This window comes from Nocardiopsis yanglingensis (assembly GCF_045809185.1).
Taxonomy (GTDB): domain Bacteria; phylum Pseudomonadota; class Gammaproteobacteria; order Xanthomonadales; family Xanthomonadaceae; genus Stenotrophomonas; species Stenotrophomonas yanglingensis.
On the sequence record NZ_JBJNRH010000004.1, the window covers coordinates 55,764 to 101,748 of the forward strand.

The 45,985-nt window shown below is 66.9% G+C and carries 48 protein-coding genes and 2 tRNA genes (1 of these 50 running past the window's edge); 26 read left to right on the plus strand and 24 right to left on the minus strand.

Annotation, left to right across the window (positions count from 1 at the left end; all coding sequences use genetic code 11):
* Window positions 1-481: the 3' end of a homogentisate 1,2-dioxygenase gene (gene hmgA / locus ACJ7C5_RS07825; RefSeq protein WP_412703574.1), read on the plus strand. 827 nt of this gene lie to the left of the window's left edge; only the last 481 of its 1,308 coding nucleotides appear in the window; its start codon lies beyond the left edge, outside the window; its stop codon occupies window positions 479-481.
* A 567-nt stretch (window positions 482-1,048) separates the two neighbouring features.
* Here hmgA and ACJ7C5_RS07830 read toward each other — a convergent pair.
* Window positions 1,049-1,582 (minus strand): hypothetical protein, encoded by a 534-nt coding sequence (locus ACJ7C5_RS07830; protein WP_094001203.1) that lies wholly within the window; start codon window positions 1,580-1,582, stop codon window positions 1,049-1,051.
* Window positions 1,583-1,707: 125 nt separating this feature from the next.
* Here ACJ7C5_RS07830 and ACJ7C5_RS07835 point away from each other — a divergent pair, with 125 nt between their 5' ends.
* On the plus strand, window positions 1,708-2,340 hold the full coding sequence (locus ACJ7C5_RS07835) for a hypothetical protein (RefSeq protein ID WP_412703575.1): 633 nt from the start codon (window positions 1,708-1,710) through the stop codon (window positions 2,338-2,340).
* A gap of 73 nt (window positions 2,341-2,413) precedes the next feature.
* Entirely contained in the window at window positions 2,414-3,379 is a 966-nt protein-coding gene (locus ACJ7C5_RS07840; RefSeq protein ID WP_412703576.1) for a sodium:calcium antiporter, read from the plus strand.
* 135 nt (window positions 3,380-3,514) lie between these two features.
* On the opposite strand, the gene ACJ7C5_RS07845 is transcribed toward ACJ7C5_RS07840, so the two are convergent.
* From ACJ7C5_RS07845 to ACJ7C5_RS07880, 8 genes are all read right to left on the minus strand, one after another.
* Window positions 3,515-3,904 carry a Na+/H+ antiporter subunit G gene (locus tag ACJ7C5_RS07845; protein ID WP_049401677.1) on the minus strand — a complete coding sequence of 130 codons (390 nt, stop codon included), beginning with the start codon at window positions 3,902-3,904 and terminating at the stop codon, window positions 3,515-3,517.
* On the minus strand, window positions 3,901-4,185 hold the full coding sequence (locus ACJ7C5_RS07850) for a K+/H+ antiporter subunit F (RefSeq protein ID WP_005411334.1): 285 nt from the start codon (window positions 4,183-4,185) through the stop codon (window positions 3,901-3,903). The genes ACJ7C5_RS07845 and ACJ7C5_RS07850 overlap by 4 nt, the downstream gene beginning before the upstream one ends.
* Window positions 4,182-4,688 carry a Na+/H+ antiporter subunit E gene (locus ACJ7C5_RS07855; RefSeq protein WP_019338585.1) on the minus strand — a complete coding sequence of 169 codons (507 nt, stop codon included), beginning with the start codon at window positions 4,686-4,688 and terminating at the stop codon, window positions 4,182-4,184. The genes ACJ7C5_RS07850 and ACJ7C5_RS07855 overlap by 4 nt, the downstream gene beginning before the upstream one ends.
* Window positions 4,685-6,220 carry a monovalent cation/H+ antiporter subunit D gene (locus ACJ7C5_RS07860; protein ID WP_412703577.1) on the minus strand — a complete coding sequence of 512 codons (1,536 nt, stop codon included), beginning with the start codon at window positions 6,218-6,220 and terminating at the stop codon, window positions 4,685-4,687. Before ACJ7C5_RS07860 ends, ACJ7C5_RS07855 begins: the two co-directional genes overlap by 4 nt.
* Window positions 6,217-6,609, minus strand: a complete 393-nt coding sequence (locus ACJ7C5_RS07865; protein ID WP_049401674.1) for a Na+/H+ antiporter subunit C — start codon at window positions 6,607-6,609, stop codon at window positions 6,217-6,219. Before ACJ7C5_RS07865 ends, ACJ7C5_RS07860 begins: the two co-directional genes overlap by 4 nt.
* Window positions 6,609-9,437: a monovalent cation/H+ antiporter subunit A gene (locus ACJ7C5_RS07870; protein WP_412703578.1), complete on the minus strand. Its 2,829-nt coding sequence runs from the start codon at window positions 9,435-9,437 to the stop codon at window positions 6,609-6,611. The genes ACJ7C5_RS07865 and ACJ7C5_RS07870 overlap by 1 nt, the downstream gene beginning before the upstream one ends.
* Window positions 9,438-9,770: 333 nt before the next feature.
* On the minus strand, window positions 9,771-10,256 hold the full coding sequence (locus tag ACJ7C5_RS07875; RefSeq protein ID WP_088027623.1) for an Mpo1 family 2-hydroxy fatty acid dioxygenase: 486 nt from the start codon (window positions 10,254-10,256) through the stop codon (window positions 9,771-9,773).
* A 212-nt stretch (window positions 10,257-10,468) separates the two neighbouring features.
* Entirely contained in the window at window positions 10,469-11,395 is a 927-nt protein-coding gene (locus tag ACJ7C5_RS07880; RefSeq protein WP_412703579.1) for a phosphoribosylaminoimidazolesuccinocarboxamide synthase, read from the minus strand.
* A gap of 144 nt (window positions 11,396-11,539) precedes the next feature.
* Between ACJ7C5_RS07880 and ACJ7C5_RS07885 the strand changes: the two genes are divergently transcribed.
* The 4 genes from ACJ7C5_RS07885 (at window position 11,540) to yegS (ending at window position 14,288) form a co-directional block, all read left to right on the plus strand.
* Window positions 11,540-11,869, plus strand: a complete 330-nt coding sequence (locus tag ACJ7C5_RS07885; protein ID WP_005411327.1) for a J domain-containing protein — start codon at window positions 11,540-11,542, stop codon at window positions 11,867-11,869.
* A gap of 30 nt (window positions 11,870-11,899) precedes the next feature.
* Complete coding sequence (gene rpe / locus ACJ7C5_RS07890) at window positions 11,900-12,574, plus strand: ribulose-phosphate 3-epimerase (protein ID WP_014038744.1); 675 nt, start codon at window positions 11,900-11,902, stop codon at window positions 12,572-12,574.
* Window positions 12,575-12,632: 58 nt separating this feature from the next.
* Window positions 12,633-13,115: a GNAT family N-acetyltransferase gene (locus ACJ7C5_RS07895; protein ID WP_088027620.1), complete on the plus strand. Its 483-nt coding sequence runs from the start codon at window positions 12,633-12,635 to the stop codon at window positions 13,113-13,115.
* A 237-nt stretch (window positions 13,116-13,352) separates the two neighbouring features.
* Window positions 13,353-14,288, plus strand: coding sequence for a lipid kinase YegS (yegS, locus tag ACJ7C5_RS07900; RefSeq protein WP_094001196.1), 936 nt, complete (start codon window positions 13,353-13,355; stop codon window positions 14,286-14,288).
* Window positions 14,289-14,303: 15 nt separating this feature from the next.
* Here the strand turns inward: yegS and ACJ7C5_RS07905 are convergent, their stop codons facing one another.
* A complete protein-coding gene (locus ACJ7C5_RS07905) occupies window positions 14,304-15,167 on the minus strand; it encodes an ankyrin repeat domain-containing protein (protein WP_230080636.1) in 864 nt (287 codons plus the stop codon).
* Between the two features lie 105 nt (window positions 15,168-15,272).
* On the opposite strand from ACJ7C5_RS07905, the gene ACJ7C5_RS07910 reads away from it, so the two are divergent.
* From ACJ7C5_RS07910 to ACJ7C5_RS07940, 7 genes are all read left to right on the plus strand, one after another.
* Window positions 15,273-17,630, plus strand: coding sequence for a Tle-like phospholipase domain-containing protein (locus ACJ7C5_RS07910; protein WP_412703580.1), 2,358 nt, complete (start codon window positions 15,273-15,275; stop codon window positions 17,628-17,630).
* 178 nt (window positions 17,631-17,808) lie between these two features.
* Window positions 17,809-19,284, plus strand: coding sequence for an anthranilate synthase component I (gene trpE / locus ACJ7C5_RS07915; protein WP_049424043.1), 1,476 nt, complete (start codon window positions 17,809-17,811; stop codon window positions 19,282-19,284).
* A 67-nt stretch (window positions 19,285-19,351) separates the two neighbouring features.
* Window positions 19,352-20,131, plus strand: coding sequence for an SIMPL domain-containing protein (locus tag ACJ7C5_RS07920; RefSeq protein WP_412703581.1), 780 nt, complete (start codon window positions 19,352-19,354; stop codon window positions 20,129-20,131).
* A gap of 2 nt (window positions 20,132-20,133) precedes the next feature.
* On the plus strand, window positions 20,134-20,721 hold the full coding sequence (locus ACJ7C5_RS07925) for an anthranilate synthase component II (RefSeq protein WP_100474204.1): 588 nt from the start codon (window positions 20,134-20,136) through the stop codon (window positions 20,719-20,721).
* 16 nt (window positions 20,722-20,737) lie between these two features.
* Entirely contained in the window at window positions 20,738-21,769 is a 1,032-nt protein-coding gene (gene trpD, locus ACJ7C5_RS07930) for an anthranilate phosphoribosyltransferase (protein WP_049401667.1), read from the plus strand.
* 74 nt (window positions 21,770-21,843) lie between these two features.
* Window positions 21,844-22,638 carry an indole-3-glycerol phosphate synthase TrpC gene (trpC, locus tag ACJ7C5_RS07935; RefSeq protein ID WP_088027608.1) on the plus strand — a complete coding sequence of 265 codons (795 nt, stop codon included), beginning with the start codon at window positions 21,844-21,846 and terminating at the stop codon, window positions 22,636-22,638.
* Entirely contained in the window at window positions 22,635-23,351 is a 717-nt protein-coding gene (locus ACJ7C5_RS07940; RefSeq protein WP_412703582.1) for a haloacid dehalogenase-like hydrolase, read from the plus strand. Before trpC ends, ACJ7C5_RS07940 begins: the two co-directional genes overlap by 4 nt.
* Before the next feature lie 87 nt (window positions 23,352-23,438).
* On the opposite strand, the gene ACJ7C5_RS07945 is transcribed toward ACJ7C5_RS07940, so the two are convergent.
* Window positions 23,439-24,200 carry a sulfite exporter TauE/SafE family protein gene (locus tag ACJ7C5_RS07945; RefSeq protein ID WP_125426912.1) on the minus strand — a complete coding sequence of 254 codons (762 nt, stop codon included), beginning with the start codon at window positions 24,198-24,200 and terminating at the stop codon, window positions 23,439-23,441.
* Window positions 24,201-24,262: 62 nt separating this feature from the next.
* Window positions 24,263-24,952, minus strand: coding sequence for a cAMP-activated global transcriptional regulator CRP (gene crp / locus ACJ7C5_RS07950; protein ID WP_010482649.1), 690 nt, complete (start codon window positions 24,950-24,952; stop codon window positions 24,263-24,265).
* A gap of 149 nt (window positions 24,953-25,101) precedes the next feature.
* Here crp and speD point away from each other — a divergent pair, with 149 nt between their 5' ends.
* Entirely contained in the window at window positions 25,102-25,896 is a 795-nt protein-coding gene (gene speD / locus ACJ7C5_RS07955) for an adenosylmethionine decarboxylase (RefSeq protein ID WP_006473908.1), read from the plus strand.
* A 167-nt stretch (window positions 25,897-26,063) separates the two neighbouring features.
* Window positions 26,064-26,384 carry a DMT family transporter gene (locus tag ACJ7C5_RS07960; protein ID WP_005411314.1) on the plus strand — a complete coding sequence of 107 codons (321 nt, stop codon included), beginning with the start codon at window positions 26,064-26,066 and terminating at the stop codon, window positions 26,382-26,384.
* A gap of 92 nt (window positions 26,385-26,476) precedes the next feature.
* On the opposite strand, the gene coq7 is transcribed toward ACJ7C5_RS07960, so the two are convergent.
* Window positions 26,477-27,121, minus strand: a complete 645-nt coding sequence (coq7, locus tag ACJ7C5_RS07965) for a 2-polyprenyl-3-methyl-6-methoxy-1,4-benzoquinone monooxygenase (protein ID WP_412703583.1) — start codon at window positions 27,119-27,121, stop codon at window positions 26,477-26,479.
* 196 nt (window positions 27,122-27,317) lie between these two features.
* Here coq7 and rplM point away from each other — a divergent pair, with 196 nt between their 5' ends.
* Together rplM and rpsI are read left to right on the plus strand one after the other, a co-directional pair.
* Complete coding sequence (gene rplM, locus ACJ7C5_RS07970) at window positions 27,318-27,746, plus strand: 50S ribosomal protein L13 (RefSeq protein ID WP_005414692.1); 429 nt, start codon at window positions 27,318-27,320, stop codon at window positions 27,744-27,746.
* 2 nt (window positions 27,747-27,748) lie between these two features.
* Window positions 27,749-28,141 (plus strand): 30S ribosomal protein S9, encoded by a 393-nt coding sequence (gene rpsI, locus ACJ7C5_RS07975; protein WP_005411311.1) that lies wholly within the window; start codon window positions 27,749-27,751, stop codon window positions 28,139-28,141.
* A 285-nt stretch (window positions 28,142-28,426) separates the two neighbouring features.
* Here rpsI and ACJ7C5_RS07980 read toward each other — a convergent pair.
* Window positions 28,427-28,501, minus strand: a tRNA-Gln gene (locus tag ACJ7C5_RS07980).
* A gap of 55 nt (window positions 28,502-28,556) precedes the next feature.
* Window positions 28,557-28,633, minus strand: a tRNA-Met gene (locus ACJ7C5_RS07985).
* Between the two features lie 121 nt (window positions 28,634-28,754).
* Between ACJ7C5_RS07985 and ACJ7C5_RS07990 the strand changes: the two genes are divergently transcribed.
* The 3 genes from ACJ7C5_RS07990 (at window position 28,755) to bfr (ending at window position 30,307) form a co-directional block, all read left to right on the plus strand.
* On the plus strand, window positions 28,755-29,375 hold the full coding sequence (locus tag ACJ7C5_RS07990) for an RNA pyrophosphohydrolase (RefSeq protein WP_032127170.1): 621 nt from the start codon (window positions 28,755-28,757) through the stop codon (window positions 29,373-29,375).
* A gap of 108 nt (window positions 29,376-29,483) precedes the next feature.
* Window positions 29,484-29,693: a (2Fe-2S)-binding protein gene (locus tag ACJ7C5_RS07995; protein ID WP_005411309.1), complete on the plus strand. Its 210-nt coding sequence runs from the start codon at window positions 29,484-29,486 to the stop codon at window positions 29,691-29,693.
* A gap of 143 nt (window positions 29,694-29,836) precedes the next feature.
* Window positions 29,837-30,307 (plus strand): bacterioferritin, encoded by a 471-nt coding sequence (bfr, locus tag ACJ7C5_RS08000; protein WP_005419804.1) that lies wholly within the window; start codon window positions 29,837-29,839, stop codon window positions 30,305-30,307.
* 1 nt (window position 30,308) lies between these two features.
* Here the strand turns inward: bfr and ACJ7C5_RS08005 are convergent, their stop codons facing one another.
* From ACJ7C5_RS08005 to ACJ7C5_RS08015, 3 genes are read right to left on the minus strand one after another with little or no spacing between them, the layout of a single operon-like run.
* Window positions 30,309-32,534, minus strand: coding sequence for an ATP-binding protein (locus tag ACJ7C5_RS08005; protein ID WP_412703584.1), 2,226 nt, complete (start codon window positions 32,532-32,534; stop codon window positions 30,309-30,311).
* A 1-nt stretch (window position 32,535) separates the two neighbouring features.
* Window positions 32,536-34,422, minus strand: a complete 1,887-nt coding sequence (locus tag ACJ7C5_RS08010; protein WP_412703585.1) for an EAL domain-containing protein — start codon at window positions 34,420-34,422, stop codon at window positions 32,536-32,538.
* Between the two features lie 44 nt (window positions 34,423-34,466).
* Complete coding sequence (locus tag ACJ7C5_RS08015; RefSeq protein WP_110713963.1) at window positions 34,467-35,084, minus strand: DUF4126 domain-containing protein; 618 nt, start codon at window positions 35,082-35,084, stop codon at window positions 34,467-34,469.
* A gap of 179 nt (window positions 35,085-35,263) precedes the next feature.
* On the opposite strand from ACJ7C5_RS08015, the gene ACJ7C5_RS08020 reads away from it, so the two are divergent.
* The 5 genes from ACJ7C5_RS08020 to ampE all read left to right on the plus strand — a co-directional run bounded on the left by ACJ7C5_RS08020 (window position 35,264) and on the right by ampE (window position 38,974).
* A complete protein-coding gene (locus tag ACJ7C5_RS08020; RefSeq protein ID WP_088479076.1) occupies window positions 35,264-36,007 on the plus strand; it encodes a DUF6776 family protein in 744 nt (247 codons plus the stop codon).
* 4 nt (window positions 36,008-36,011) lie between these two features.
* Window positions 36,012-36,476 (plus strand): bactofilin family protein, encoded by a 465-nt coding sequence (locus ACJ7C5_RS08025; RefSeq protein ID WP_006398829.1) that lies wholly within the window; start codon window positions 36,012-36,014, stop codon window positions 36,474-36,476.
* Between the two features lie 31 nt (window positions 36,477-36,507).
* Entirely contained in the window at window positions 36,508-36,900 is a 393-nt protein-coding gene (gene erpA, locus ACJ7C5_RS08030; RefSeq protein WP_005419789.1) for an iron-sulfur cluster insertion protein ErpA, read from the plus strand.
* Window positions 36,901-37,046: 146 nt separating this feature from the next.
* Window positions 37,047-37,952, plus strand: coding sequence for an NAD(+) diphosphatase (gene nudC, locus ACJ7C5_RS08035; protein WP_412703586.1), 906 nt, complete (start codon window positions 37,047-37,049; stop codon window positions 37,950-37,952).
* A gap of 134 nt (window positions 37,953-38,086) precedes the next feature.
* Window positions 38,087-38,974, plus strand: coding sequence for a regulatory signaling modulator protein AmpE (ampE, locus tag ACJ7C5_RS08040; protein ID WP_097048578.1), 888 nt, complete (start codon window positions 38,087-38,089; stop codon window positions 38,972-38,974).
* A gap of 491 nt (window positions 38,975-39,465) precedes the next feature.
* Here ampE and ACJ7C5_RS08045 read toward each other — a convergent pair whose 3' ends face one another.
* The 6 genes from ACJ7C5_RS08045 to yccS all read right to left on the minus strand — a co-directional run bounded on the left by ACJ7C5_RS08045 (window position 39,466) and on the right by yccS (window position 45,819).
* The gene (locus ACJ7C5_RS08045; RefSeq protein ID WP_006473646.1) at window positions 39,466-39,891 is read right to left on the minus strand and encodes a DUF2752 domain-containing protein; all 426 of its coding nucleotides are present in this window, start codon (window positions 39,889-39,891) and stop codon (window positions 39,466-39,468) included.
* Window positions 39,892-39,934: 43 nt separating this feature from the next.
* Window positions 39,935-40,213 (minus strand): CD225/dispanin family protein, encoded by a 279-nt coding sequence (locus tag ACJ7C5_RS08050; RefSeq protein WP_006473644.1) that lies wholly within the window; start codon window positions 40,211-40,213, stop codon window positions 39,935-39,937.
* A 34-nt stretch (window positions 40,214-40,247) separates the two neighbouring features.
* Window positions 40,248-40,535, minus strand: coding sequence for a CD225/dispanin family protein (locus tag ACJ7C5_RS08055; RefSeq protein ID WP_412703587.1), 288 nt, complete (start codon window positions 40,533-40,535; stop codon window positions 40,248-40,250).
* A gap of 182 nt (window positions 40,536-40,717) precedes the next feature.
* Window positions 40,718-42,607 carry an MFS transporter gene (locus tag ACJ7C5_RS08060; protein ID WP_412703588.1) on the minus strand — a complete coding sequence of 630 codons (1,890 nt, stop codon included), beginning with the start codon at window positions 42,605-42,607 and terminating at the stop codon, window positions 40,718-40,720.
* 97 nt (window positions 42,608-42,704) lie between these two features.
* Window positions 42,705-43,499 carry an SDR family NAD(P)-dependent oxidoreductase gene (locus ACJ7C5_RS08065; protein ID WP_097048580.1) on the minus strand — a complete coding sequence of 265 codons (795 nt, stop codon included), beginning with the start codon at window positions 43,497-43,499 and terminating at the stop codon, window positions 42,705-42,707.
* Window positions 43,500-43,641: 142 nt separating this feature from the next.
* Window positions 43,642-45,819 (minus strand): YccS family putative transporter, encoded by a 2,178-nt coding sequence (gene yccS, locus ACJ7C5_RS08070; protein WP_412703589.1) that lies wholly within the window; start codon window positions 45,817-45,819, stop codon window positions 43,642-43,644.
* Between the last annotated feature and the right edge of the window lie 166 nt (window positions 45,820-45,985).

Sequence of the window (45,985 nt, forward strand, 5' to 3'; positions counted from 1 at the left end):
CCTGCGCCGCTTCAACACCATCGGTTCGATCAGCTACGACCATCCGGACCCGTCGATCTTCCTGGTGCTGCATTCGCCCAGCGACACGCCCGGCACCAGCAACGTGGACTTCGCGATCTTCCCGCCGCGTTGGCTGGTGGCGCAGAACACGTTCCGCCCGCCGTGGTTCCACCGCAACATCGCCAGCGAGTTCATGGGTCTGGTGCATGGCGCCTACGACGCCAAGGCCGAAGGCTTCGTGCCGGGCGGCGCGTCGCTGCACAACTGCATGAGCGGTCACGGCCCGGACGCGCCGACCTTCGACAAGGCCTCCAATGCGGACCTGTCCAAGGCCGATGTGATCAAGGACACGATGGCCTTCATGTTCGAGACCCGCGCGGTGATCCGCCCGACCGCGCAGGCCTTGGCAGCCGGCCATCGCCAGGGCGATTACCAGCAGTGCTGGAACGGCCTGCGCAACAACTACCGGTCGTCCCGCTAGCGTGGTAGGTGCCGACCTTGGTCGGCACGGATCCTGACCGCATCCACGCATGGCGTGGATCTACCGTCTGCCGCTCTTGGTAGGTGCCAACCTTGGTCGGCACGGATCCTGACCGCATCCACGCATGGCGTGGATCTACCGGTTGCCGCTCTTGGTAGGTGCCGACCTTGGTCGGCGCGGATCCTGGCTGCATCCACGCGTGGCGTGGATCTACCGGTTGCCGCTCTTGGTAGGTGCCGACCTTGCTCGGCACGGATCCTGGCTGCATCCACGCGTGGCGTGGATCTACCGTCTGCCGCTCTTGGTAGGTGCCAACCTTGGTCGGCACGGATCCTGACCGCATCCACGCATGGCGTGGATCTACCGTCTTCCGCTCTTGGTCGGCACGGATCCTGGCTGCATCCACGCATGGCGTGGATCTACCGGTTGCCGCTCTTGGTAGGTGCCGACCTTGGTCGGCACGGATCCTGGCTGCATCCACGCGTGGCGTGGATCTACCGAAGGGCGGTCGGGATGTGAAGCCGTAGATCCACGCCATGCGTGGATGATTCCCGCCGGAACCTGCGCTTACGCCACTTCGGCGAACGCGTCGCAATGCTCCAGCGGCAGCGCCTCCAGCAGGCGTTGCCGCACGCGCTGGCAATAGCCGTCCGAGGTCAGCCCGGGCAGCATCTGCATCGCCGATTGCAGCCGCTGCAGCACCTCGTCTTCCGCACGCGCCTGCTGCAGGTCGCGGAACAGTGCTGCCGCCTGCGGGTGGCGCTGCATCTCCAGGATGCCCAGCACATAGATACGCGCGGCCACCAGCGAGCGGCGGCGTTCGACCGCGGGTGCAGCAAGTGCTGCAGGTGCGCCTGCCGGCGGTGTGGGCACCGGCGCTACCGCGGCTGCGGGCGACGGTGCTGGGACGCCAGTGCTCAGATACCCCGCCTGCACCAGCTGGATGACCATCGCCGGCGCCTCCGGGCCGAGCAGGCCGGTCAGTTCGGCGATGCTGCGCTGGCCGTCGCACAGGATCAGCAGCCGGCGCTGGCGCATGTCCAGCGGCGCGCGGTGGGCCTGCAGCGCGGTTCGGGCGAGATCGGTCTTGCGCGGTTGCATGGAAGGGACAGCCAAGTCGGTGCACGCCGAGCCTGAACGAAGGCGATGAAACGGCGATGACAATGCAGCGCCTGCACGCACCTTGCGCTAGCGTGCAGCCACCTTCGTGCCAGGGAACCGCACCGATGAAGCACCTCCCGATTGCTGGTCTGCTGTTGTTGTCGCTCACTGCCTGCAACCGCACGGCTGAGACACCTGCTGATGCCCCGGCCAAGGGCGCTACGCCGGCTGCTGCCGCAGCTGATGCCGATCTGGCGACCCGGTCGCCGGCCGATCCCCGCACCGACAGCCCGGCGCAGCTGGATGGCTTCGCCGGCGCAAAGCTGGGCGCCGGCATCGCCGAAGTCCGCAGCGGTTTCGGGGAGCCCCTGCAGGGGCTGGGCACCGACGCCAGCGGCAAGCCGCTGCCGGCCGACGACAGCAATGACGGCTGCTACTTCCTGCGCCCGCAGGATGCCGAAGACCCACGCTTGATGATCGAAGGCCGCAAGCTGGTGCGCTACGACGTGCGCAGCGCTGCCATCACCGCGCCGGGCGGCGGCAAGGTCGGCATGACCCTGGGTGAGCTGCAGGTGCTGTATCCCGAGCGCGGTGACGTCGGCCCTGACAAGTACGACGAGAAGGCCCAGCACCTGCGTGTTCGCCCGGCGCAGGAGGGCGGGGCGGTGATCGACTTCGCACTCGGTGCCGATGGCCGGGTGGGTGCCTGGCGGGTCGGACAGACCCCGCAGGTCGATTATGTGGAAGGCTGTGGCTGATCCTTGATCCACGGCCCAGCCACGCGCGCGGGCCAAGCGTAGAATCGCGCCACGACCGCTGGGGGAGTGCTCGATGATCGCCATTGCCATTGCCTGGTTCCTGCTCGGCCTGCTGTTGCTGGCGCTGGGCGGGGACTCCATCGTCAAGGCCGTGTCCGGCCTGGCCCAGCGCTTCGGGGCCAGCCCGTTCACTGCGGGCCTGCTGCTGCTCGGGGTGACCACTTCGCTGCCGGAACTGGCGGTCAACGCGCGCGCGCTGGCGGTCGGTCAACCGGAGCTGGCACTGGGCAATGCCGTCGGCAGCAGCATCGTCAACCTGGGCTTGACCCTGGCGGTGGCGGCGATTGCCGCGCCCCTGCTGTTGCGCGCGCGCCTGCAGACGGTGCTGTGGTGGTCGCTGCTGGCGGCCGGCGTGCTGCTGATCCTGTTCGGTCTTGATGGCGGCCTGGCCCGCTGGGAGGGCGGCGTACTGCTGGCCGGCTTCATCGTGGTGCAGGTGCTGCTGCTGCGCCGTGGTCGCAGCGAGAGCGCCGTGGTGCAGGCGGCCATCGCCGAATCCGCGCTGAGCCGCACCAGCCTGCCGTTGAACGTGCTGCGGGTGCTGATCGCGGCGCTGACCCTGTACTGGGGCGCACGCCTGGTGGTGGGCGCCGCGGCGGACTTCGGCGCAGCCCTGGGTTGGACGCCGCTGCTGGTCGGCCTGCTGCCGGTGGCGATCGGCACCGCGCTGCCGGAGGTGGCAACCGCGATTGCTGCCGCACGCCGTGGACATGGCGACATGGTGCTGGGCCACGTACTGGGTTCCAGCGTGGTCAACCTGCTGCTGGTGATCGGCGCGATGGCGGTACTGCAGCCGCTGGCGCTGCCTGCCTCGTTCGTGCGTCTGGAACTGCCCGCGCTGCTGGCCTTCGCGCTGGTGCTGTACCCGATGCTGCGTGGCGACCTGAAGATCAGCCGCAGCGAAGGCGTGATCCTGCTGGTCGCGTTCGTCGGCTGGTTCGTGCTGGAGCTGCTGCTGGTGGGCGCACCGGCGTTGTAGATCCACGCCATGCGTGGATGCGGTTGATTTCGTGCCGACCAACGGTCGGCACCCACCACCGATCACCCGGTGGGTGCCAACCTTGGTTGGCACTCGGGGAAACAAAGCGCCGACCAAGGTCGGCCGCTACCGGATCTACCGGTTCTGCGTGGTCTCTTCTTCCCGCACCGGTTCCGGCGGCGGCAGCTGCTCTTCAGCAGCTGGCTCGTTGCCGGGCAGGCTGGGGCGGGTTTCCATCAGCAGCGACAGCGCGGCCTTGGCCATCATGTGTGCGCTGATCGGTGCGGTGATGAACAGGAACACGGTGATCAGCAGCTCGCGCGGCTGCGGGTCCTGGCCCAGGAAGATGTGGTAGCACACCGAGCACACCAGCACGCAGCCCACGCCCAGCGTGCTGGCCTTGGTCGGTGCGTGCAGCCGCTTGAAGAACGTGGACAGCTTCACCAGGCCCAGCGCGCCGACCAGGATGAAGAAGCAGCCGAACAGCAGCAGGATCGACAGGCCGATCTGGATCGCGGTGATCATTCGACGATGTCCCGGCGCAGCACGAACTTGCTCAGCACCACGGTGCTGCCGAAGCCGAGCATGGCGATGATCAGCGCCGCCTCGAAGTAGATCGGCGAGTTGAGATACATGCCGAACAGCATCAGCTCGGCGATCGCGGTCACCGACAGCGTGTCCAGCGCAAGAATTCGGTCGGGCACGGTCGGCCCGCGCAGCAGGCGCCAGGTGGCCAGCAGCATGGCCAGGCCGACCACGTGCATGCACACCACCAGGGTGGTCTGGATGACTTCAAAACCGGTCATGGGAAGATCTCCATCAACGGCGCCTCGTAACGGCGCTTGATCGTATCGATCAGGTCCTGTGGGTCCTCCAGGTGCAGCACGTGCACCAGCAGGAACTTGCGGTCGTCACTGAGCGCGGCCGAGACCGTGCCCGGGGTCAGTGTGATCATGCTGGTCAGCGCGGCGATGCCGTGGATGTTGGCGATGTCCAGCGGCAACCAGATGAAACCGGGGTGGATGTTCTTCTCCGGGCCGAGCACCTGGATGGCGACGCGGATGTTGGACATCAGGATGTCCCACAGGGTCACGCACAGCAGTTTCGGCAACGGGCGCAGGGTGCCGATGCGGGCGAACTCGCGGTCCAGGCGCGCGGCGAACAGCGGCACCACCACGCCCAGTACCAGCCCCAGCACGATCTGGCCGAGGGTGAAGCTGTCGGACATCAGCAGCCAGAACGCCACCACCATGATGCTGAGCATCGGCGAGGGAATGACGCGACGGAACAGGGAGCGCTGGGCGGTCATGGCTGGCGGATCTCCGGCGTGGTCGCGCGCAACTGCTGCACGTACTCGCTGGGTTGCAGCAGCTGTGCAGCGGTGGCGTCGGTGTAGCGCATCAGCGGTGCAGCGGCCAGGGTCATGCCGATGCCGTAGGCCAGCAGGATGCAGGCTGCGTACAGCTCGACCCGGCGCAGGCGTGCCTTGCGGGGCTTCGGTGCATCGGCCTCGACAGGCGGCACGCGCCAGAACAGGCGGATGCCGCCGCGGGTCAGGCCCATGATCACCAGCAGGCTGCTGACAAGAACGGCAGTCCACACCGGGCCGGTGTACTGCGCCGGCATGCCGGCCAGCAGCGCGGCCTTGGCCAGGAAGCCGGAAAGCGGCGGCAGGCCAGCCACCGACACCGCGGCGATCAGGAACAGCACCGCCGGCGTTTCCTTGCCCGGCATCGGTGCCACCACTTCCTTGCGGTCGCTGGCGCCACCACGGCGGCGGCGGATCAGGTCGGCGATCAGGAACAGTGCGGCGGCGACGAAGCTGCTGTGTGGCAGGTAGTACAGGCCGGCGGACAGCACCTGCGGCGTGCCTACCGAGAAGGCGATGAACAGCGTGGCTGCCGAGACGATCACCAGATACGAGATCAGCACGCGCAGGCGGGTCGCGGCCAGCGCACCGAGGCCGCCCAGCACCAGCGTTGCCACGCCGGCCCACAGCAGCCAGTCGCGGCCATAGCCGGCCATCGCACCGGCATCGTCGCCGAACCACAGCATCTGGATGCGCAGCACCGAGTACAGGCCGACCTTGGTCATGATCGCGAACAGGGCGGCCACGGCGGCCGGTGCGCGCGAATAGGCTTCAGGCAGCCACAGGTACAGCGGCATCAGTGCAGCCTTGGCGCAGAACACCAGCAGCAACAGGCCCATCGTGGCCTTTACCAGGGTCAGCTGCGCCGGCGGCACCTCGGCAATGCGCTGTGACAGCTCGGCCATGTTCAGCGAGCCCAGCGAGGCGTACAGCAGGCCCAGTGCGATCAGGAACAGGGTCGAGGCGGTGACGTTGAACACCACGTAGTGCAGGCCGATGCGCATGCGCAGGCCGCGGCCGCCACTGAGCAGCAGGCCGTAGGAGGCGATCAGCATCACCTCGAAGAACACGAACAGGTTGAAGATGTCGCCGGTCAGGAACGCGCCATTCAGGCCGACCAGCTGGAACTGGAACAGTGCATGGAAGTGCGGTGCGCGCCGGTCCCAGCCCGAGCAGGCATGCAGCAGGCAGGGAATGGCCAGCAGCAGGGTGGTCAGCAGCATCCACGCCGACAGCCGGTCGGCCACCAGCGCGATGCCCAGGCGCGACGGCCAGTCGCCGAGCAGGTAGACGTTGATCTCACCAGTGGCGGTGGTGGCAAACAGCAGGCCCACCGCCAGCGCCAGCGCCGACAGCGCGGTCCAGGCCACCGCGCGCTGCACCTTGGGGCCATAGCGGCGGTGTTCGACGAACAGCGACAGTGCAGCACCCAGCAGCGGAATCAGGATGGGCAGGATCACCAGGTGGTTCATGCGCGGTCCTCGCCCTGGCGCGGCGGCATGCGCTCATCCTGCAGGTCGTCATCCGGCTCGTGGGCGTCCACGTGGTCGCTGTGGTTGTCGCTGCGGCTGCGCATGGCCAGCACGATGCTGACCGCGGTCATCGCGAAGGCGATCACGATCGCGGTCAGCACCAGCGCCTGTGGCAGCGGATCGGTGTAGTTGCCCAGGTGACTGTCCACGCCTTCCTGCAGCACCGGTGCCTTGCCCAGCACCACGCGGCCACCGGCGAAGATCAGCAGGTTGGTGGCGTAGGACAGGAAGGTCATGCCGAGGATCACATCGAAGCTGCGCGCACGCAGCAGCAGGTAGATGCCGATCGCGGTCAGTACGCCGATCGCGGTAGCCAGGGCCAATTCCATCAGTGCATCTCCCCGGTGCGTGCCGAACGGCGTTGCAGGTCGATCTCACCCTTGCGGGCAGTGCGGGTACGCGACGGCTTGATCGTGCCCATCATCGACAGCATCAGCATGGCGCCACCGAACACCACCAGATAGACGCCGATGTCGAAGCCGATCGCACTCGCCAGCGGTACGTCGCCGATCAGCGGCAGGTGCAGGTCGAGGTGGCCGCTGGTCAGGAACGGCACGCCGAACAGCATCGACGCGCTGCCGCTGAGCAGGGCGATCAACAGGCCCATGCCGATGCAGCGGATGTAGTCGAAGCCGAAGCGCGACTCCACCGACGCGGTGCCCTGGATCACGTACTGGATCAGCAGCGGCACCGCCAGCACCAGGCCGGCAATGAAGCCACCGCCCGGCGCGTTGTGGCCGCGCAGGAACAGGAAGATCGATACGGTCAGGGTCAGCGGGAACATGATCTGCGCCAGGTCGGCCGGCACCGGCAGCTTGATCGGCGGCCCGGGCATGATCTGCTCCGGCGCCATCCGCGTACGCCGCAGCAGCGCGTGCACCACCAGCGCGGCGATGCCGAACACGGTGATCTCGCCGAAGGTATCGAAGCCGCGGAAGTCGACCAGGATCACGTTGACCACGTTCTGGCCATAGGCCTCGGGCAGGGCACGGGCGAGCAGCTCGCCGGCCATGGTGTTCGGCGGCAGGGTCATGGCGGAATAGGCCAGCGCGCCCAGGCCGGTGCCGGCGATGATCGCGATCACCGCATCGCGGCGCTTGCGCCAGCGCGGCCGCTCCGGCCCGGACTGCGCGGGCAGGTAGTTCATGCCCAGCAGCATCAGCACCAGGGTCACCATCTCCACCAGCAGCTGGGTCAGGGCCAGGTCCGGCGCGGACAGGAACACGAAGGTCAGCGCCACCATCAGGCCGACGCCACCGACCAGCAGCACCGCCAGCAGGCGCTGCTTGTAGACGCGCAGGGTGGCCACCGCGCAGGACATCATCACCAGCCACAGTGCCCAGCCCAGCAGCGGAATCGGCTGCGGCGCGGTCCAGTTCGGCGAGGCCGGGTTGGCCACGAACGGCGCTGCGGCGACCGCGATCGCCACCAGCACCAGGCCGAGCAGCATGCGCTGCAGGCTGCCATTGGCGATGCCGTTGGTCAGGCGCATGGCCAGCGCGGAAACCGCATCCAGCTGTGCATGGAACACGTTGCGACCGGTGCTGACGTTGGTCACGTCATGCAGGTTGATCAGCTTGCGCAGGCCGAAGTACAGCGCCACGCCACCGACCACGCCGATCGCGCTCATCGCCAGCGGCAGGTTGAAGCCGTGCCATACCGCCAGGCTGTACTCGGGCATGGCCGGGCCGAGGATCGACGCGGCGGCGGCATGCAGCAACGGCGCCACGGTCAGCGCCGGGGCCACGCCCACCGCGATGCAGATCACCACCAGCAACTCCACCGGCACCTTCATCCAGCGCGGCGGCTCATGCGGCACGCGGTCGAGGTCGTGCGGTCCGGGGCCGAAGAAGGTGTCGTGCACGAAGCGCAGGCTGTAGGCCACGCCGAACACACCGGCCAGCAGCGCCGCGACCGATACGGCCGTGCGCATGATGCCCGGCCCGCCCGCGGTAATCGCCTCGGCGAACAGCATTTCCTTGGACAGGAAGCCGTTGAGCAGGGGAATGCCGGCCATTGCCAGCGAGGCGATGATCGCCAGCGCGCTGGTGAACGGCATCAGCCTGCGCAGCCCGCCCAGCTTGCGCATGTCACGGGTGCCGGTCTCGTGGTCGATGATGCCGGCGGCCATGAACAGCGAGGCCTTGAAAGTGGCGTGGTTGAGGATGTGGAACACGCCGGCCACCACTGCCATCGGCGTGGACAGGCCGAACAGCAGGGTGATCAGGCCCAGGTGCGAGATCGTTGAATAGGCCAGCAGGCCCTTCAGGTCGTGCTGGAAGATCGCATTCCAGGCGCCGATCAGCAGGGTCAGCGCGCCGATGCCGCTGACCGTATAGAAGAACAGGTCACTGCCGGCCAGCGCCGGGTGCAGCCGCGCCAGCAGGAACACGCCGGCCTTCACCATGGTGGCCGAGTGCAGGTAGGCCGAGACCGGGGTCGGCGCCGCCATCGCGTGCGGCAGCCAGAAGTGGAACGGGAACTGTGCGCTCTTGGTGAAGATGCCGGCCAGCACCAGGAACAGGGCGTAGGGGTACAGCGTGCTGGCGCGGATCTGCTCGCCGGCGGCCAGCACCACGTCCAGGTCGAAGCTGCCGACGATGCGGCCGATCAGCAGCACGCCACCGAGCAGGGCCAGGCCGCCGCCGCCGGTGATCACCAGCGCCATCCGCGCGCCTTCGCGGGCGTCCTGGCGGTGCGACCAGAAGCCGATCAGCAGGAACGAGCTGATGCTGGTCATTTCCCAGAAGATCATCAGCAACAGCAGGTTGCCCGACAACACCATGCCCAGCATGGCGCCCATGAACAGCAGCAGGTAGCAGTAGAAGCGGTGGGCGTTGTCCTGCTGGCTCAGGTAGTAGCGCGCATACAGCACCACCAGCGCACCGATGCCCAGCACCAGCCCGGCGAACATCCAGGCCAGCCCGTCCAGGCGCAGGGTGAAGTCCAGGCCGATCTGCGGCAGCCAGGGGACCATCGTCCGCACCACCTGGCCGTCGAGCACCGACGGGGTCAGCCAGCCGAGGATGGCCAGCCCGCCCAACGGCGCCAGCGCCGCCAGCCAGGCAGCAGTCGAGCGCGAACTACGGGGGAAGGCCGCAACAGCCGCTGCCATCAGGAACGGCAGGGCCAGCAGCAGGGGCAGGCTGGGGAGCATGCAGGGAATCCATGATTCACGAGCAGGTCAGGGAGAATAACAGGCTGCGAAATGTCGCCGAAACCCATCGAACAGCGATCAATTGCATGTAACGTCCGCTGATTCATTTTTTCTGCGGCGCAACATCACGTTCCTGCATCTCCTCCCCGCTTGCTCTGGGAGGACACCCTACGCCCACGCAGGGAGACCGCAGGCCCTGTCGCACAGGGGCTGCCGTCGACGGGCGGGAAGTGGGGAGCGAGTCACCGGCGCAGGCTGGCAGGGCCACCGTGGAGTGTGGGTGACGGAATCCGCCCGTTCAGGAAACGAGGGGCGCCGTCGACCATGGGCAGGTCAGTAGCGCCAGTCGAGCTTGCGGTAGAACTTGGCCATCACCCAGGCCGGGCCGATCAGCAGATAGGTCAGGTCGGTCAGGAAGCTGGGCTTGCGGCCCTCGAACTTGTGGCCGATGAACTGCGCGATCCAGGCCACCACGAACACGCCCACCGCCAGCCAGAGCAGGTTATGCAGGCCGATCTCGGCCTCCAGCAGGCGGCACAGGCAGCCGAACACGAAGAACTGGATGAGCATGCCGATGCCCAGCGGGCGCGACAGCTTGTTGTAGAAGCACCAGGCACTGAACATCGCGAACGCCGACCAGATGCCGTACTGGAACCAGGTGATCAGCGGCGGCAGGCACCACAGCAGGGCCACCACCGACCACAGGATCGCCGGCACCGCCACCACGTGGATGCGCTGGTTGATCACATTGCGGTGGTCGTCGGAGTAGCTGGCGAAATAGCGGTCGATCGGCCGCGCAAGCTCGGTGGATGTCTGCATGCGGCCAGCATACTCCCGCCGGAGCCGTCAGTAGAGCCAGGCCATGCCTGGCAGCAGGCTTGCGGAGTTGCCGGCCAGCGGCCGGCACTACCTCCCAGGCAACCTGCAGTAGAGCCAGGCCATGCCTGGCTGCAGGCTTGCGGAGTTGCCGGCCAGCGGCCGGCACTACCGCATTCAGAACGCCCCCGGCGACCGGCCGGGGGCACAGGGGATCAGTCGACGCTGATCCCGGCCAGGCGCTGCAGCGCCTCGGCGTACTTGGCGCGGGTGCGCTCGATGATCTCGGCCGGGATGGTCGGGCCCGGGGCAGTCTTGCCCCAGTCCAGCGTCTCCAGGTAATCGCGCACGAACTGCTTGTCGTAGCTCGGCGGGCTGGTGCCCACTTCGTACTCGTCGGCCGGCCAGTAACGCGAGGAATCCGGCGTCAGCATCTCGTCCATGATGTACAGGCGGCCATCGGCGTCGGTACCGAACTCGAACTTGGTATCGGCCAGGATGATGCCGCGCTCGCGGGCGTAATCGGCGGCGAACTTGTAGATGCGCAGGGTGGCGTCGCGCACGCGCTCGGCCAGGTCCGCACCGACCTGCTTCACCATCGCATCGAAATCGATGTTCTCGTCATGGTCGCCCACGGCGGCCTTGGTCGAGGGGGTGAAGATCGGCTCGGGCAGCTGCTCGGCCTGGCGCAGGCCATCGGGCAGGTCGATGCCGCTGACCTTGCCGGTGCGCTGGTAGTCCTTCCAGCCGCTGCCGATCAGGTAGCCGCGGGCGATCGCTTCCACCGGCACCGGCTTCAGCTTGCGGGTGACCACCGCACGCTTGGCGTACAGGGCCGGGTCCACGCCTTCGGGCAGCACGCTGGCCACGTCGATGCCGGTCAGGTGGTTGGGCATCAGGTGCGCGGTCTTGGCGAACCAGAAGTTGGAAACCTGGCAGAGCATCTCGCCCTTGCCCGGGATCGGGTCGGGCAGGACCACGTCGAACGCCGACAGGCGATCGGTGGCCACCATCAGCAGGTACTCGCCCGGCGGGGTTCCGGCTGGCAGCCGCTCGCGCGGGATATCGAACACATCACGCACCTTGCCGCGATGGCGCAAGGGCAGGCCGGGGAGATCGGATTGCAACAGCGTGGTTGGCACGGGCACTCCTGGGGCGTTGTCGATACGGCTGCTGCCCAACGGACCCGGCGGGCCCGCTGACCAGCGGGCGGCCTAGTGTAAAGCGGTCCGGGCCCGCTGTGACGTAAAATGAGCGTCCATTTCGTCGGCCGACCCCGGAGCGCCATGCGCTGGTACGGAAAACTGCTCGGATTCATCGCCGGCGCCCTGCTGTTCCGGCCCAATCCGCTGTTTGGCGCGGTGGTCGGCCTGTTGATCGGCCACGCCTTCGACTCGGACTGGTTCCGCCTGAACAAGGAGAACCCGTACCGGGAGCTGGGGCTGACCTCCGAGGCCACCGATGCCGAGGTCGAGCGCGCCTACCGCAAGCTGATTTCCCAGTACCACCCCGACAAGCTCGGCGGCGCGGCCCCAGAGCTGCAGCAGCAGGCCGAGCAGAAGTCGCGGCGGATCAATGCCGCCTACGACCGCATCAAGACCCTGCGCAAGCGCTGACCCTCTTTCCTACCGTTGCAAGGCCCGGCCATGTCCAACTGCCTCATCGCCCCCTCCATCCTGTCCGCCAACTTCGCCCGCCTCGGCGAGGAAGTCGACAACGTCCTCGCCGCCGGCGCGGACTGGGTCCACTTCGACGTGATGGACAACCACTACGTGCCGAACCTGACCATCGGCCCGATGGTCTGCCAGGCCCTGCGCAAGCACGGCGTGACCGCGCCGATCGACGTGCACCTGATGGTCGAGCCGGTGGACCGCATCATCCCGGACTTCGCCGAGGCCGGTGCCACCTACATCAGCTTCCACCCGGAGGCCAGCCGCCACGTGCACCGCACCATCCAGCTGATCCGCTCGCTGGGCTGCAAGCCGGGCATCGTGCTGAACCCGGCCACCCCGGTGGACATCCTCGACTGGGTGCTGGATGACCTGGACCTGGTGCTGCTGATGTCGGTCAACCCGGGCTTCGGCGGCCAGGCCTTCATCCCCTCGGCGCTGGACAAGCTGAAGGTGGTGCGCAAGATGATCGATGCCAGCGGCAAGGACATCCGCCTGGAGATCGATGGCGGCGTGAAGGCCGACAACATCGGTGAGATCGCCGCTGCCGGTGCCGATACCTTCGTCGCCGGTTCGGCCATCTTCAACGCCAAGACCAGCTACCAGGACGTGATCGCGCAGATGCGCGCCAACGTCGCTGCGGCGCGCTGACAAAAAGGGGACGGAGGGGATTAAGCTCGCTTGATCTCCTCCGTCCCCTTTTCCGCCCATGGCACTGTTGAACATCCGCTCGGCCACCGTGGCCGACGCTGGCCTGATCCTGCATTTCATCCGTGAGCTGGCCATCTACGAGAAGGCCGAGCACTCGGTGCAGACCGATGAGATCGGCATCGCCGAGAGCCTGTTCGGCGCCGATGCCACGGCCCGCGCGCTGATCTGCGAAGTCGACGGCGAAGCGATCGGCTATGCGGTGTATTTCTACAACTACTCCACGTGGTTGGGCCGCAAGGGCATCTACCTGGAAGACCTGTATGTCAGCCAGGAAAAGCGCGGCGCCGGTGCCGGCAAGGCGCTGCTGAAGTACATTGCACGCCAGGCCGTGGCCGAAGGCTGCGGCCGTTTCGAATGGTCGGTGCTGGACTGGAACACCCCGGCCATCGAGTTCTACACCGCCGCTGGCGCCAAGCCGCAGGACGAGTGGACCGTGTACCGGTTGCAGGGCCAGGCATTGCACGATTTCGCCAACGGCTGAGGCGAAGTGCATCCACGCATGGCGTGGATCTACCAACCAGCTGGGAAAAGAACAAAAAAAAAGACCACGCCAATCACTGGCGTGGCCTCGCTGCATGCGTGGGAGGCTGATCCTGCCTCCATCCGTCGTCCCTGCTATGGCCTTCCATTCTCCGGTTGCTGAATGACACCTGCGTGACATTCACTGCGGACAAACAGCGCATTGCTAGCCTGTGCGCCCCCGTCCTGGAAGCACCGCATGACCACCCCGCGCTGGCGCCTGATCCTCAACGGAAAATCCGCAGGCAATGACGAGCTGCGCGACGCCGTCGGCCACTGGCGCGGGCAGGGCGTGCAGCTGGAAGTGCGGGTGACCTGGGAAGACGGTGACGCCGAACGCTACGTGGCCGAGGCGATCGATCATGGTGTGGACGTGATCGTGGCCGCCGGTGGCGACGGCACGCTCAGCGCGGTGGCCGAGACACTGGCGCATCGTGAGGAGCTGGCAGATGCGTTGCCCTCGCTGGCGCTCATCCCGATGGGGACCGCCAACGACTTTGCGACTGCGGCCGGCATTCCGACCGAGCCGAAGGCGGCCTTTGCGCTGATCGGACAGGCCACGCCGCATGCCATCGATCTGCTGCGCGTGGACGCCGATGGCACCCAATGGTGGTGCGCCAATCTTGCCAGCGGGGGCTTCGGCACACAGGTGACGGTGGAGACCGATGCCGGCTTGAAGAAGATGCTGGGCGGGCTGGCCTACGTGATCACCGGCATCGCCAAGCTGGGGCGGATCGAGCCGATCCACGCGCGCCTGTCGGGCCCGGATTTCGCGTGGGAAGGCGACTTCATCGCGCTCGGCATCGGCAATGGCCGCCAGGCCGGTGGTGGCCAGCAATTGTGCCCGCAGGCGCTGATCGATGATGGGCAGCTGGACGTGACGGTGCTTCCGGAGCTGGAAGGTGAAGTCACCGCCACGCTTGGCCAGATGCTGAAGTCCGGCACCCAGGCCGCGCTGGAACAGCTGGCGACGCGCGCGCGGCTGCCATGGCTGCAGGTGGAATCCGAGCGCCCGTTGACGCTCAACCTGGACGGCGAACCAGTACAGGCGCGCCAGTTCCGCATCGCGTGCGTACCGGGCAGGGTGCGGATGCACCTGCCCGTGGGCTGTGCACTGTTGTCCGAGCCGCGCTGAGCCGGACCGGAACTCCTACAGCGGCGGTATGTCCTGCTCCTTCGCCGGGAACCCGAATGCTTCGCGCTTCTCGCGGATGTACTGCGGCAGCGGCGGCCGGGCAATGCCGTGATCGATCAGCCACTGCTGGCACTTCTTCTGCCAGGGCAGCAGGTCCGGTGTGGTGATTTCCCAGTAGATGGCTTCGACCATGGCCATCCGATCGGGCGCGCCCGGTTGCGCCGATGACGGCGATGCAATCGTGGGGTCCGCACCATGCTCAAGCAGCCAGTAGGCCTGCTCGAAGCCGCCACGGCCGGTGTACCAGCTGAGAACGGTATCGGCCTGGCCGATGTTGGATTCGTTGACGTGCGCGCCTCGCTCCACCAGCAGCTGGATGTTCTTCCACAGGTTGCCGGAAATGAAAGCCTGGAACAGCAGCGTTTCGGTATTGGAGGTGCGCGTGTCCGGGTCGCCGCCATGATCCAGCAGCAGGGCCAGGTAGCGCGGATCGTCCATCTTCGCGGCATAGACCATGGCGTTGTTGTGGCGGAACGTTTCGCCGTCCAGCGTTTCAATACGCCGTGCATTCGGGTCGGCGCCGTTGTCGAGCATCGCGCGCAGGCCTTCCAGGTTCTGTGCGCGCAACGGCCACGCGATGAGCGGAATGCCATCCTGCTTCGAGAACTCCTTGTCGGGGTTCACGCCTTCGGTCTTGATCAGGCGCGTGATCGTCGCCGCATCACCCTGTTCGGCGGCGATGGCCAGTTCAAGTGCCTTGCCCTCGAAATAGCGCTCCGCGCCATGTGAAGACGTGCGCGCGCAGGCGCTCAGCAGCATCAGCAGCATCAGCGCCAGGCAGGAAAATGGCGTAAAGGAACTGTGAGGGTGACGGTGCATGTGATCCCTTGACATGGACGCGTTCGGGGGATGATAGCGTTGGCCGTGGTCATTCCAGCAGGTCCTGGATGACCGTGTCTTCACTGATGAGCAATGGAGTCTGCCATGAGCGGTCACGATCCCGAGCAGCAGGAACGCCTGTTGCAGGCGCGCGCCAAGAGCGTCCAGGCGCAGCAGCACCTGGTCGAGCAACTGCAGGGAGGTGGACATGCCACCGAGGCGGCGCGCTTGCGCGAGACCTATCACGCCCGCGAGCTGGGTTCGCTTGCTGGTGATGTGTATGCCTCGGCAAAGGGCAAAGGTGAACCGCCGGTCGGGTGGACGCGAGCCAGTGCCGTGACCGACCCGGACACGCTCAAAGCGGCGGGCATCAGCCTGGGTGCGGCCGACCTGAAGAAGCTGATGCGGCCGAACGACTCGGGTTTCCGCGCGGAGATCTACATTCCGGACAAAAGGGTGTTCGGTGATGACGCCAAGCCGGTGCTGGTGTTCAAGGGATCAACGGGCGAAATCATCGATCCCCGGGCGAAAGGCGGGCGGCGTGAGTCCGGAGGCGAGGATTTCCTCAACAACGGACGCCAGGGCGTGGGCATGCAGAGCGACTACTACGATCGGGCCATGGCACTGGCGAGTCGCTTGAAGACCTCTGGTACCCACTTTGAACTCGCCGGTCATTCGCTTGGCGGTGGCATGGCCTCTGCCGCTTCGGCGGTTACCGGCGTGCGTGCGACCACCTTCAATTCGGCGGGGCTGCATCCGGCCACCGCCGATCGCTACGCGAAATCCCACGGATTGCCGGTGTTCAATACGCGCGACACGGTGCACACCTACCAGACCTCGGGTGAAGTGCTCAACGATGTGCAGAACGGATTGAAGCGGCTCAACGAGCATCACCGGCAGGGCTTTGGCCTGTTGGCCAGCGAGACCAGCCAGCTGCTGCGTCAGCCCGGCGTGCAGCAGATGGTTACCCGCAAGCTGCAGGAGATGATGCCGGCGGGTGCGCAGACGGCTACGGCCCAGCTGGTTGATCAACTGGCGTCGAAATCCGGGGCAGAGGCATTGCGCAATGTTCCGGTGGCCGCGGGCAGGATGGAACTGTTGCTGGACGCCAAGACAGAAGTGAACGGAAAGGTGGTGGACCGCCGCCATCGAGAAGCACCAAGCCAGCTTGCCGAATACGGTGGCCCGCTGGCCGAGGTGCTGATCGCAGGTGCGCGCGGCATGCGTGCCGGACGGGTTGCCGGTGAACATGTCGAGCAGGTCGCCGCGCTGGCGGGCCGGGGCATGAGCCTGTCCGGCGTGGCCGTCGAGCGTGCGTCGACCCTGCAGGGAAATGCAATCGGCACCGTGGTCGACTACGGTGGCAAGAGCATGCGGGTGGGCATCGAAGGCGGTGCGACGGTCATTGCCAAGGGGCGCGAGCTGCAGGGGCTGGTCGAATCGGTCAGCCACCGCGTGCAGGCCAAGGGCAGTTACGGCTGGAACATCGGGGCCAGCGTGTTGGGGGCGCTCGGTGCCGACGACATGGCCAGACAGATGCGTGAGCACGGTGACGCGGCGCGCAATCAACACGAGACCAAGACCCGTGAAGCCACCCGTGAAGCGGCGGCGGATGCCGGCCGCATCCGCGCCAGCGGCCATCATCTGGGCGGCCAGCTGCAGCAGGGCGTGCATGGCGTGGCCAATGGGCTGCGTAACGGCTATGCCGTGTACGGTGCGACTTTCCACATGGGCATGAACTGGAGCAGCCATCAGATCACCGGGCTGACCTCGCAGGCGCCGGCCGTGCTGGCCGGCACCGTCGGGCTGGGCGCGATGGCCAACAAGGGCATTGCCACGCACCTGCCCACGCCGGCATTGCCGCAGAACCTGGTCAACCTGGCCAAGACGTCGTGGGTGATCGGGCGCGGCAGCGCGACCATGGGGGAGTCGGTGGACCGGCATGGCATGAGCGAGACGATGAACCCCAGTCTCGATGCGGCAATCGCCAGCCAGGAGGCGGCCGCGCGCAAGCTGCTGGGACGGCCGCATGCGCAGCTGCAGGAGGGGGGCGCGAAGATACCCGCGCTGAACGATCCGGCGCACATCGATTTCCATCTGTTCAAGGGCGCGCAGACCGGCGTGCACGGCCTCGATGTGGCACATGGCCGCATCCCGAACCTGCAGAGCGACCAGCTGGCCGGGGCGTTGGCTGCGCAGGCCAAGCGCGAAGGGCTGCAGGCCATCTCCCATGTGCTGCTCAGTGACGACCGCACGCGGGCATTCGCGGTCGACACCCCGGATCTGCAGGCAGCCCACCGCCGACATGCGCATGTGGACGTGGCGGCCGGCATGGCCCAGCCGCTGGCCGTGAGCACGGCGCAGGTTGACGCCCTGAACACCGGTCGCGAACAGGCGACGGCAGCCGGACTGGCCCAGCAACAGGGGCTGGAGGCCCAGGACAACGCCCGGCGGATGGGCTAATGGCCGAATGAACCGCGACGCCGCGGCGGGGTTCCCCTCCCGCCCCGGCTGCGATACAGTCAAGGGGTGTCCAGCCTGACGACCCCGCATACCCTTTCTTCCGCACGCCGTTGGTGGCGATGGTGGCCCGTTGCCGTCGTCCGCCCCCATAACGCTGTGTCCCGGAAGGAAAGTCGTCTTGAACTCGCACGCTCAGTTTCAGCTGCAGGCCGCTGAAGGCCACACCCATATTCCCGTCGTCCGTGAAGTGCTGTCCGACCTGGACACGCCGCTTTCGGTCTATCTGAAGCTCGCCGACGGCCCCAATACCTACCTGTTTGAATCCGTCGAAGGCGGCGAGCGCTTTGGTCGTTACTCGATCATCGGCCTGCCGGCGCGCCGCGTGTATGCCTTCCATGGCCACACGCTGACCGTGCGCGAAGACGGCCAGGTGGTGGACACCCGCGAGGTGGCCGACCCGTTCGCCGAAGTCGAGGCGCTGCGCAGCGCCCACTCGGTGCCGAAGCTGGAAGGCCTGCCGGGCTTCACCGGCGGCCTGGTCGGCTGGTTCGGCTTCGAGTGCATCGGCTACATCGAACCGCGCCTGGCCCCGCCGGCCGGCCGCGATGAACTGGGCACGCCGGACATCCTGCTGCTGGACTCCAACGAACTGGCGGTGTTCGACAACCTCAAGGGCCGGCTGTACCTGATCGTGCATGCCGACCCGCGTGTCGAGGGGGCGTTCGAGCAGGCGCAGGCGCGCCTGGATGCGTTGACCGCCAAGCTGCGCGCACCGGGGGCCGGCTATCCGGCACCGCTCAACAGCGACGTGCTGGACGAGTCCGATTTCGTCTCCGGATTCACCCGCGAAGGCTTCGTCGATGCGGTCCAGCGCAGCAAGGAATACATCCGTGCCGGCGACATCTTCCAGGTGGTGCTCAGCCAGCGCCTGAGCGTGCCGTTCAAGGCGCGCCCGGTGGATGTGTACCGCGCGCTGCGCGCATTGAATCCCTCGCCGTACATGTATTTCCTGGATGTCGGCGACCTGCAGGTGGTCGGTTCCTCGCCGGAAATCCTGGTGCGCCTGCAGGATGGCGAAGTCACCGTGCGTCCGATCGCCGGCACCCGCCCGCGCGGCGCCACCGTCGAGCAGGACCTGGCGCTGGAAGCAGAGCTGCTGGCCGATCCGAAGGAACGCGCTGAGCACCTGATGCTGATCGACCTCGGCCGCAACGACGCCGGTCGCGTATCGAAGGCCGGCACCGTGGAAGTGGGCGAGCAGTTCGTCATCGAACGCTACAGCCACGTCATGCACATCGTCAGCGAAGTGACCGGGCAGCTGCAGCCGGGCCTGAGCTATGCCGACGTGCTGCGCGCCACCTTCCCGGCCGGCACCGTCAGCGGCGCGCCGAAGATCCGCGCGCTGGAAGTGATCCGCGAGCTGGAACCGATCAAGCGCAATGTCTATGCCGGCAGCATCGGCTACATCGGCTGGCACGGCGATGCCGATACCGCGATCGCGATCCGCACCGCGGTGATCAAGGACGGCCGCCTGTACGTGCAGGCCGGCGCCGGCATCGTCTACGACTCGGACCCGGACAAGGAATGGGACGAGACGATGAACAAGGGCCGCGCGCTGTTCCGCGCCGTCGCCCAGGCCGCCAAGGGCCTGTAAGCCTGCCTCGCCACGGCCGCTGCGCCGTGCTCGTTCCGCTGTTCCCGTTCAAGACAAGGAGTACTGCATGAAGCTGCTGAGCGCATTGCTGTGGTCGTCACTGCTGGCCACGATGGCCCCGTCTGCGTGGGCGCAGGCCAATACCATTCCCTCGCAGCCGCACCTGCTGGTGAAGGGGCAGGGCACCCGCACGGTGATGCCGGACCGGTTCGGCCTGCAGTTGAACATCGAAGAGACCGACATGGATGCCGACGCCGCGCGCCGCCGCGTGCAGGACAATGTCGCCCGCGTGCTGGCGCTGTTCAAGCAGTACCAGGCGGTGGAAGGCAGCGTACGTGCGGACAACCTGCGGATCGGCCCGGCAACCCGCTATGAGCAGAGCCGGCAGGTCTTCATCGGTACCCAGGTGTCGCGCCAGTTGCGCGCCAGCTTCGCCAGCGTGAAGCAGATGCAGGACGTGCTGGGTGCACTGAAGGCCAACGAGAACGTACAGGTCAGCAGCATGGCACCAACGTACTCCGGTGAAGTGGCGCTGCGCCGGGAACTCAAGGGTGAGGCCGCGGCGTCGACGCGCCAATCCGCGCAGGGCCTTGCCAATGCCTACGGCACGAAGCTGCGCGGGCTGTACAGCATCTCCGATGTGGCGCCGAACTTCGCCTATGGCGTGCAGGCGGGCAATTGGCCCAGAAGCGACGACATGGTGACACCGCCATCGCCGCCGTCACCTGCGGCGCAGATGGACATGATCGAGACCACCGGCTCACGCCTGCGCGAATCCATCAAAGCCGGCCCCATCACCTACACCGAAAACGTGTACGCCATTTTCCTGATAAGCGACGGAACCTGACCATGTTGTGGATGATCGACAACTACGACAGCTTCACCTACAACCTCGTGCAGTACCTGCAGACGCTGGGCGCCGAGGTGAAGGTGGTGCGCAACGATGCGATGAGCGTGGACGAGATCGCCGCGCAGAAGCCCGAGCGCATCGTCATCTCGCCTGGCCCGTGCACGCCCAACGAAGCGGGCGTATCGCTGGAGCTGATCCAGCGCCTGGGCCCGACCACGCCGATCCTCGGCGTGTGCCTGGGCCACCAGGGCATCGGCCAGGTCTATGGCGGCACGGTCATCCGTGCCGGCAACATCATGCACGGCAAGACCTCGCCGATCCGCCATGAAGGCAAGGGCGTGTTCGCCGGCCTGCCGGACCGCTACCAGGCCACCCGCTACCACTCGCTGGTGGTGGACAAGAACCGCCTGCCGGACTGCCTGGAAGTGACCGCCTGGACCGAGAACGACGACGGCTCGATCGAAGAGATCATGGGCCTGCGCCACCGCCAGTTCCCGGTGGAAGGCGTGCAGTTCCACCCCGAATCCATCCTCACCGAACACGGCCACGCTTTGCTGCGCAATTTCCTGCAGCGTCCGGCGGCCTGATCCTAGGAGCATTCCCATGAGCTTCTCCCCCCAGGAAGCCCTGCAACGCACCATCGAGCACCGCGAAATCTTCTTCGACGAAATGGTCGACCTGATGCGGCAGATCATGCGCGGCGATGTCTCGCCGATGATGACCGCCGCCATCCTCACCGGCCTGCGCGTGAAGAAGGAAACCATCGACGAGATCGCCGCTGCGGCCACGGTCATGCGTGAATTCGCGCTGGCGGTGCCGGTGGCCGATACCACCCACCTGGTCGACATCGTCGGCACCGGCGGCGATGGCTCGCACACCTTCAACATCTCCACCTGCGCGATGTTCGTCGCCGCCGCCGCCGGTGCGCGCGTGGCCAAGCATGGCAACCGCAGCGTGTCGTCCAAGTCCGGCAGCGCCGATGCAGTCGAAGCACTGGGTGCGGCCATTGAGCTGCAGCCGGCCCAGGTGGCTGCTGCCATCGAGCAGACCGGTATCGGCTTCATGTTCGCGCCGATCCATCATCCGTCGATGAAGGTCGTTGCGCCGGTGCGCCGCGAGATGGGCGTGCGCACCATCTTCAACATCCTTGGCCCGCTGACCAATCCGGCCAGCGCACCGTCGGTGCTGATGGGCGTGTTTCACCCGGATTTAGTGGGTATCCAGGCACGCGTGCTACGCGAGCTGGGCACCGAGCGCGCCATGGTGGTCTGGGGCCGCGACAACATGGACGAGATCTCGCTGGGCGCCGGTACCCTGGTGGGCGAGCTGCGCGACGGCAAGGTGCGCGAGTACGAGATCCACCCGGAGGACTTCGGCATCGCCATGTCGGCCAGCCGCAACCTGCGCGTGGATGGTCCGGAGCAGTCCATCGCCATGCTGCGCGCCGTGCTGGACAACCAGCCGGGCCCGGCGCTGGACATCGTGGCACTGAATGCCGGCGCCGCGCTGTACGTGGCCGGCGTGGCCAGCGACATCGGCGACGGCCTGGCCCGCGCCCGTGCCGCCATCGCCAACGGCAGTGCCCGTCAGCGCCTGCAGCAGTATGTGGAGACCACCCGCGCGCTGGTTGCCTGAGCGCGCGGTTCAGCCTGAACCCCTCGATGGCCGATAATGGCCGTCCTCACCGCCCCCGCATTGAACCGACGACGATGAGCGACATCCTGCAGACGATCCTGGCCCGCAAGGCCGAAGAAGTGGCCCAGCGCCGCGCCCAGCGCCCGCTCGAGGAGCTGCAGGCCGCCCTGGCCAGTGCCCCGCCGGTACGTGGCTTCGTGCGAGCCTTGCAGGCGGCGGTGGCCAACGGCGACCCGGCGGTGATCGCCGAGGTGAAGAAGGCCAGCCCCTCCAAGGGCGTCATCCGCCCGGATTTCCGCCCGGCCGACATCGCCGTCAGCTACGAGTTCGGCGGCGCCAGCTGCCTGTCGGTGCTGACCGACGTGGACTTCTTCCAGGGCGCCGACGCCTACCTGCAGCAGGCCCGCGAGGCCTGCACGCTGCCGGTGCTGCGCAAGGACTTCGTGATCGACGCCTACCAGGTGTACGAGGCGCGCGTGCTGGGCGCCGACTGCATCCTGCTGATCGTCGCTGCGCTGGACGACACCCAGCTGGCCACGCTGTCCGAACTAGCGATGTCGCTGGGCATGGACGTACTGGTGGAAGTGCACGACATCGACGAGCTGGAGCGTGCGCTGCAGGTGCCGGCGCCGATGATCGGCATCAACAACCGCAACCTGCGCACCTTCGAGGTGTCGCTGCAGACCACGCTGGACATGCAGAAGGCGGTGCCGCGTGACCGCCTGCTGGTGACCGAGAGCGGCATCCTCGGCCCGCAGGACGTGGCGTTGATGCGCGACGCCGGCATCCACTCGTTCCTGGTGGGCGAGGCCTTCATGCGCGTGGAAGAGCCGGGCGAGGGCCTGCGTCAGCTATTCTTCGCGGCATGAAAACGCACTATCCGACGCCGCGCGACGATGCGCCGCTGGTGGTCTTCGACTTCGACCACACCCTCTACGACGGCGATTCGGGCACCCACCTGTTCGCCTCGCTGATCAAGCGCAACCCGTTGCGGATGCTGGCGGCGCTGCTGGTCACACCGATCGCCGGGCCGATGGTGGCGATGCTGCCGACGCGTCGTGCCGGTATTTCGGTCTATGTGTGGATCGGCAGTTTCGGCCTGCACCGGGCGCGCGATTTCAACAAGGTGATCGACGCCTATGTGCTGCGCAACGAGGCGCAGATGCGCGCCAAGCTGCTGCCACAGGCGCTGGAGGTGTTCGCCGCGCACCGGGCCAAGGGTGACCGCGTGGTGGTTGCCACCGGTGCGCCACCAGAGCTGGCACGCGCGATCCTGGCCTTCGTCGCCCACCAGGACGTACCGGTGATCGGCACCGAGGTCGGCCCACGGCTGGGTGGCGTCGGCCCGACCCGCCACTGCCACAATGAAGAAAAGATGCGCATGCTGCGCGAGCGCGGCTACGGCGATATCGACATCGCGTATTCCGACAGTACTGCCGACCTGCCGCTGCTGCTGGCCGCCAAGGCGCCGGTGGTGGTGAACCCGAAGCCGAGCCGCGTGGACTTCTTCCGCCGCGTGCTGCCGGCCGGCACCCGCATCCTCAACTGGGGCTGCGTGGACCGCGGCGGCGACAAGGCCTGATCCCGCCGCACTGTGATGGATCTGCCGGCCGGCGGCCGGCACTACCCTTCTCCGTTCCGGTAGTGCCGGCCGCTGGCCGGCAAACGCTCAGCGCCCCAGATACCCGGTCAGCGCATGCCCGATCTGGAACAGGCTGATGCCCAGCACCAGCACACCCACGGCCACCAGCACCCAGCGCTCCTTCAGGCGCTTCACCAGCAGTGCCGCCACCGGTGCGGCCATCATGCCGCCGATCAGCAGGCCGGCCACGATCTGCAGGTGATGCAGGCCCATCGACAGCAGGAACGTAGCTGAAACCGTCAGGGTGACCACGAATTCGGCCGCGTTCACCGTGCCGATGGTGGTGCGCGCCTGGCCGCCGCGGGCGAGCAGGGTGGAGGTGGCCACCGGTCCCCAGCCGCCCCCGCCGCTGGCATCCAGGAAGCCGGCCACGAAGCCCAGCACGGGCACCCGCTTGACCTCGCCCTTGGGCATCAGGCGGCCGGCGGCACGCGCCAGGATGATGATGGCCAGCACCAGCAGGTAGAGATAGATGAGCGGGCGGATCACCTCGCCGGGCAGCTGGGTCAGGCCGTAGGCACCCACGGCGCCGCCGACAGCGCCGGGCAGGGCCAGGCGCAGGAACAAGCGCTTATCGACATTGCCGGCGACCAGATGCGACACGCCGGAGGCGCCGGTGGTGAACACCTCGGCGGTGTGGATGGCGGCGCTGGCCTGCGCGGGCGGAATGCCCATGGCCAGCATCACCGACGACGACACCAGGCCGAACGCCATGCCCAGCGCGCCGTCCACCAGCTGGGCGCCCAGGCCGATGAGGATGAACCACCAGAATGCGCTGCTCAGTTCCATGCACCGAGCCTAGCGCGCCAAGGAGTGCGGACCAAGGTCCGCACCCACCGGGTGCTCAACGGTCAACGGGTGCCGTACAGCACCACGGTCTTGCCGCGGGCATGCAGCAGGCCGTCGGTCTGCAGCTTCTTCAGCACACGGCCGGCCATTTCACGCGAGCAGCCGACCAGGCGTGCCAGCTCCTGGCGCGAGACGCGCAGCTGGCTGCCCTGCGGATGGCTCATCGCCTCCGGCTCCTGCGCCAGGTCGTGCAGGGTGCGCACGATCCGGTCGGTAACGTCCAGGAATGCCAGGCGGCTGGCCTTGCGGCTGGTGTCGAGCAGGCGCTTGGAGATCTGCTGGCCCAGCGCGTACAGCAGGCGCGGGGCGTCGGCCGACAGCGGGCCGAGGAACAGCTGGTGCAGGCGCTCGTAGCTGATTTCGGCCAGTTCGCAGGCGGTACGGGTCCGCAGGATCACCTCGCGGCGGTCCGATTCGACGAACAGACCCATCTCACCCACGAACTCGCCGGCACCGAAGTAGCCCAGCACCAGCTCGCGATCGTCATCTTCCTCGGCCATGATCGAAACCGAGCCGCTGATGACGTAATACAGGGTTCCCGCCGGGTCACCGGGTCGGAAGACGTCGGTACGGGTGGGGTATCGCCGCCTGTGGCTGTGCGCCAGGAAACGATCGATTGTGGCGATATCCAGGGCCAGTGGACTGCTAGCTAGGCGCACGGTTGACACGATAGGAGCGCTCCCTCTGCGCATGAACGGATTCACGGGGTCGATAGCGGAGCTTAACCAGCGCAATTGTTAAGGGCAAACAGTGTGCCAGATGTGAGCGCTCTTCACGTTCCCCCCGGGGACAGTTTGCCCCATAATTCCCCCTTTCCCTTCTTACACAGGAATCGACCGCCGTGGTCAAGCCGTTGCCTCGCCTGAGGCTGCAGGGTTTCAACAACCTCACCAAGGCGCTGAGCTTCAACATCTATGACGTGTGTTACGCGCGCACCGAAGAGGAGCGTCAGCGTTACATTGAATACATCGATGAAGAGTACAACGCCGACAGGCTGACTCAAATCTTGACCGATGTCGCCGAGATCATCGGCGCCAACATCCTGAACGTGGCCCGCCAGGACTACGACCCGCAGGGTGCCTCGGTGACCATCCTGATCTCCGAAGAACCGGTGATCGACAAGAAGCAGGCCGGCAAGGAGCTGATCTCCGACGCCGTGGTCGCGCACATGGACAAGTCGCACATCACCGTGCACACCTATCCGGAAACGCACCCGCAGGAGGGTATCGCCACCTTCCGCGCCGACATCGACGTGGCCACCTGCGGCGTCATTTCGCCGTTGAAGGCGTTGAACTACCTGATCGAAAGCCTCGAGTCGGACATCGTGATCATGGACTACCGCGTCCGTGGCTTCACCCGCGATGTGAAGGGCAAGAAGCACTACATCGATCACAAGATCAACTCGATCCAGAACTTCCTGGCCAAGAACATCAAGTCGCGTTACGAGATGTTCGACGTCAACGTCTACCAGGAAAACATCTTCCACACGAAGATGCACCTGAAGGACTTCGACCTGGACCAGTACCTGTTCGAGGAAAAGGCCAAGAACCTGTCGTTCAAGGAGCGCATGAAGATCGAAGCGCTGCTCAAGCGCGAGATCGAAGAGCTGTTCCACGGCCGGAACCTGTCCGAGTAAGCCGCATGTGCGATGCCCGCAGGCATCGCCACCCAGGCGGGACGACCCGCCCCGTGGAACGCGCTGCCGCGCAGTTTGCAGTTCCACGGTGATGTACCGACCCACGGCCCGGTGTGAAAACACCGGGCCGTTTCGTTTTTCTCAAAAAAGGTAAGGAGCCCCCACCCATGCCCTGGATCTACCTGCTGCTGGCCGGCCTGTTCGAGATCGGTTTCGCCCTCGGAATGAAGTACTCCGAAGGCTTCAGCAAACCCCTTCCAACTGCTGCCACGGTCGTGTCCGCACTGATCAGCCTGTACCTGATGAGCCAGGCGATGAAGAGCATCCCGGTCGGCACGGCCTACGCGATCTGGACCGGTATCGGCGCCATGGGCGTGGCGGTGCTGGGAATCTACCTGTTCAATGACAGCGCATCGCCGGCCCGCCTGGCCTGCGTGGGCCTGATCGTGGCCGGTGTGATCGGCCTGAAGCTGGTTTCGCCGAACTAAGGCGGGCCGGCGGCCCGACCAACGGTCGGGCCCCACCATCGGGCCCCGCCGCACCTCCTGGTAGGCCCCCACCGTTGGTGGGGGTGCCCCGTTCAAATGCGGTAGGCGATGGTCTTCATCACCTTGGAGGCCAGCGCCATCGCGCCCGGGATCGGGAATGGCAGACGGCGTGCGCCGGCCTGCTCGGCGTGCTCCGCATGGCGGGCCTCGTCTTCCTTCATGACCTGGATGACCGCGCGGCTGCGCAGGTCGCCGGCCGGCAGGTCGACCAGGTGCTCGTCCAGATGGGCTTCCACCTGGCGCTCGGTTTCGACCACGAAGCCCAGGTTCCAGCCATCGCCACGCAGCCCGGCCAGGGTGCCGATGGTGTAGCTGCCGGCATACCAGAGCGGGTTGAACAGGCTCGGACGGCTGTCCAGTTCGCCCAGGCGGGTGGCGCACCAGGCCAGGTGGTCGGTTTCTTCCTGGGCCGCTTCCAGCAGGTGTTCACGCGTGGCCGGGTCGCGGGCCACGGCGGCCTGGCCGAAGTACAGGCCCTGCGCGCACACCTCGCCGACATGGTTGATCCGCATCAGCCCGGCCGCATGGCGGCGTTCGGCGCGGTCCATGCCCGGCTCGTCGGTCTCCGTGGCCGGGTAGGGACGGGCCGCCGGCGGGTTGCCGAACACCGTGTCCAGGGCGCGCTGCGCCTCGGTCAGCAGGTGGTCCAGCGGGGTGATCTGGCGGAGTGCGGTCATGGCGGTACGGGTGGGGCGGGGAGGGCCCGATTCTCGCCCGGCCCTGCCGCCCTGCCAACCCGGGGGCAGGGGCTGCTTGCACCGGGAGGTCAGGATGCGTACAATCCCGCCTCTTACGCTTCACCTTTTCACAACGCGTGGCAGAGTTCCGGCGAGCCTTTCGCCGCAATGAGCCCGACCTAACCTAGAGTTCTTCATGAGCACTTTCACTGCCAAGAACGAGACCGTCCAGCGCGACTGGTACCTCGTCGACGCCGAGGGCAAGACCCTGGGCCGTCTCGCCACCGAGCTGGCCCGCCGTCTGCGCGGCAAGCACAAGCCGGTCTACACCCCCCACGTTGATACCGGCGACTACCTGGTCGTCATCAATGCAGAAAAGATTGCCGTCACCGGCAAGAAGCTGCAGGACAAGATGTATCACCGTTTCACCGGTTACATCGGCAACCTGAAGACCGAATCCCTGGCACAGGCGCTGGAGCGCCACCCGGAGCGCGTGATCGAGATCGCCGTGAAGGGCATGCTGCCGAAGGGCCCGCTGGGTCGCCAGATGTACCGCAAGCTCAAGGTCTACGCCGGCACTGAGCATCCGCACGCCGCACAGCAGCCGCAGGTTCTGGATATCTAATCATGGCTATCACTCAAAACTACGGCACTGGCCGCCGCAAGTCCTCCACCGCTCGCGTGTTCCTGCGCAAGGGTTCGGGCAACATCACCGTCAATGGCCGTCCGCTGGACGAGTTCTTCGGTCGTGAGACTGCGCGCATGATCGTGCGCCAGCCGCTCGAGCTGACCAAGAACACCGAAAGCTTCGACATCCTGGTCACCGCCGCTGGCGGCGGCACCACTGGCCAGGCCGGTGCGATCCGTCTGGGCATCGCCCGTGCTCTGGTCGAGTACGACGAAACCCTGAAGTCCGAGCTGCGCAAGGCCGGCTTCATGACCCGTGACGCCCGTGAAGTCGAGCGTAAGAAGGTCGGTCTGCACAAGGCCCGCCGCGCCACCCAGTTCTCCAAGCGCTGATTTACCGCGCCTGGTTGGGCTCCTCCGGGAGCCCGCTGGATGGAAAAGCAAAAGCCCGGCTTCGGCCGGGCTTTTGTCGTTCTGGGGCTGCACATTTCGAGGTCGCCGGCCAGCGGCCGGCACTACCCCTGGTTTCGAAGGATCCGACCCCGGGGTTCTCTCTGGGGAAGAGTCCCCTTGTTGTTCAAGGGGGCGCGCCGACAGGCGCGGAGATAAGGTGGGATGCGTGACCAAACAAAAAAGAAAAAAGCCTGATCTTTCGATCAGGCTTTTTTCTTTTTTGTTTGGCTGCCCCGGATGGATTCGAACCACCGAATGCCTGAGTCAGAGTCAGGTGCCTTACCGCTTGGCGACGGGGCAAAACGTGTAACTATTTTCTCACTTTTCACACTGAAAAACAACTTGATTTTCAGTGTGGTGGCTATGGGTGGACTCGAACCACCGACCCCAGCATTATGAGTGCTGTGCTCTAACCGGCTGAGCTACATAGCCTTGGTGAGCCCGCTATTCTGCGGATGTGTATCGTCCCTGTCAACACTTTTGTGTCGTGCTTGTGGGCCGACAGAGGGCATGGGATAGTCCCAACCAGTAGATTTTCTTAGGAGTCCGCATCGTGATCGATCCGGACGGCTATCGACCGAACGTCGGCATCGTGCTGATGCGGCAGGACGGCCAGGTGTTCTGGGCACGACGTGTGCGCCGGGACGGTTGGCAGTTCCCGCAGGGTGGCATGAACACCGACGAGACGCCTGTCGAGGCCATGTATCGTGAACTGCAGGAAGAGACCGGCCTGCTGCCTGAGCATGTGGAAGTGCTCGGGGCGACGCCCGGCTGGCTGCGCTACAAGCTGCCGGCGCGCGCCATCCGCCGCAACGAGCGGCAGGTCTGCATCGGCCAGAAGCAGGTCTGGTTCCTGCTGCGCCTGACCGGCGACGAATCCCACGTGAAGCTGGACCACACCGACTCGCCCGAGTTCGACCACTGGCGCTGGGTGGACTTCTGGTACCCGGTAGAGCACGTGGTGATGTTCAAGCGGGGCGTCTATGCGCGTGCCTTGCGACATCTGGCGCCGCTGGCGCGCGGGGTGGCCGGGCAGGGCGTGACCGCCATGCCCAAGAGTGCCGCCGAGGCCTGGATGCCAGGCCATACCGCCGGGCATGACCGCCCACGCAAGCGCCCGCGGACCCGCGGCTACTGGCCGAAGAAGGCCACCGGCGATGGTCCGGCGACGTGAACGGCTGAACGGTATCGAGAATGGTTCAGGTCTCTGATTGACAACCATTCTCGTTTCCATTGGAATAGCCAACAGGCCACTCTTGGCCTGTCAGCCCGGTTCACGCCTGTGTACGTCTGCATCTGCAACGGAGTCACCGACCACCAGATCCGCGAAGCCGCCAGCCATGGCGTCAGCACGGTGGCCGAGCTGACGATGCGTACCGGTTGTGGCGCTACCTGCGGTTCCTGCCTGGACATGGCCGGCGATCTGCTGGCCAAGGCGCGCGCCACCCACGATCTGCCGCTGCCGGTCCTTGGTCTGGCCCAGGTCGCCTGATCGTCTCTTTCGCGGCGCGTTGACGCCGCGCTTCCGCATCCTTCACGTGCGGCCGCACAGGCCAATGCGCACGATTCGCGTTCCTTCACGACTGCGCGCAAGGCGCTAAAGTGCCTGCGTTTTCAGCGTGCAGGAGCATCCCCATGAAGGGCGACACCAAGGTCATCGAATTCCTCAACAAGGTCCTCTACAACGAGCTGACCGCGATCAACCAGTACTTCCTGCACGCCAAGATGCTGAAGAACTGGGGCATCAAGGAGCTGGCCGAACACGAGTACAAGGAATCGATCGACGAGATGAAGCATGCCGACATGCTCGCCGACCGCATCCTGTTCCTCGAAGGCCTGCCGAACTTCCAGGCGCTGGGCAAGCTGCGCATCGGCGAGAACCCGACCGAGATCCTGCAGTGCGACCTGTCGCTGGAACGCGACGGCGTGGTGACCCTGCGCGAGGCCGTGGCCTATTCCGATTCGGTTGGCGACTACGTCAGCCGCCAGCTGTTCGTGAAGATCCTCGACTCGGAAGAAGAGCACATCGACTGGCTGGAAACCCAGCTGGACCTGATCGAGCGCATCGGCGAGCCGAAGTACCTGCTGAGCAAGCTGGAAGAGTAAGTCAGCCGGCCTGGCCGGCGCGATGCTGTGCCAGGTAGCCCGTCAGCGCCACGCGTGCCCGGGCGAATTCGGCAACCAGCAGCGCTACCGCCACGGCGGGGCGCTGCAGGCTGCCGCTGCGGGCCTCGTGTTCGATCCGCTGCGCCACCGCCGACAGCGACAATGCCCCCACGTTCGCACTCGATGACTTCAGGCTGTGGGCGATTGCCTGCAGGCGCGGCTCGTCGCTGCCCTGCGCGGCCTGCTGCAGCTGCTGCACCATGGCCGGTGCATCGTCCAGGAACACCGAGATGATCTGGAGGGCGGAGTCGCCGATCACCGCGTGCAGCTCGTCCAGCACATCGCGGTCGAGCACCGGCTGTGGCTTGGAGCCGACTCGGCTGTCGTCGTCTTGTAGAGCCGAGTCATGCTCGGCTGATGGAGCGCGACTGCTATTGGCCGTCAACCGAGCATGGTCCGGCTCTGCAGAAGGTCGTGCAGGTGATGCAGCCTTACCGCCCCCCCAGCGCTTCAACAGCGCATGCAACGTGGTGCGCGCGATCGGCTTGGACAGGTAGTCGTCCATGCCGGCCTGCAGGCAGCGCTCGCGGTCACCGGCCATCGCGTTGGCGGTCATCGCGATGATCGGCAGCCGCGTGTGCCCCGCTTCCCGCTCCTCGGCGCGCCAGTGACGGGTAGCGGCATAGCCGTCCAGCACCGGCATCTGACAATCCATCAGCACCACATCCACAGCGCCCTCGCGCAGGGCAAGCAGGGCCTGTTCGCCATCGGCGGCGTTGCGCACCTCGCACTGGAACACGCGCAGCAGCTGCTCGGCCACCATCCGGTTGACCGTGTTGTCCTCCACCAGCAGCACCCGCAGGTGCAAGGGCGGCAGCGTGGGCTGCCCCTCTTCGGCATTGGCCAGCAGCGCGGCAGGGCGCACAGGCGCGGCCGGTGCAGCCAGCAACGCGTGCAGTGCGGCGTCATCGAAGTGCGCGGGTAGCTGACGCTGGCGCGGGCGTGCCGGAAGAGCATCGTCCTGCAGCCACAGGACCTGCAGCGCGTCGTCCTCGCCACGCTCGGCCAACGCCTGCTGCAGGGTCACTTCGCCGATGCGGCGCGCGCGTGCATCGACCAGCAGCCAGGCCGGAGCCGGCTGCGCCGGCCGTGGTGCCGCGCGCAGGCGCTCGACCACGGCGTTGGCCTGCGCCAGCGCATGCACCTGCAGTCCATGATGGGCCGCGATGCGCTCGATGCGCGCCTGCAGGATCGCATCGGTACTGAACAGCAGCAGCGGGGCCGGCGTGCGCGCCATTGCCGGCAGGTCGCCGGGCACCTTCAACAGCGGGATCTCGAACCAGAATGTCGCACCGTGGCCCGGCGTGGACTGCACGCCGATGCGCCCGTGCATCAGGTCGATGATGCGCTTGCAGATGGCCAGGCCCAGGCCGGTGCCGCCGTAGATGCGGGTGGTGGAGGCGTCGGCCTGGCTGAAGGACTGGAACAGGCGAGCCTGCAGGGCCGCATCGATGCCGATGCCGGTGTCGATGATCTCGAAGCGCAGCTGGTGTTGTGCAGGACCTTCGCCCAGCCGTTGCACGCGCAACTGCACCTGGCCGCGCGCGGTGAACTTGATCGCGTTGGCCAGCAGGTTGCTCAGCACCTGGCGCAGGCGCACCGGGTCGCCGCGCACCGGCAGGCGCACGGAGGGATCCAGCTGCAGGTCGAGCGACAGGCCCTTGGAATCGGCCGCGCGCTGCATCAGCTGCACGACGCCATCAAGCAGGTCGCGCAGATTGAAACTGGTGATCTCCAGTTCCAGTGCCTGCGCTTCCAGCCGCGAGTAATCGAGGATGTCGTCGACGATGCGCAGCAACTGCTGCGAGCTGGCCGACGCGGTAGCCAGCATCTGCCGCTGGTCCTCGCCCAGCGGCCCGCGCGCGATCAGCTCCAGCATCGGCAGGATGCCGTTGAGCGGCGTGCGGATCTCGTGGCTCATCGTGGCCAGGAATTCGCCCTTGGCCAGCACCGCCGCTTCGGCGGCCTGCTTGGCCTGCAGCAGCTGCTGCTCCAGCTGTCCCTGGCGCTCGGTGGTGTGGCGCAGCTGGTCACGCTCGGCGGCCAGCAGGCTGCGCTCGCGTTGCAGCTGGGCCAGTGCCCGGTTGCGCGCGCGCAGGCGCAGGCCCAACAGCAGCAGTGCGACGGCCGCAGCAAGGGCAACCAGCAGCACGCCCCACAGCGGCACGTCAGAGCACCGCGTTGTGGAAGTCGAAGTTAAGGTCGCTGCCGGCCGACTGCACCATGTTGCCCTGGATGTAATCGACCCCGCCGACCCACATTGCGGCCGCAGCCTGCGGGTCCTCGATCTGCTGGCCGATGATCTGCAACCCTGCAGCATGTGCCCGCTCGATCGCCTTGCGCAGTTCTTCGCGCGTGGCCGGGTTGGCATGGCTGCTGGAGAAGCGCGCGGCCATGCGCACGAACGACAACGGCAGCTGGCCCAGCAACGCATCAGCCTCGCCGCCGGGCTCGAACTGGCTCAGGCAGAAGCGCACGCCGGCGCCGGCCATGCGCTGGCAGAACTGCTGCAGCGGCACGGTATGGATCAGCGCGTCGGGCAGGCGCACGTCGATCACCAGCGCGCTGCCGGGCAGGTCGCGCTGCTGCAGCGATTCCAGCAGCCAATCCGCGAACGCATCGCGTTGCAGGGTGCGCAGCGACTGTGAGACGAACAGGTTCAGCGGCTGCGTTGCGTGCCGGTACAGGTCCAGCAGACCCAGCGCATGATCCATCACCTGCTGGTCGAGGTCGGCGATGCGCCCCGCGGCTTCCGCGGCGGGAATCACCTGGCCGGCTGCCAGCACCGTGCCGTCGGCCTGGCGCAGGCGCAGCAGCAGCTGGTACTGCGCGGTGTTGCCACCGGCGACAGCGACGATCGGCTGGTAGGCCAGCTCAAGTTGGCCTTCCAGCAACGCCAGGTGCTCCTGTTCGCTGATCACGTCGCGGTGTACGTGGCCGGCCACGCCGGCGCTGAGCAGGCGTGCCTGCAGGGTGGTGCGTTCGACGGCCTCCAGCGCACTGTTGGCATCCTCGAAGCCGGACGACAGCGGCGCGTAGCCGACCACGCCGCGCAGGTGCACGGATTCATCGTCGCGGATCACGAAGGCGCGCGCCGACAACTGCTCTCGCAGCGTTGCGGCGATGCCTTCCAGGCGGTCCTCGTCGGCGTTGCGTACGAGCAGCAGGAAGCTGTTGTCATTCAGGCGTGCCAACAGATGCGGGTGACCGGCTTCGGCAAGGCGCTGCCCGGCCTGCACCATCAGGCGCTCGAAGGCCGCATAGCCATAGCGCTCGCGCAGCCCCAGCGCGCTGGATACCTCCACGAACAGCACGCCGCCCGGGTCGCGGTGGGCGAGTGCGGCGTTGAGCTGCTGCAGTACGTGATGGCGCGTCGGCAACCCCGTTTCCGGATTGCTGGTGGCCGGTGCGCCGGTGGCGCCGGGCAGGGTCGCGGCCTGCGCACGTGCGCGGCGGATGCGGTTGGCCACGGCGGCGATCAGGTGGCGCGGGCGGATCGGCTTGCTCAGGTAGTCATCGGCGCCACTGTCGAGCACCTCGAACTGGCGTTCCGGGTCCGGATCGCCGCTGAGGAACACGATCGGCAGCAGCTGCAGACCGGGCTGCTGGCGGATCAGCGCGGTCAGGCGCATGCCGTCCAAGCCGGGCAGGTGCAGGTCCATCAGGATCAGGTCGGGGCGATGCTCCCTGATCGCCTGCAGCGCACCGTCGGCATCGCTGTGCACGATCGCCTGCATGCCGGCGCCGTGCAGCACGCTCTGTGCGAACAGGGCCTGGGCGCGGTCGTCCTCGACGATCAGCACGCGGTAGGGCGAATCGGAGGGCGGCGGCGCCTGGTCGTTGTTGCCAGCCTCGGCCAGCACGGCCGGGCCCGGCAGCGGCGGCGGTGCGCTGTGGATCGACGGAGCATCGGCAACGGCGCTCTGCGGCATGACCGCCACAGGTGTTGCCGGAGCGCTGGTGACCGTCTCGACGTTCCAGCGTTGCCAATGATCGGCCGGAGGGGTTTCAGCGCGTCCCGGGCGGGCGCCCGCGGGGGATTCGTTTGCGGCCATCGGTGCTCCTGGTGTTCGCGTCCATTATGCGACAAGCCCGGCGATCAACCGGTGCCGGGTTGCCGCGCACTGTCCGGTGATGCGCTGCGCGCCAGCCAGCGCACGCCCTTCCACAGGGCGCGCCACACCAGCCACACCAGCAGCGCACCGGCCAGGCTGCAGGCCAGCACCACGATCAGCGCGATCCAGGGATGCGCCAGCGCCAGTGCCAGTCCACCGATCACCACGGTGTCTTCGGCCGCAGAGGCAACCCAGTTGCTGGCCGGTTCCGGCGAGGTATTGAGCAGGGCGCGGGTGCCGGCCTTCAGGCCATGGCTTGCCAGGGCGACGCCGGCACCAGCAGCAAGCGCACCGGTGCCCAGCTGACCGTCCGGCGACAGCGTGGCAGCGGCCAGGAAGGCGCCGGCAGGCACGCGGGCGAGTGTCTGCACCAGGTCCCAGACCGAATCCACGCCGGGGATCTTGTCGGCGAAGAATTCGGTTACTGCCAGCGCTGCGGACGTGCCCAGCACCCACCACGATTCGGTGGCCTGCAGGGCCGGCGGCAGGTCGACCCAGCCGAGCAGGCCGGCCAGGCCGACGCCGAACACGGTGAGGTAGACGCGGATGCCGGCCAGCCAGGCCAGCAGGATGCCGATCACGAACAGGTGGGCTTCGGTCATGGCGGTGCTCCGGCGACGGAACTGTGCGGGGGGCCACACTATCGACGATGGCGTGCCTGAACGCCACAGACCGCGGTCGGCCACTGCGCAGGAAACCCACCCGTCCTGTCATACACTAGCCCGTCGTTTGCCACAGGGGCCGTACCGGTGTCGCCCTCGCGATGCCCCGGAAACCACCCATGACCAACCGTCCTCCCATGCGCGTGCAGGTCCGCCTGCCCGGCGCGCCGCAACCACCTGTCGACCGTCGCCGCCTGCTGGTGATCGGCGGCATCTGGCTGCTCAGCCTGGTGCTGGCGGTGCTGGGTGGCTGCTGGATGGCCACGCCGCGCGATGCCCAGGGCCAGCGCCTGCAGGCCGCCGAGAAGCGCGCCGAGACGCTGCAGGCGCAGCTGACCGAGCTGCGCCAGAAGCAGGCCACGCTGGAAGCCTCCGACCGCATCAGCCGCGCCGCCAACACCGAGGTGCAATCCTCGCTGGCCGAGCGCGATGAAGAGATCGCCGGCCTGCGTGCCGACGTCGCCTTCTATGAGCGACTGGTGGGCTCCACCAGCCAGCGCAAGGGCCTGAACACCCATTCCATCGAGTTCAGCCCGGAAGCGGCCGGCACCTGGCAGTACACCGCGGTGCTGACCCAGAACCTCAACCGTGGCGCCATCAGCCAGGGACAGATGCGTTTCACCGTGGAAGGTGTCAAGAACGGCAAGCTGGCCACGATCAGCTGGGATGATCTGCACCAGCGCAGCAAGGTACCGGGACAGGATTACTCGTTCCGGTACTTCCAGCAGCTCACCGGCAGCGTGATGCTGCCGGCTGACTTCACCCCGCAACGCGTGCGGGTGACATTGGGGAGTGGTACGGGGGGTACCACCCAGGTATTCGACTGGAAACAGGCCGGTGCGCCGGCCGCCAAAGGGGAGTAGGCAGATGTTCGGAAGCAGCAAATCCAACCGTGAAGGCCAGCTGGTGGTGGATGCCCTGATCGGCAACCAGGTGGTGATTCGTGGCGATGTGGAATTCAGTGGCGGCCTGTATGTGGAAGGTCGCATCCATGGCAAGGTGATCGCCGCCGAAGGCGCCAGTGGCGCGACCCTGACGGTCGCCGAGCATGGCGTGATCGAGGGCGAGATCCGCGCCCAGGTGGTGGTCATCAGTGGCCGCCTGGACGGCGACGTGCACGCCACCGAGAAGGTTGAGCTGACCCCGAGCGCACGGGTCAATGGCAATGTCCACTACCAGGTGGTGGAGATGAATGCGGGCGCCCAGCTGAACGGCCGCCTGATCCATGCCAGCGCCCCGATGGCGGCCCTGCCGGCCCCGGAAGGTGATGAGGCCAATGGCGGCAAGGGTGACACCGCCGCACGCCGCAAGCTGGCCGAGGCGATGGCTTGAAAGCCATCGTCGGCACCCCCATGCTGACACCATGAGCACGCTAGTCTCCCTGCCCGGCGCCACCCCGGTTGCCGCGCCCGATTACCAGTCGCTGGAGCGCCCGCTGAACTTCACCGAGTCGGCGGCCGCCAAGGTCAAATCCCTGATCCAGGAAGAGGGCAACCCCGACCTGGCCCTGCGCGTGTACATCGAAGGCGGTGGCTGTTCGGGCTTCCAGTACGGGTTCGAGTTCGACGAGAACCGTGCCGAGGACGACCTGGCGGTACAGACCAGCGGGGTGACCCTGCTGGTCGACCCGCTGAGCCTGCAGTACCTGATGGGCGCCGAGGTGGACTACACCGAGAGCCTGACCGGTGCCCAGTTCGTGATCCGCAACCCGAACGCGAAGACCACCTGCGGCTGCGGCAGCAGCTTCAGCATGTAAAAACCCTGTGGCCGGCAGGTGCCAACGAGGGTTGGCACCTCAGTAGATTCACGCCACGCGTGGATGCTGTGCCTGCACGCCCACACCGGCAGATTGCGCACAGCGCCGACCTTGCCACCCGCATCGATTGGCGGCACGCTTGCCGGATGCCCAATACTCCTTCGCCGCTTTCCGGTTTCGCCTTCGTCGGCGAACCGCTGGAGCGCGCCGATGCCCTGCGCGAAGATGCCGATGCACTGGCGCGCTTGTGGCCGGGTGCGCGCATTCTCGTGCTGGATCAGGACGGCAGCGCCTTTACCGGCGATGACGATCAGCCCCTGGCGCTGACCGGCGCCGACATCGGTGGTGGTCCCGGTGCCGCGATCTTCCTCGGCCTGCGTGGCGAGCAGGCCTGGTTCTCGGTCGAAGCCAGCAACGTCACCGTCACCGCTCCGCGCCGCCTCGACCTGCGCCAGGCTGCACTGCTGTGGTCGATGGCCGATGCGACCGCCTTCAGCTATGCCCGCGGCATGTCCTACTGGCATTCGCGCACCCGTTTCTGCGGCGTGTGCGGCGGTGCCGTGGCGTTTGCCCGCGGCGGCTTCGTCGGTCGTTGCGCGCAGTGTTCCACCGAACACTACCCGCGTGTCGATCCTGCCGTGATCGTCGCCGTGGAGAACCAGGGCCGCCTGCTGCTGGGCCGCCAGTCGAACTGGGCACCGCGGCGTTACTCGGTGCTGGCCGGCTTCGTCGAGCCCGGCGAGACCTTCGAACAGACCGTGGTGCGCGAAGTGCACGAGGAGAGCAAGGTGCGGGTGATCGCGTGCCAGTACCTCGGCTCGCAGCCGTGGCCGTTCCCGGGCGCGCTGATGGTCGGTTTCCGTGCCCAGGCGCAGGACGACCTGCCGACCGTGGACGGTGAGCTGGAAGACGCGCGCTGGTTCAGTGCCGACGAGGTGGGCGCGGCGCTGGCACGCGATGTGGAGGACGATGGCCAGGGCATCCGCCTGTCGCCGCCGATCTCGATTTCGCGCGGCCTGATTGAACACTGGTACCGGCAGCAGAAGGGCTGAGCCCGGCCGGTTGCGGCGCCTGTATTGCCGCCACCTGAACACGGCCCGGGTTACAGTGCCGGTCACCGCGGACGGCGTCGCTGCGACAGGTAAGGTAGCGACGCCGAGCGTTCTGTTTCGTAGGGAGACCTGCCATGTTCACCACTCTGGCCGCCGTGCTGGTGGCACTGGCCCTGGGCCATGTAGCCCCGGCCGCTGCCGCCTCGCTGCGCCGTTTCGACGGCTTCCGGCGCTGGCTGGGCTGGCTGGATGCGCGCGGTGGCAAGGCCTGGCAGGGACCGGCAGGCGTGGCGCTGGCGCTGCTGCCGCCGCTGCTGCTGATGGCGCTGTTGGCCTGGCTGCTGCGTGGGGTGCTGTACGGTCTGCCGTCGCTGCTGCTGGGCGTGGCGGTGCTGGCCTGGTGCTGGGGACCGCGCGACCTGGACCGCGATATCGAAGCGATCATCGACGCCGACGATGCAGCGACGCGGCAGGCGGCGCTACGCAACCTGCAGGCCGCCGGTGGCAGCCTGCGCGAGGATGTGCCGTCACTGGTGGAAGCAACGGTGTTCAACGCGCTGCGGCGCTGGTTCGCGGTGCTGTTCTGGTTCCTGCTGCTCGGCCCGGCCGGTGCGCTGGGCTATCGCCTGTTGGCATTGATGGCTGAAAGCCCGATGCGCGCACGCGTGCCGGTGGAGCCGCTGGCGCTGGCGCAGCGCCTGCTGGGCTGGATCGAGTGGCCGGTGGCGCAGCTGATGGCGTTTTCCATGGCACTGGTGGGCAACTTCGATACGGCGTGGAAGGCCTGGCGCCAGGCCCATGGCGAACGCCTGGCCGGTGGCATCGGTTTTCTCGGTGCGGTGGCGCGGGCCAGCGTCAATGCCGAGCTGCGCGAGGATGCGCACGATTACACCGAGGCGGGATTGTTGCCGGTATGGCAGCGGTTGCCGGACCTGCGTGATGCGATGAGCCTGGTGTGGCGGATGCTGCTGCTGTGGCTGGCGATCCTCGCCCTGCTGGTGATTGCAGGCTGGGTGACGTAGTTGTATTGCAGGGCTTGCAGCCCTGCACCTGCAGAGGCCAAAGCCAAAGCGGCTCTGTGTTGCTGAGGGTTGGGCGGGGCGGTGTGGGGCTGCAGGGCACGCCGTAAACCCGTCCCTGGGGGCTCGATGGCGCCATCCATGGCGCCAACGGTCCTGCAGCCCCACACCGCCCCACCCCCGACAGTTTCCCGGCGGCTGTTGGTAGGTGTCGACCTTGGTCGACACGGTAGATCCACGCCATGCGTGGATGCAGAGCGAAGCGATCCGCTTGCGCTTTTGATCTTTTTTTCTTTTCCGTGGTGGACGCACACGGAAACTGTCCGTGGCCGGGTGGGTGGGCTGCGCAGGGGCGTGAGCCGCATGGATGCGGCGACCGAGCTTACATGGACGTACTTGCAGCGCCCCCTGCGCAGCCGACCCACCCGGCCAACCCCAAGGCTTCTACCTTCAAACGCCGCCCACCACGAGGGGCTGCGCCGTTGGCTGGAAACCTAGATCGGTGCCAGTGCAGTGAACGGTGCCCACGGCAGGTTGCGCAGCAGCGCATACCCGGGCAGCACCCAGAGCCAGAACACGGGATTGGCCAGCACCCGCATCAGCGGATCGAGCACGCGTGGGCGGATGCCGGCGATGTTCAGCAGCATCAGCAACAGGAACGGCAGGCTGATGACCAGCAGCGGGTTCATCGCCATCGCGCCGGGCAGGTCGAAGTGGACCAGGGAATACAGGCAGCGCGTGCTGCCACAGCCCGGGCAGTACAGGCCGGTCAGCGCGTACAGCGGGCAGCTCGGCAGGGGATTGCCGGCGACATACGGATTGACGTTGCGCAGCACCACCGTGGCACCCACGGCCAGGCCGGCGGATACCAGCAGCGGTGCCCAGCGGGCGAGTCGGGAACGAGCGGGAAGCGCGGACATGCAACAACGGATCCGGCGCAGGCGCCGGATCCGTCCAGGCGTATCAGTAGCCGCTGTTGCTCATCGCGCCCATGCCGCCGAGCACAACGAAGAACAGCACGTACAGCACGACCACGACGACCCAGGCGATGGCGGACCAGATGGCCCACTTCTTGGCCTTGGCGGCCGAATCCTGGGCGCCGGCGATGTCGCCAGCGGCCAGCTTGCCGTTGACCTGGGCGGCGTAGACGATCGACACGATGCCGGCCGGCAGGCAGCAGAACAGGGTGGTCAGGATCGCCCAGACCAGGTTGTTCGGGACCTGCGGAGTAGCGGTATTCATGGGTTCAAGCTCCTTGATGGGTGGTGGTGGTGAATCATTGGTCGGAAAGAGCGCCCAGTACGGCCAAGCCGCCGAACAGCCCGAACCACAACAGCAACAGGACCGGCAGGGCCACGGCCGAAGCCACCGCCCACCAGCCCGCCTTGCGCGACGCGCTGTAGGCTCCCGGAAGATCGCCGGCCGCGCGGCGGCCATCGACCTGGGAGGCATAGGCGATCGACACCACGCCCAACGGCAGGCAGCAGAACAGCGTCGTCAGGATCGCCCAGACCAGATGGTTGGGGATGTAGACCGGACGGCTGAGCGGTGGTGGTTGATTCAAAGCAAGACTCCATTCCTTGGTGGCCAGCCCTGATGTATCGGCCGGACCTCCCCCCTGTGGGTGCGTAATCTACCGCAACCGACGTTGCATGTATGCGTTTACAGTCACGACATGCCGCGTACGTCACCGGACGGTGACCTACGCGGGGGAGGCTGCCGGACCCGCCTGGCGGGCCGATTTCGTCAGGCGTGATCGCCGCGCAGGGCCCGCACCTGGGCCTCCAGCACCGGGGCGCTGGTGCTGTGGCCATCCACGGCCGGTGCCGCCACCACCTCGACGGTGGCGCGGAAACGGCGCGGCACGCGCATGCGGCCAAGGCGGCTGTCGCGGCGGCTCCACATGCTGGACCACATGCCGCGCAGCGCCATCGGCACCACCGGCACCGGCCGCCGTTCGAGGATCTTCTCGACACCGGACTTGAACGGTGCCATCGCACCATCCTTGGTCAGCGCGCCTTCCGGGAAGATGCAGACCAGCTCGCCTTCGGCCAGCGCGGCGTCGATCTCGTCGAACGCGCGCTGCATCAGCGCCGGGTCTTCGCGTGCACCGGCGATCGGGATCGCCTTGGCGGTACGGAAGATCCAGCGCATCACCGGGATGTTGAAGATCCTGTAGTACATGACGAAGCGCACCGGGCGCGGAATCGTCGCCGACAGGATCAGTGCGTCCATATAGCTGACGTGGTTGCAGACCAGCAACGCGGCGCCCTCGTCGGGCACGTTGGCCTCGATGCCGTGTGGGCGCAGCCGGTACAGCGTGCGCACCATCAGCCAGCTGAGGAAGCGCATCAGGAATTCGGGGACGATGGTGAAGATGTAGATCGCCACCAGGGCATTGGCGATGGCCAGCGCCAGGAACTGCTGCGGAATGGTCCAGTGCAGCAGCTTGTGCGCGGCCAGCGACAGCAGGGCTGCGCCGACGATGAAGCCGGAATTCTGGATGTTCAGCGCGGCGAACACGCGCGACATCTGCGCCTTCGGCGTGCGGCTCTGGATCAGCGCGAACAGCGGCACTACGAAGATGCCGGTGAACAGGCCGATGCCGATCAGGTCGATGACGATGCGGATGCTGCCCGGCTGCTGCAGGAAGGCGCCGATGGTCAGTCCGTGCACGGTCGCTTCGCCACTGCGCGCGAAGTACAGGTCGAGCAGGAACGCGGTCATGCCGAACGCGCCCAACGGGACAAGGCCGATTTCCACCGTGCGCGCCGACAGCTTCTCGCACAGCAGCGAGCCAACGCCGGTGCCGACCGAGAACAGGGCCAGGGCGAACAGATACAGCTTGGGTTCGCCGCCGAGGTTGGCCAACGCGTAATTGGGCAGCTGCGATGTCAGCACGGTACCGACGAACCAGAACCAGGATACCCCGAGGATGGCGTTGCGCACCGCCTTCTGCTGCCGTGCCATGCGCAGCACGACCCGCGACTCCGGCAAGGGGTTCCAGTTGATTTTCAGGTTCGGATCGCCGGCGTCGACCTTGGGAATCAGGCGCGCCGCGATGTTGCCGCAGATGGCCAGAGCGATCACCGCTGTGGCTGCCACGATCGGACCGTGGCTGCCCGCAAGCAGGAACACAGAGCCGCCGATGATCATGCCGGACAGGATCGAGATCGAAGTACCCATCTCGACCAGGCCGTTGCCGCCCGTCAGTTCCTCGGGTTTCAGCACCGAGGGCAGTACCGAGTACTTTACCGGGCCGAACAGGGTCGACTGCATGCCGGTACAGAACAGCGCGACCAGCAGGAACGGCAGGTTCTCGGTGATGAAACCGACAGCCGCCATCGACATGATCACGATCTCCATGCTGGTGGTGATCACGATCAGCCGCGATTTTTCCAGTTTGTCGGCGATCTGCCCGGCCAGCGCCGAGAACAGGAAGTACGGCAGGATGAAGATGGCTGGCGCCAGCGTGGTGTAAAGCGAACGCTGCTCCTCCGAAACGCCCAGATAGAACAACAGGCCGATGATCGCCTGCCGGTACACATTGTCGTTGAACGCTCCGAGCGCCTGGACGACGAAGAACGGCAGGAAACGGCGCTGGCGCAGCAGGGCGAACTGGTTGTGACCGGACATGGAGCCTCCTTGACCGGCGCAGCCTAGCATTCCTGCCTATCCGCTGTGGGTGCGGACCTGTGGGTGCGGACCGTTGGTCCGCACACGTTGAAAGGTCTCAGACGATATCGTCGACCACGCCGCCATCCACCCGTAGTGCCGCACCGGAGGTGGCGGAAGCCTGCGGCGAGGCCAGGTACACCACCATGTTGGCCACTTCCTCGACCGTGGCGGTGCGCTGGATCACCGAAGACGGCCGGTGCGTCATCACGAACTCGCGGCCGATCTGCTCCAGTGGCTTGCCGCTGCGCTGGCGTTCATCTTCGAACATCGCCGCGAAGCCGTCGGACAGGGTCGGGCCGGGCAGCACTGCGTTGACGGTGACGCCGCTGCCGGCCACACGCTTGGCCAGGCCGCGCGACAGCGACAGCTGCGCGGTCTTGCTGACACCGTAGTGGATCATGTCGGCCGGAATGTTGCGTGCCGATTCGGAGGAGATGAACAGCACGCGACCCCAGCCGGCATCGACCATCGCCGGCAGCAGTGCCCGCGACAGGCGCACGCCGGACATCACATTGGTCTGCCAGTAGCGTTCCCAGGTTGCGTCCTCGGTCTCGAAGAAGTCCTCGGGGCCGAAAATGCCGGCGTTGTTGACCAGGATGTCGACCTTGGGCAGGCCTGCCAGCAGCGTGTCGACGCCGGCCGCATCGGAGAGGTCGGCGGCCACGCCGAGCACGTCGGCACCCGGAACGGCGGCGAGCAGGCGCTGGCGGGCGCGTTCGACGCTGTCGGTGCTGCGGCCGTTGAGAATGATCCGCGCACCCGCGGTGGCCAGGCCCTGGGCGATGGCCAGGCCGATGCCGGCGGTGGAGGCGGTGACCAGCGCGGTGCGGCCACTGAGTTCGATTTTCATGACGATGATCCGGAGCGGGGGATTGCCCAGTATTCGCGTGGTGGCGTGATCGAACTGCAGCGCCAGGCGCAACGCGCCGTTGCACACGGCGCAGTAGATCCACGCCATGCGTGGATGAAATGCCTGATTCAGCGGTGAGGGATCAGGCCAGGCTGGTCACCGCCTCATTCGCCGCTGCCCGCACCTTCGGCAGCATCCGCAGCACCAGTGCCATCTGCGTACGGATCAGCTGCAGCTTCGGCGGCATCACCTCGTCGATCTGCTCCAGCTCGGCGGCCACCGCGCGGTCCGCATCATTGTCCTCTTCCGCGACCGGTTGCCGAGCGGTCAGGGCCGTCGCCAGCTGCTGCAGCGCCTTGCGCACGCGCTCACCGGCAGCCAGCGCCAGCGGATCGCCGGCGTAGCTGTCCACCTGGTCGCGGTGCGCACCCAGCGCCGACAGGTGCCCGAGCAGTGTGTTGGACAACGCCAGGAAATGGAAACCGGCATCCAGGTTGCGGCGCACGTGGCCCGGCTCGCGCAGCATGTTCGACAGCGCGGTGGACAGCGCGGCGTCGGCGTTGTGCATGTCGCGGCGGGCGATGCGGTAGGCCAGATCGTCACGCATGCCGCTGCGGTACTGGCCCAGCACCGAATCCAGGTAGCGCGCGGCGGTGTCCAGCACGCGCGCCAGCACGAGGTGCAGCTGGCGGCCCTGCCAGTCGGGCAGGATCAGGAACGCGGCGGCGGCGGCGATCGCGCAGCCCAGCAGCGTATCGACCATGCGCGGCACGATCAGCACGAAGCCATCGCCGATCAGGTTGAAGCAGGTCAGGGCCATCACCGTGATCGCCGCCGATGCCACCAGGTAGCGGTCGGTGCGGGTGAAGAAGAACAACAGTGCCGACAGCAGCGCGATCAGCAGCTGCACGTGCAGCTGCGGGAACAGCTGCAGCAGCGCCCAGGTCAGTACCAGGCCGGCCACGGTGCCGACGATGCGTTGTGCAAGGCGCTGGCGGGTCGCGCCGAAGTTGGGGCGGCACACGAACACGATGGTCAGCAGCACCCACGAGCCGTTCTGGGCGTTGAACAGCCGAATCGCCGCGAAGCCGGCGATCAGGGCCAATGCCATGCGCAGGCCGTGGCGGAACAGGACCGAGCCGGGCGTGAGCTGCTGGCGCACGCGCACGCCCATCTCGCGCAGGGTGTGCGGGTTGCTGTCGCGCAGGCGGGTATCGACGTTGTCCAGGCTGGCCTCGGAACGCTCCGCATCCAGCAGGCGGCGCTCGATGCTGCGCAGGTTGTGCACCAGCAGATCCAGCGAGCCAAGCAGTCGCTGCCACTGCGGTCGCTGCTGGTCGCGCAGATAGGCCAGCGCATCGGCCAGGTCGCGCCCGGCCTGCTGGTTGCTTTCGCCATACACGAACGGACGGCGCAGGCGGATCGCCTCACCCAGCCGTGCGCAGGCCTGCCCCTGCAGGTCGAGCAGGCGCTGGCAGCGGTACAGCACATCGCTGTGGAAGAAGGCATCGACCAGCGCGCCGTACGGGTAATGCGAGGAGCTGGCGCGCTCGTGGAAATCCTGTGCCATGTAGTAGAGGCGCAGGTACAGGCCGGAGTTCACGCCGGGCCGTCCGGAACGGCCGAAGCGGGCCAGGATCGCGGTCTTGGCTTCATTCAATGCACCGACCACGCGCCGGTTCTGTTCGGCCAGGTCGAGCTGGCGACGCTGCAGGTCGGCCTCGCGCACCGGCTCAAACAGTGTTGCCTTCAACTGCAGGTAGCGGCCCAGTTCAACGTACAGTCGCGCCACGCGTTCGCGTACCGGACGGTTGGCGAACAGTGCGGTCCACAGGATCGACAGCAGGCCGTACCAGACCGCACCGGCCAGCAGGTGACTGACCGCGTCCAGCGCGCTGTGCAGGTCGCTGGCGCCATGCTGCTCCAGCCCGATCATGGTGTAGATCGCCAGCGTTACCGTGGCCTGGGCGATGGACGCGTAGCGCTCGCCGAGCGCACCCAGCAGGGTCAACCCGAAGGTGGACAGCGCCAGCGCGCCGATGAAGATCCACGGCCAGGGGAACAGCCAGATCACCGAGGCGGCGGCGAGGCAGAAGCACAGCAGCGACAGCAGTACCGCCTTGGTACGGCCCCACCAGTTGTCATCGGTCTCGGCGATGGCGCTGGCGATGATGCCGAGGAACACGCCGGGCAGGGCGGTGAGCGCATCCATCTGCCAGCACACGGCAAGCGCTGCGGTCAGGGCGATGAACACCCGAAGGCCATAACTGGCCTTTTCGTGGGCCCACAGGCGGCTGAGGCGGGATTCGCGGGCGGACATGCAGGCTCGGTGGAAGGGGCTTCCACCATTATTGCGGGTGCGGGGTGAAGGGGACAGCCCGCGAAGGAATACCCGGTAGTGCCGGCCGCTGGCCGGCTTTCATGCGCCCGGACGGGGAGTAGAGAAACCGGCCACCCGCCCGCACTAACGGTGTGCCGGGCAATAA

Coding starts and splice junctions, on each gene's coding strand:
- ACJ7C5_RS07865 (WP_049401674.1), bottom strand. CDS start 6,609: ATGGAATTGGCCCTGGCTACCGCGATCGGCGTACTGACCGCGATCGGC.
- ACJ7C5_RS07830 (WP_094001203.1), bottom strand. CDS start 1,582: ATGCAACCGCGCAAGACCGATCTCGCCCGAACCGCGCTGCAGGCCCAC.
- ACJ7C5_RS07840 (WP_412703576.1), top strand. CDS start 2,414: ATGATCGCCATTGCCATTGCCTGGTTCCTGCTCGGCCTGCTGTTGCTG.
- ACJ7C5_RS08020 (WP_088479076.1), top strand. CDS start 35,264: ATGACCAACCGTCCTCCCATGCGCGTGCAGGTCCGCCTGCCCGGCGCG.
- ACJ7C5_RS08015 (WP_110713963.1), bottom strand. CDS start 35,084: ATGACCGAAGCCCACCTGTTCGTGATCGGCATCCTGCTGGCCTGGCTG.
- trpC (WP_088027608.1), top strand. CDS start 21,844: ATGAGCGACATCCTGCAGACGATCCTGGCCCGCAAGGCCGAAGAAGTG.
- bfr (WP_005419804.1), top strand. CDS start 29,837: ATGAAGGGCGACACCAAGGTCATCGAATTCCTCAACAAGGTCCTCTAC.
- ACJ7C5_RS07940 (WP_412703582.1), top strand. CDS start 22,635: ATGAAAACGCACTATCCGACGCCGCGCGACGATGCGCCGCTGGTGGTC.
- ACJ7C5_RS07860 (WP_412703577.1), bottom strand. CDS start 6,220: ATGAACCACCTGGTGATCCTGCCCATCCTGATTCCGCTGCTGGGTGCT.
- ACJ7C5_RS08025 (WP_006398829.1), top strand. CDS start 36,012: ATGTTCGGAAGCAGCAAATCCAACCGTGAAGGCCAGCTGGTGGTGGAT.
- ACJ7C5_RS07850 (WP_005411334.1), bottom strand. CDS start 4,185: ATGACCGGTTTTGAAGTCATCCAGACCACCCTGGTGGTGTGCATGCAC.
- trpD (WP_049401667.1), top strand. CDS start 20,738: ATGAGCTTCTCCCCCCAGGAAGCCCTGCAACGCACCATCGAGCACCGC.
- rpe (WP_014038744.1), top strand. CDS start 11,900: ATGTCCAACTGCCTCATCGCCCCCTCCATCCTGTCCGCCAACTTCGCC.
- ACJ7C5_RS08050 (WP_006473644.1), bottom strand. CDS start 40,213: ATGAATACCGCTACTCCGCAGGTCCCGAACAACCTGGTCTGGGCGATC.
- coq7 (WP_412703583.1), bottom strand. CDS start 27,121: ATGACCGCACTCCGCCAGATCACCCCGCTGGACCACCTGCTGACCGAG.
- ACJ7C5_RS08010 (WP_412703585.1), bottom strand. CDS start 34,422: ATGGCCGCAAACGAATCCCCCGCGGGCGCCCGCCCGGGACGCGCTGAA.
- ACJ7C5_RS07855 (WP_019338585.1), bottom strand. CDS start 4,688: ATGACCGCCCAGCGCTCCCTGTTCCGTCGCGTCATTCCCTCGCCGATG.
- ACJ7C5_RS07875 (WP_088027623.1), bottom strand. CDS start 10,256: ATGCAGACATCCACCGAGCTTGCGCGGCCGATCGACCGCTATTTCGCC.
- ACJ7C5_RS07835 (WP_412703575.1), top strand. CDS start 1,708: ATGAAGCACCTCCCGATTGCTGGTCTGCTGTTGTTGTCGCTCACTGCC.
- ACJ7C5_RS07895 (WP_088027620.1), top strand. CDS start 12,633: ATGGCACTGTTGAACATCCGCTCGGCCACCGTGGCCGACGCTGGCCTG.
- ACJ7C5_RS08065 (WP_097048580.1), bottom strand. CDS start 43,499: ATGAAAATCGAACTCAGTGGCCGCACCGCGCTGGTCACCGCCTCCACC.
- ACJ7C5_RS07920 (WP_412703581.1), top strand. CDS start 19,352: ATGAAGCTGCTGAGCGCATTGCTGTGGTCGTCACTGCTGGCCACGATG.
- ampE (WP_097048578.1), top strand. CDS start 38,087: ATGTTCACCACTCTGGCCGCCGTGCTGGTGGCACTGGCCCTGGGCCAT.
- ACJ7C5_RS07945 (WP_125426912.1), bottom strand. CDS start 24,200: ATGGAACTGAGCAGCGCATTCTGGTGGTTCATCCTCATCGGCCTGGGC.
- nudC (WP_412703586.1), top strand. CDS start 37,047: ATGCCCAATACTCCTTCGCCGCTTTCCGGTTTCGCCTTCGTCGGCGAA.
- ACJ7C5_RS07960 (WP_005411314.1), top strand. CDS start 26,064: ATGCCCTGGATCTACCTGCTGCTGGCCGGCCTGTTCGAGATCGGTTTC.
- ACJ7C5_RS07905 (WP_230080636.1), bottom strand. CDS start 15,167: ATGCACCGTCACCCTCACAGTTCCTTTACGCCATTTTCCTGCCTGGCG.
- yccS (WP_412703589.1), bottom strand. CDS start 45,819: ATGTCCGCCCGCGAATCCCGCCTCAGCCGCCTGTGGGCCCACGAAAAG.
- ACJ7C5_RS08045 (WP_006473646.1), bottom strand. CDS start 39,891: ATGTCCGCGCTTCCCGCTCGTTCCCGACTCGCCCGCTGGGCACCGCTG.
- rpsI (WP_005411311.1), top strand. CDS start 27,749: ATGGCTATCACTCAAAACTACGGCACTGGCCGCCGCAAGTCCTCCACC.
- erpA (WP_005419789.1), top strand. CDS start 36,508: ATGAGCACGCTAGTCTCCCTGCCCGGCGCCACCCCGGTTGCCGCGCCC.
- ACJ7C5_RS07885 (WP_005411327.1), top strand. CDS start 11,540: ATGCGCTGGTACGGAAAACTGCTCGGATTCATCGCCGGCGCCCTGCTG.
- ACJ7C5_RS07910 (WP_412703580.1), top strand. CDS start 15,273: ATGAGCGGTCACGATCCCGAGCAGCAGGAACGCCTGTTGCAGGCGCGC.
- ACJ7C5_RS07845 (WP_049401677.1), bottom strand. CDS start 3,904: ATGATCACCGCGATCCAGATCGGCCTGTCGATCCTGCTGCTGTTCGGC.
- ACJ7C5_RS07925 (WP_100474204.1), top strand. CDS start 20,134: ATGTTGTGGATGATCGACAACTACGACAGCTTCACCTACAACCTCGTG.
- yegS (WP_094001196.1), top strand. CDS start 13,353: ATGACCACCCCGCGCTGGCGCCTGATCCTCAACGGAAAATCCGCAGGC.
- ACJ7C5_RS07870 (WP_412703578.1), bottom strand. CDS start 9,437: ATGCTCCCCAGCCTGCCCCTGCTGCTGGCCCTGCCGTTCCTGATGGCA.
- crp (WP_010482649.1), bottom strand. CDS start 24,952: ATGCGCAGAGGGAGCGCTCCTATCGTGTCAACCGTGCGCCTAGCTAGC.
- rplM (WP_005414692.1), top strand. CDS start 27,318: ATGAGCACTTTCACTGCCAAGAACGAGACCGTCCAGCGCGACTGGTAC.
- ACJ7C5_RS08060 (WP_412703588.1), bottom strand. CDS start 42,607: ATGTCCGGTCACAACCAGTTCGCCCTGCTGCGCCAGCGCCGTTTCCTG.